Annotated in this window: 51 protein-coding genes and 2 tRNA genes (1 of these 53 running past the window's edge); 26 read left to right on the top strand and 27 right to left on the bottom strand. The window is 35.6% G+C overall.

Annotated elements, in window-relative coordinates; translation table 11 throughout:
- A protein-coding gene (locus tag BUC16_RS15990) for an NAD(P)/FAD-dependent oxidoreductase (RefSeq protein WP_073371819.1) crosses the window boundary here: on the top strand, positions 1-299 show its end. It extends 1,270 nt beyond the left edge of the window; only the last 299 of its 1,569 coding nucleotides appear in the window; its start codon lies beyond the left edge, outside the window; its stop codon occupies positions 297-299.
- Between the two features lie 86 nt (positions 300-385).
- Here the strand turns inward: BUC16_RS15990 and BUC16_RS15985 are convergent, their stop codons facing one another.
- Both BUC16_RS15985 and BUC16_RS15980 read right to left on the bottom strand, forming a co-directional pair.
- A complete protein-coding gene (locus tag BUC16_RS15985) occupies positions 386-1,672 on the bottom strand; it encodes a Glu/Leu/Phe/Val family dehydrogenase (protein WP_244534382.1) in 1,287 nt (428 codons plus the stop codon).
- Between the two features lie 718 nt (positions 1,673-2,390).
- Positions 2,391-3,080 carry a hypothetical protein gene (locus BUC16_RS15980; RefSeq protein ID WP_073371818.1) on the bottom strand — a complete coding sequence of 230 codons (690 nt, stop codon included), beginning with the start codon at positions 3,078-3,080 and terminating at the stop codon, positions 2,391-2,393.
- A 269-nt stretch (positions 3,081-3,349) separates the two neighbouring features.
- On the opposite strand from BUC16_RS15980, the gene tgt reads away from it, so the two are divergent.
- The 7 genes from tgt (at position 3,350) to BUC16_RS15945 (ending at position 11,539) form a co-directional block, all read left to right on the top strand.
- Positions 3,350-4,480 (top strand): tRNA guanosine(34) transglycosylase Tgt, encoded by a 1,131-nt coding sequence (gene tgt, locus BUC16_RS15975; RefSeq protein WP_073371817.1) that lies wholly within the window; start codon positions 3,350-3,352, stop codon positions 4,478-4,480.
- 58 nt (positions 4,481-4,538) lie between these two features.
- Positions 4,539-5,627: an LptF/LptG family permease gene (locus BUC16_RS15970; RefSeq protein ID WP_073371816.1), complete on the top strand. Its 1,089-nt coding sequence runs from the start codon at positions 4,539-4,541 to the stop codon at positions 5,625-5,627.
- Positions 5,614-6,498 carry a DMT family transporter gene (locus BUC16_RS15965; protein WP_073371815.1) on the top strand — a complete coding sequence of 295 codons (885 nt, stop codon included), beginning with the start codon at positions 5,614-5,616 and terminating at the stop codon, positions 6,496-6,498. The genes BUC16_RS15970 and BUC16_RS15965 overlap by 14 nt, the downstream gene beginning before the upstream one ends.
- A gap of 116 nt (positions 6,499-6,614) precedes the next feature.
- Positions 6,615-7,568, top strand: a complete 954-nt coding sequence (locus BUC16_RS15960) for an acetyl-CoA carboxylase carboxyltransferase subunit alpha (RefSeq protein ID WP_073371814.1) — start codon at positions 6,615-6,617, stop codon at positions 7,566-7,568.
- A 141-nt stretch (positions 7,569-7,709) separates the two neighbouring features.
- Positions 7,710-9,254, top strand: coding sequence for a replicative DNA helicase (gene dnaB / locus BUC16_RS15955; RefSeq protein ID WP_073371813.1), 1,545 nt, complete (start codon positions 7,710-7,712; stop codon positions 9,252-9,254).
- A gap of 114 nt (positions 9,255-9,368) precedes the next feature.
- Positions 9,369-10,631: an asparagine synthetase B gene (locus BUC16_RS15950; protein ID WP_073371812.1), complete on the top strand. Its 1,263-nt coding sequence runs from the start codon at positions 9,369-9,371 to the stop codon at positions 10,629-10,631.
- A 149-nt stretch (positions 10,632-10,780) separates the two neighbouring features.
- The gene (locus BUC16_RS15945) at positions 10,781-11,539 is read left to right on the top strand and encodes a DUF2490 domain-containing protein (protein ID WP_084546309.1); all 759 of its coding nucleotides are present in this window, start codon (positions 10,781-10,783) and stop codon (positions 11,537-11,539) included.
- Between the two features lie 99 nt (positions 11,540-11,638).
- On the opposite strand, the gene BUC16_RS15940 is transcribed toward BUC16_RS15945, so the two are convergent.
- The 6 genes from BUC16_RS15940 to BUC16_RS15910 all read right to left on the bottom strand — a co-directional run bounded on the left by BUC16_RS15940 (position 11,639) and on the right by BUC16_RS15910 (position 17,541).
- Positions 11,639-11,863 (bottom strand): hypothetical protein, encoded by a 225-nt coding sequence (locus BUC16_RS15940; RefSeq protein WP_141226187.1) that lies wholly within the window; start codon positions 11,861-11,863, stop codon positions 11,639-11,641.
- An 8-nt stretch (positions 11,864-11,871) separates the two neighbouring features.
- Positions 11,872-12,180 (bottom strand): hypothetical protein, encoded by a 309-nt coding sequence (locus BUC16_RS15935; RefSeq protein WP_073371809.1) that lies wholly within the window; start codon positions 12,178-12,180, stop codon positions 11,872-11,874.
- A 400-nt stretch (positions 12,181-12,580) separates the two neighbouring features.
- Positions 12,581-13,249, bottom strand: a complete 669-nt coding sequence (locus BUC16_RS15925) for a DNA-binding transcriptional response regulator (protein WP_073371807.1) — start codon at positions 13,247-13,249, stop codon at positions 12,581-12,583.
- Positions 13,250-13,261: 12 nt separating this feature from the next.
- Positions 13,262-14,986 carry a tetratricopeptide repeat-containing sensor histidine kinase gene (locus BUC16_RS15920; protein ID WP_073371806.1) on the bottom strand — a complete coding sequence of 575 codons (1,725 nt, stop codon included), beginning with the start codon at positions 14,984-14,986 and terminating at the stop codon, positions 13,262-13,264.
- 240 nt (positions 14,987-15,226) lie between these two features.
- Positions 15,227-15,910, bottom strand: a complete 684-nt coding sequence (locus tag BUC16_RS15915) for a carbonic anhydrase family protein (RefSeq protein WP_073371805.1) — start codon at positions 15,908-15,910, stop codon at positions 15,227-15,229.
- A 35-nt stretch (positions 15,911-15,945) separates the two neighbouring features.
- Positions 15,946-17,541 carry a SulP family inorganic anion transporter gene (locus BUC16_RS15910; protein WP_073371804.1) on the bottom strand — a complete coding sequence of 532 codons (1,596 nt, stop codon included), beginning with the start codon at positions 17,539-17,541 and terminating at the stop codon, positions 15,946-15,948.
- A 1,063-nt stretch (positions 17,542-18,604) separates the two neighbouring features.
- Between BUC16_RS15910 and BUC16_RS15900 the strand changes: the two genes are divergently transcribed.
- Entirely contained in the window at positions 18,605-19,648 is a 1,044-nt protein-coding gene (locus BUC16_RS15900; RefSeq protein ID WP_073371802.1) for an outer membrane beta-barrel protein, read from the top strand.
- A gap of 388 nt (positions 19,649-20,036) precedes the next feature.
- Here BUC16_RS15900 and BUC16_RS15895 read toward each other — a convergent pair whose 3' ends face one another.
- The 5 genes from BUC16_RS15895 to BUC16_RS15875 all read right to left on the bottom strand — a co-directional run bounded on the left by BUC16_RS15895 (position 20,037) and on the right by BUC16_RS15875 (position 25,561).
- The gene (locus BUC16_RS15895) at positions 20,037-20,954 is read right to left on the bottom strand and encodes an N-acetylmuramoyl-L-alanine amidase (protein WP_396181288.1); all 918 of its coding nucleotides are present in this window, start codon (positions 20,952-20,954) and stop codon (positions 20,037-20,039) included.
- Positions 20,955-20,987: 33 nt separating this feature from the next.
- Positions 20,988-21,521: a hypothetical protein gene (locus BUC16_RS15890; RefSeq protein ID WP_073371801.1), complete on the bottom strand. Its 534-nt coding sequence runs from the start codon at positions 21,519-21,521 to the stop codon at positions 20,988-20,990.
- A gap of 26 nt (positions 21,522-21,547) precedes the next feature.
- Positions 21,548-22,849 (bottom strand): 30S ribosomal protein S12 methylthiotransferase RimO, encoded by a 1,302-nt coding sequence (rimO, locus tag BUC16_RS15885; protein ID WP_073371800.1) that lies wholly within the window; start codon positions 22,847-22,849, stop codon positions 21,548-21,550.
- Between the two features lie 259 nt (positions 22,850-23,108).
- A complete protein-coding gene (locus BUC16_RS15880) occupies positions 23,109-24,614 on the bottom strand; it encodes an OmpP1/FadL family transporter (RefSeq protein WP_073371799.1) in 1,506 nt (501 codons plus the stop codon).
- Between the two features lie 50 nt (positions 24,615-24,664).
- Positions 24,665-25,561: a hypothetical protein gene (locus BUC16_RS15875; protein ID WP_073371798.1), complete on the bottom strand. Its 897-nt coding sequence runs from the start codon at positions 25,559-25,561 to the stop codon at positions 24,665-24,667.
- Between the two features lie 101 nt (positions 25,562-25,662).
- Here BUC16_RS15875 and proS point away from each other — a divergent pair, with 101 nt between their 5' ends.
- The 4 genes from proS to rpsT all read left to right on the top strand — a co-directional run bounded on the left by proS (position 25,663) and on the right by rpsT (position 27,816).
- A complete protein-coding gene (gene proS, locus BUC16_RS15870) occupies positions 25,663-27,141 on the top strand; it encodes a proline--tRNA ligase (protein ID WP_073371797.1) in 1,479 nt (492 codons plus the stop codon).
- A 77-nt stretch (positions 27,142-27,218) separates the two neighbouring features.
- Positions 27,219-27,290, top strand: a tRNA-Glu gene (locus BUC16_RS15865).
- Positions 27,291-27,337: 47 nt separating this feature from the next.
- Positions 27,338-27,409 (top strand) — tRNA-Glu (locus BUC16_RS15860).
- A 155-nt stretch (positions 27,410-27,564) separates the two neighbouring features.
- Positions 27,565-27,816, top strand: a complete 252-nt coding sequence (gene rpsT, locus BUC16_RS15855; RefSeq protein ID WP_073371796.1) for a 30S ribosomal protein S20 — start codon at positions 27,565-27,567, stop codon at positions 27,814-27,816.
- Between the two features lie 59 nt (positions 27,817-27,875).
- Here rpsT and BUC16_RS15850 read toward each other — a convergent pair whose 3' ends face one another.
- Both BUC16_RS15850 and BUC16_RS15845 read right to left on the bottom strand, forming a co-directional pair.
- A complete protein-coding gene (locus BUC16_RS15850) occupies positions 27,876-28,277 on the bottom strand; it encodes a response regulator (protein ID WP_073371795.1) in 402 nt (133 codons plus the stop codon).
- A 2-nt stretch (positions 28,278-28,279) separates the two neighbouring features.
- The gene (locus BUC16_RS15845) at positions 28,280-29,992 is read right to left on the bottom strand and encodes a PAS domain-containing sensor histidine kinase (RefSeq protein ID WP_073371794.1); all 1,713 of its coding nucleotides are present in this window, start codon (positions 29,990-29,992) and stop codon (positions 28,280-28,282) included.
- Positions 29,993-30,153: 161 nt separating this feature from the next.
- Here BUC16_RS15845 and typA point away from each other — a divergent pair, with 161 nt between their 5' ends.
- On the top strand, positions 30,154-31,950 hold the full coding sequence (gene typA / locus BUC16_RS15840) for a translational GTPase TypA (RefSeq protein WP_073371793.1): 1,797 nt from the start codon (positions 30,154-30,156) through the stop codon (positions 31,948-31,950).
- A 64-nt stretch (positions 31,951-32,014) separates the two neighbouring features.
- On the opposite strand, the gene BUC16_RS15835 is transcribed toward typA, so the two are convergent.
- The 3 genes from BUC16_RS15835 to BUC16_RS15825 are packed head-to-tail and all read right to left on the bottom strand — an operon-like array spanning position 32,015 to position 39,782.
- Positions 32,015-32,434: a DUF2141 domain-containing protein gene (locus tag BUC16_RS15835; protein WP_084546307.1), complete on the bottom strand. Its 420-nt coding sequence runs from the start codon at positions 32,432-32,434 to the stop codon at positions 32,015-32,017.
- Between the two features lie 55 nt (positions 32,435-32,489).
- Positions 32,490-37,445 carry an FIDD domain-containing protein gene (locus tag BUC16_RS15830; protein ID WP_073371792.1) on the bottom strand — a complete coding sequence of 1,652 codons (4,956 nt, stop codon included), beginning with the start codon at positions 37,443-37,445 and terminating at the stop codon, positions 32,490-32,492.
- A 24-nt stretch (positions 37,446-37,469) separates the two neighbouring features.
- On the bottom strand, positions 37,470-39,782 hold the full coding sequence (locus BUC16_RS15825; RefSeq protein ID WP_073371791.1) for a T9SS type B sorting domain-containing protein: 2,313 nt from the start codon (positions 39,780-39,782) through the stop codon (positions 37,470-37,472).
- 166 nt (positions 39,783-39,948) lie between these two features.
- Between BUC16_RS15825 and BUC16_RS15820 the strand changes: the two genes are divergently transcribed.
- Positions 39,949-41,004: a hypothetical protein gene (locus BUC16_RS15820; protein ID WP_073371790.1), complete on the top strand. Its 1,056-nt coding sequence runs from the start codon at positions 39,949-39,951 to the stop codon at positions 41,002-41,004.
- Between the two features lie 137 nt (positions 41,005-41,141).
- On the opposite strand, the gene BUC16_RS15815 is transcribed toward BUC16_RS15820, so the two are convergent.
- The 8 genes from BUC16_RS15815 to BUC16_RS15780 all read right to left on the bottom strand — a co-directional run bounded on the left by BUC16_RS15815 (position 41,142) and on the right by BUC16_RS15780 (position 47,183).
- Positions 41,142-41,363, bottom strand: a complete 222-nt coding sequence (locus BUC16_RS15815; RefSeq protein WP_073371789.1) for a DUF1660 family phage protein — start codon at positions 41,361-41,363, stop codon at positions 41,142-41,144.
- A 221-nt stretch (positions 41,364-41,584) separates the two neighbouring features.
- Positions 41,585-42,643, bottom strand: a complete 1,059-nt coding sequence (locus tag BUC16_RS15810) for a nucleoid-associated protein (protein ID WP_073371788.1) — start codon at positions 42,641-42,643, stop codon at positions 41,585-41,587.
- A 90-nt stretch (positions 42,644-42,733) separates the two neighbouring features.
- Entirely contained in the window at positions 42,734-43,273 is a 540-nt protein-coding gene (locus BUC16_RS15805; protein ID WP_073371787.1) for an IS1096 element passenger TnpR family protein, read from the bottom strand.
- Between the two features lie 41 nt (positions 43,274-43,314).
- Positions 43,315-43,968, bottom strand: coding sequence for a DUF998 domain-containing protein (locus BUC16_RS15800; protein WP_073371786.1), 654 nt, complete (start codon positions 43,966-43,968; stop codon positions 43,315-43,317).
- A gap of 139 nt (positions 43,969-44,107) precedes the next feature.
- The gene (locus tag BUC16_RS15795) at positions 44,108-44,713 is read right to left on the bottom strand and encodes an HPP family protein (RefSeq protein ID WP_073371785.1); all 606 of its coding nucleotides are present in this window, start codon (positions 44,711-44,713) and stop codon (positions 44,108-44,110) included.
- 4 nt (positions 44,714-44,717) lie between these two features.
- On the bottom strand, positions 44,718-45,998 hold the full coding sequence (locus BUC16_RS15790; RefSeq protein ID WP_073371784.1) for a chloride channel protein: 1,281 nt from the start codon (positions 45,996-45,998) through the stop codon (positions 44,718-44,720).
- 165 nt (positions 45,999-46,163) lie between these two features.
- Positions 46,164-46,721: a sugar O-acetyltransferase gene (locus BUC16_RS15785; RefSeq protein WP_073371783.1), complete on the bottom strand. Its 558-nt coding sequence runs from the start codon at positions 46,719-46,721 to the stop codon at positions 46,164-46,166.
- A gap of 3 nt (positions 46,722-46,724) precedes the next feature.
- The gene (locus tag BUC16_RS15780) at positions 46,725-47,183 is read right to left on the bottom strand and encodes a YciI family protein (protein ID WP_073371782.1); all 459 of its coding nucleotides are present in this window, start codon (positions 47,181-47,183) and stop codon (positions 46,725-46,727) included.
- Between the two features lie 185 nt (positions 47,184-47,368).
- Between BUC16_RS15780 and BUC16_RS15775 the strand changes: the two genes are divergently transcribed.
- The 10 genes from BUC16_RS15775 to BUC16_RS15730 all read left to right on the top strand — a co-directional run bounded on the left by BUC16_RS15775 (position 47,369) and on the right by BUC16_RS15730 (position 55,241).
- A complete protein-coding gene (locus BUC16_RS15775; protein WP_073371781.1) occupies positions 47,369-49,507 on the top strand; it encodes a TonB-dependent receptor in 2,139 nt (712 codons plus the stop codon).
- Between the two features lie 113 nt (positions 49,508-49,620).
- A complete protein-coding gene (locus BUC16_RS15770) occupies positions 49,621-50,241 on the top strand; it encodes a hypothetical protein (RefSeq protein ID WP_073371780.1) in 621 nt (206 codons plus the stop codon).
- 31 nt (positions 50,242-50,272) lie between these two features.
- Positions 50,273-51,610 (top strand): 2TM domain-containing protein, encoded by a 1,338-nt coding sequence (locus tag BUC16_RS15765; RefSeq protein WP_073371779.1) that lies wholly within the window; start codon positions 50,273-50,275, stop codon positions 51,608-51,610.
- 18 nt (positions 51,611-51,628) lie between these two features.
- Positions 51,629-51,925, top strand: a complete 297-nt coding sequence (locus BUC16_RS15760) for a 2TM domain-containing protein (protein ID WP_073371778.1) — start codon at positions 51,629-51,631, stop codon at positions 51,923-51,925.
- A gap of 20 nt (positions 51,926-51,945) precedes the next feature.
- Entirely contained in the window at positions 51,946-52,242 is a 297-nt protein-coding gene (locus BUC16_RS15755) for a 2TM domain-containing protein (protein WP_073371777.1), read from the top strand.
- A 21-nt stretch (positions 52,243-52,263) separates the two neighbouring features.
- Positions 52,264-52,569, top strand: coding sequence for a 2TM domain-containing protein (locus tag BUC16_RS15750; protein ID WP_073371776.1), 306 nt, complete (start codon positions 52,264-52,266; stop codon positions 52,567-52,569).
- Between the two features lie 15 nt (positions 52,570-52,584).
- On the top strand, positions 52,585-52,935 hold the full coding sequence (locus BUC16_RS15745; RefSeq protein ID WP_073371775.1) for a 2TM domain-containing protein: 351 nt from the start codon (positions 52,585-52,587) through the stop codon (positions 52,933-52,935).
- A gap of 36 nt (positions 52,936-52,971) precedes the next feature.
- Positions 52,972-53,730, top strand: coding sequence for a LytR/AlgR family response regulator transcription factor (locus BUC16_RS15740; RefSeq protein WP_073371774.1), 759 nt, complete (start codon positions 52,972-52,974; stop codon positions 53,728-53,730).
- 414 nt (positions 53,731-54,144) lie between these two features.
- Positions 54,145-54,621 (top strand): TlpA family protein disulfide reductase, encoded by a 477-nt coding sequence (locus BUC16_RS15735; protein WP_073371773.1) that lies wholly within the window; start codon positions 54,145-54,147, stop codon positions 54,619-54,621.
- Between the two features lie 14 nt (positions 54,622-54,635).
- Positions 54,636-55,241 carry a thioredoxin family protein gene (locus BUC16_RS15730; RefSeq protein ID WP_073371772.1) on the top strand — a complete coding sequence of 202 codons (606 nt, stop codon included), beginning with the start codon at positions 54,636-54,638 and terminating at the stop codon, positions 55,239-55,241.
- An 81-nt stretch (positions 55,242-55,322) separates the two neighbouring features.
- On the opposite strand, the gene BUC16_RS15725 is transcribed toward BUC16_RS15730, so the two are convergent.
- Entirely contained in the window at positions 55,323-56,411 is a 1,089-nt protein-coding gene (locus tag BUC16_RS15725) for a M42 family metallopeptidase (RefSeq protein ID WP_073371771.1), read from the bottom strand.
- A gap of 82 nt (positions 56,412-56,493) precedes the next feature.
- Here BUC16_RS15725 and BUC16_RS15720 point away from each other — a divergent pair, with 82 nt between their 5' ends.
- The gene (locus BUC16_RS15720) at positions 56,494-57,171 is read left to right on the top strand and encodes a DUF4294 domain-containing protein (RefSeq protein ID WP_073371770.1); all 678 of its coding nucleotides are present in this window, start codon (positions 56,494-56,496) and stop codon (positions 57,169-57,171) included.
- The last annotated feature ends 500 nt before the right edge of the window (positions 57,172-57,671 follow it).

Here is a 57,671-nt window from a genome sequence, read left to right as displayed (position 1 = left end):
TGGAAATGGGGCAGGTTTTCCCCGGATTCCTGACTCAAATATTGCGGGAAGGTTTCGTGGAATTCGGAAAATCGATGCGAGGTTTCTTGACGAATGAAGCCGTTCTTCATGCGCCTGAATCGAGAACTTCCTCTCCGGTGCGCATTCCCAGAGATCCAGAAACATTGGAACACCTTCAAATAAAAGGCTTGTATCCTTGTGGAGAAGGGGCAGGTTATGCCGGAGGAATTATCTCGGCAGCAATTGATGGTGAGAAATGTGCCTTGAAGATTGGAGAGGTTTTGAAGAAGAATTTGTAAATGTTCCCGCTTTTTAAATAAAAAGAGATATTGTGTCAATTAACAATTTCTGTTGAAATTATCAGATACAATATCTCTTTCTGACTTTAATTTTGTTTGTAGTTGGCAGTAGTCAAAGCCACTTCTTTAATGGATTGTGTTTCAGCCACTTTTTTCAAAGCAAGAATGTAAGAGGCTATACGTGGCGTCACTTTGTATTTGGCAGCTGTATAAAAAACAGTTTCAAAGCTTTCCGTTAATGTGTTTTGAAGCCGTTTATTGACTTGATTGGCTCCCCAAGTTTCTGTAAGTATATTTTGAAGCCATTCGAAATAGGAAACCGTTACTCCGCCGGCATTTGCTAAAATATCAGGAATCACCAAAACATTATTGTCATGTAATATGGCATCGGCATCTGAAGAAACTGGACCGTTTGCACCTTCGACAATAATTCTGGCTCGAACGGCATTAGCATTGGTTTTGGTAATAACGTCTTCTTTTGCAGCCGGTATCAAGACATCGACTTCCAAAAGCAATAATTCCTCATGTTTTATGGAAACCGAATTCGGGTAGCCTTTAATGCTTTTATTGTTGAGATTGTAATACAATATCAGCTCGGGAATATTGATTCCTTCAGGATTGTATAATGCTTCCGAAACATCACTGACTGCAAGCACTTTCAATCCTTTTTCAAAAAGAAATAAAGCAGAATGAAGTCCTACGTTTCCAAATCCCTGGACAGCAACAGTGGATCTTGCAGGTCTCAGCTTTAATTTTTCAAGTGCTAAAAGAGTTATGATGCTCACGCCTTTTCCTGTTGCTTCCACGCGTCCCAAAGAACCTCCGACATTCAAATGCTTTCCGGTAACAACTCCATGAATTGTTTTGCCATGAACCAGAGAAAATTCATCCATAAGCCATCCCATTTCATCTGGCCCTGTTCCCATATCTGGAGCAGGAACATCTTTTTGAGGGCCAAAAATATCAGACAAACTTTTAGTGTAGGCTCTTGTTATTTTTTCAAGTTCTGTTTTGGAGAGTGTATTCGGGTCACAAATAATTCCTCCTTTTGCTCCCCCAAAAGGGATTCCCGTAACTGCCGATTTCCAAGTCATCCAAGCTGCCAGAGCTTTTACTTCTTCTAAATTTACCGCAGTGTCATAACGAATTCCTCCTTTTGAAGGTCCTAATGCAGTATTGTGAATGATGCGATAGCCTTCAAAGTTTTGCTCAATTCCATTATCTAACACGATCGAAAAGTTTACCACGATTTGTTTTTCTGGTCGTTGTAATTTTTGGCGGATTGGATCATCCAGGTTTAAAATGTCTGCTGCTATATTGAATCGATCAATCATGGATTGAAAGGGATTCTGTTTTATTATTTCGGAACTCATGATGCTGTTTTTTAAATTGTGTTTGATTTTATTTTTTAAATTAATTCTATAAAAAAAGCTCTTTTGAGTTGTTACAAAAGAGCTTTATTTTTCCATAAATAAGACCAGGCAACAACACGGAGGAATTTTTATGCTACAGCATTGCATCATTATATTTCTGTTTCTGTTGGTTCTCATGTTGTTGTTTTTATAAGAATTTTAAAATGCCCTTCACTTTGTATGGAAGATTAATAAAATCAAGAAATATTCTTGCTGCTAAAGCTAATAGTAAGCCGAAAATCAAGCGGACAACTTCCAAATTACATTCAATTAAAAGGCGTTTGACTTAAATTGTTTCATCGTTGAAACAAACTTACAAAATAATTTTATAAATTCTATAGAATTAGTATAATTTGTTTAAAAAAATATGATAGTTCCTTTTGGTTCTTGTGTTTTACTTTGTTTGTATGTTCGAGCAAGATGCTTTTGCTATTGGGGTATCCTTGTGGATAACGCGTAGGTTATGCCGGAGGAATTATCTCGGTGACGATTGATGACGAAAAATGTGCGTTGAAAATTGGGGAGGTTTTGAAGAGGGATTTGTATCGTCCTGTGGCTTGATGATAGTTGTGGAAATAGGAAGTGAGTTCTCTCGGCCGGGCTTATACGTAATTATGGAAAAAATAGTTTCCTGTGACAACTGAAACAGCAATTGCGCCAAACCGCTGTTAGTATCGGTTTAATGCGTAAGTTCATAAACAATATTTATACTGTAGTCAATCGATAATTTTATGAAGTCCTCTAAAAAGTTAACTTGATTAATTCGAAAGTAAACTACTTTTGGAGTATGCCACATATTGTATTTTTTAATCAATGGATAACCAGGAATTTTTTCTAAATTTTCTTTTTCAGCCCTATTTAATACACTTCCATTATGAACGATTGAATTTCTAATTGCCTTATACTGTATAATTTCCTGCCATTTGTGAAAATCACTATTAGCAGATTTAACATTACAAACTATATTTAGATATTTTCTACATGTATCTAATTCTCCATTTCCCTTGATATCAACGATTTTTATTGAAGGTTTAAGTTCTTCGTAAGCTAGTTCTGCAATTCTGTTTAAATGGTTTTCAAATAAAGAAAAAGTAGATATAAAAAGAGAATTCAAAACCATGTAATTTATATGGTTTTTATAGTGATTATAATGATCAAAATGTTCATCAGCAAGTTCATTCCAAATTTCACGGACTCCGATACTATTTTCATTAGACCAAGCTTTAATTTGATTTTCAAATTCTGTAATTTTTATTTCTCTGACATTTTCAATATCACTAAAAATTGATAGCATACTATTAGCGTTGCTCTGAAAGATAAATTTTGAAATTTCTATGTTTTCTAAAAACTTAACACTCCATGTTTTCATTTATACTAGATATGTTCTGATTAAATTGTTGCTGACTTATAGATTGGTCTGATAAAACGACCATTATCCACCCAAAATTAGTTGGCATTGTTTGACAAAAGTAATGTTTATCTATATTTACAAACCTAATGATTTTACTTACTAAAAACAATCCTTTTTAGAGAAACAAAAAGATAATTATCTATTCAAAAGACTAATGTTAAATAAAATCCTAAATCCCATTCCCTAAATCTTAAATAAATTATCTTTGCGCACTGAAAAATGCCTCTATGAAATTTGATTTATTACAAAAAGATCCACATACCAAAGCCAGAGCAGGAAGTATCACTACTGATCACGGCGTGATTGAAACCCCAATTTTTATGCCTGTGGGAACGGTTGCTTCGGTAAAAGGAGTACACCAACGGGAATTGAAAGAAGAAATAAACCCGGATATTATCCTTGGGAATACCTATCATTTATACCTTCGTCCGCAAACCGAAATTTTGGAAAAAGCCGGTGGTTTGCACAAATTCATGAATTGGGACAGAAATATTTTGACTGATTCGGGTGGATATCAAGTGTATTCGCTTTCGGCCAACAGAAAAATAAAGGAAGAAGGCGTAAAATTCAAATCGCATATTGACGGTTCCTATCATTTTTTCACTCCTGAAAACGTGATGGAAATTCAGCGTACCATTGGCGCCGACATCATTATGGCTTTCGACGAATGTACACCTTATCCTTGCGATTACCGTTATGCACAACGCTCGATGCACATGACACACCGTTGGTTGGACAGATGTATCAATCATTTGGAAAAAGTGCCGACAAAATATGGTTATGACCAAACATTTTTCCCAATTATTCAGGGAAGTACTTATAAAGATTTACGCCGACAATCTGCAGAATATATAGCGAATTCTGGTCAACAGGGGAACGCCATTGGAGGACTTTCGGTAGGAGAGCCAGCCGAGGAAATGTATGCGATGACCGAAGTGGTTTGTGAAATTCTTCCGGAAGACAAACCTCGTTATTTGATGGGTGTGGGAACTCCAATCAATATTTTGGAGAATATTGCTTTGGGAATTGACATGTTCGATTGCGTGATGCCAACTAGAAATGCCAGAAACGGAATGCTGTTTACTGCAAACGGAACCATCAACATCAAAAATAAAAAGTGGGAGGCTGATTTTTCGCCTGTGGATGAAATGGGACATACTTTTGTGGACACGGAATATACCAAAGCCTATTTGCGTCACTTGTTTGCCGCCAACGAATACCTAGGAAAACAAATTGCCACGATACACAATCTTGGATTTTATATGTGGTTGGTTCGTGAAGCCAGAAAACATATCTTGGCCGGAGATTTTAGAACCTGGAAAGAAATGATGGTTCGCAACATGAGCCAGAGATTATAATGTTGTTTAATCGGTTATTCGTTTAACCGATTAATCGTTTAACCGATTAAACTTGAATATGTTAACAATAATAGACAGATACATTCTAAAGAAATACCTATCCACTTTTGCGGTGATGTTGGCTTTGTTTGCACCTATTGGGATTATCATTGATGTTTCGGAGAAGGTGAATAAAATGATAGAAAACAAAATTCCGCTTACGGAAATTTTGATCTATTATTATCATTTCACGATCTATTTCATGAATTTGTTGTTTCCGATATTTTTGTTCTTGTCGGTGATTTGGTTTACTTCAAAATTAGCCAACAATACCGAAATCATTGCCATATTGAGTTCGGGGATTTCTTTTACACGATTTTTGAGACCCTACATAATTGGTGCTTCCATCATTTCTGTCTTTGTATTGCTGATGGGATTTTTTATTGTACCAAAAGCCAGTGAAGGGTTCAATAATTTTAGATACACCTATCTCAGGAGTGACGGAAAACAAGCCATGAGAGGCGACAATACCGATGTGTACCGCCAAATTAGCAATGATGAATTTATCTATGTCAATAGTTTCAATACCGAAACCAAAACGGCATACAACTTTAGTTATGAAAAATTCAAAAAAGATAAATTAGAGTATAAAATTTCGGCCAGCAGGATACAATGGAATCCAAAAACCAAGAATTACACGATGTATGATTTCGTGAAAAGAACGGTTGGCGAGCTTGGAGATAAAATCGAGAAAGCCGATAAAAAAGATGCCAAGTATAGTTTTGATTTAGAGGATTTAACCCCCGTGGTTTATATTGCAGAAACATTGACCCTGGGCGAACTCAACCGATTTATCGAAAAAGAAAAAACACGAGGTTCATCCAATGTCAACGTGTATATGGTGGTTTTGTACAAGAAATACAGTATTCCAGTTTCGGCCTTTATTTTGACCATTATTGCCGTTGCGGTTTCTGCAATGAAGCGAAGAGGCGGAATGGGATTGAGTTTGGCCATTGGAATTGGCCTTGCTTTTGCTTTTGTGTTTTTCGACAAAATATTTGGAACCTTGGCTGAAAAGTCAACTTTTCCTCCATTTTTGGCAGTTTGGTTTCCGAATATAGTATTCGGGATTTTGGCAATTTTTTTACTGCGCAATGCAAAAAGGTAAATTAGGAAGCTATTTAAATCTTCATTTAATTGTTTTTATATGGGGATTCACGGCAGTATTGGGTGCTTTAATATCCATAAATGCCGATGCCTTGGTTTGGTATCGAATGCTTTTTGCGTCCGTTTTTTTAGTATTGTTTATTGTTCGTAAAAAGACATCATTCTCCGTTCCGCCAAGGGAATTATTCAAATTGCTTTTCGTGGGACTTTTGATAGCGCTGCACTGGATATTCTTTTTTCAGGCGATTCATGTTTCCAATGTTTCCATCACTTTGGCGGTTTTCTCGCTGGGAGCTTTTTTGGCATCGTTACTTGAACCGTTGTTTTATGGGCGAAAAGTACTTTGGTATGAAGTATTCTTTGGATTGCTGATTGTTGCTGGACTTGGCATAATTCTAAAGGTTGAAATAAACTATTTTGAAGGGATGATGTATGCTTTGGCTTCCATTGTTCTTGGAGTTTTGTTCACGCTCATAAACGGAAAGTTGATTGAAAAACACGAATCTTCGGTTATTACATTCTATGAATTCTTGGCAGGGGTTGTTTTTATTACCATTTATTTTTTGTTCCAAAATAAATTTACTGCGGAATTCTTTATTTTAACAGCCAATGACTGGATTTTATTATTGATTCTGTCATCGATTTGCACCGCTTATGCTTTTACGGCTTCGGTAAAAGTAATGCAGAAACTTTCGCCTTATACCGTAATGTTAACCACAAGTTTAGAACCTGTTTACGGGATTATTTTGGCATATTTCATCATTGGAGGAAAAGAAAAAATGAGCTTCGAGTTTTATCTGGGAGCCTTGTTAATCGTGATTACGGTTATCCTGAACGGCGTTGTCAAGCATTATTTGGCGGATAAAGAATAATGATTTTAAGAGCCTGTTTTTGTCAATTTATTTGCATTTAGATGGCAAATTAACCATTTTGATAATTTTAAATTTTATATTTGCAGTTCAAATCAGAACAAAAAAGCACACACCCTATGGAATATTTAGATTTTGAGCTTCCAATAAAAGAACTTGAAGAACAGTTAGACAAATGTGTAGTTATTGGTCAGGAATCAGATGTTGATGTGACAAACACTTGTAAACAAATCAACAAGAAACTGGAAGAAACCAAAAGGCATATTTATAAAAATCTTACCGCTTGGCAACGAGTACAATTGTCAAGACATCCAAATAGACCTTATACATTAGATCATATCAAAGCACTTTGTGGCGAAACTTTTCTGGAGCTTCACGGCGATAGAGGATTCAAGGACGACAAAGCGATGATTGGTGGTTTGGGAAAAATTGACGGACAATCGTTCATGATTATTGGTCAACAAAAAGGATTCAATACCAAAACACGTCAATACAGAAATTTTGGGATGCCCAATCCGGAAGGTTACAGAAAAGCGTTGCGATTGATGAAAATGGCAGAAAAATTCAATATTCCTGTTTTGACATTGGTGGACACACCGGGAGCCTTTCCTGGAATCGAAGCCGAAGAACGCGGACAAGGAGAAGCCATTGCCAGAAATATTATCGAAATGGTTAGCTTGAAAGTGCCCATCATAGTTGTTATTGTTGGTGAAGGAGCCTCTGGTGGTGCATTGGGAATTGGTGTTGGAGATAGAGTTTACATGATGGAAAACACTTGGTATTCCGTTATTTCTCCAGAATCTTGTTCTTCTATTTTATGGAAGAGCTGGGATTACAAAGAACAAGCTGCCGAAGCCTTGAAATTGACTTCAGCGGACATGAAAAAACAAAAATTAGTGGATGATATTATCCCGGAACCACTAGGTGGAGCCCACTACGATAGAGAAGCGGCTTTCAAAACCGTGGAGCAATATATCATGAAAGGATTTAACGAGTTGAAAGACTTATCAACAGAAGAATTAGTCGCCCAAAGAATGAAGAAATACCTCGAAATGGGCGAGTATTCAGACTAAAAATCTTACAAATTTATAATTAATCCGAAGCCTTGCCGTTTCGGATTTTTTTTTGGTTATGAACAAAAAAAGTTCGCTTATTAACAATTATTTCTAATAAGTCAATAGTAAAGTTTTTTTAATTTTAGTTACTTTCGCTCTATGGAAAATGTCAAGAATATAAACCCAATTAGAATAGATAAAACAACCATTATCAACCTTGAAAAAGGCAAATTGCAACCTCAAGTTTTGGAGCTGGAAGAGGCTGTGCTTGGTGCGATGATGATTGACAAGAAAGGTGTGGATGATGTAATCGACATTTTGCAAGCCGATGCTTTTTATAAAGATTCCCATAAATATATTTTTGAGGCTATTGTTCAACTCTTTACGGACACGCAGCCTATTGACTTATTAACCGTTTCGGCGCAGCTCAAAAAAAACGGAAAATTGGAGCTTGCAGGAGGTGATTTTTACTTAATTCAACTAACGCAGAAAATTTCGTCTTCGGCACACATTGAATTTCACTCCAGAATCATTCTCCAGAAATTTATTCAACGCAGTTTGATTCGGATTTCTACCGAAATTATCGAAGATTCTTACGATGAAACCACAGATGTTTTTGATTTATTGGACAAAGCCGAATCGAAACTATACGAAGTTACCCAAGGAAACATAAAACGTAGTTCCGAAACTGCCCAAAGTTTGGTGTTGCAAGCCAAAAAAAGAATTGAAGAAATTAGTAAACAAGAAGGATTGAGTGGAGTAGAAACTGGTTTTACCAATCTTGACAAACTAACTTCCGGTTGGCAACCTAGCGATTTAATTATCATTGCGGCTAGACCTGCGATGGGAAAAACCGCTTTCGTACTTTCGATGGCGAGAAATATTGCAATCGATTACGGACATCCAGTTGCCTTGTTTTCCCTGGAGATGGCGTCGGTACAGTTGATTACCCGTTTGATTTCGTCTGAAACCGGTTTGTCTTCGGAGAAATTGCGTACCGGTAAATTGGAACCACACGAATGGACGATGTTGAGTACTAAAGTCAAGAATTTGGAAAAAGCCCCTTTGTTTATTGACGATACGCCATCACTTTCTATTTTTGATTTACGTGCCAAATCCAGACGTTTGGTTTCGCAACACGGCATCAAAATCATCATTGTCGATTATTTGCAATTGATGACCGCCGGAGGAAATGGTAAAGGTGGAGGAAACAGGGAACAGGAGATTTCGACAATTTCTCGAAACTTGAAAGCATTGGCCAAGGAATTGAATGTTCCCGTAATAGCACTTTCACAGTTGTCGCGTGCCGTTGAAACCCGTGGGTCCAGCAAAAGACCGTTGCTTTCCGACCTTCGTGAATCGGGTGCAATTGAGCAAGATGCCGATATCGTTTCGTTTTTATACCGTCCGGAATATTACAAAATTGACGAATGGGATGACGACGAAGCTTCGCCAACTGCTGGTCAGGCAGAAATAATGATAGCTAAACACCGTAATGGTGGTATCGAAAATGTTCGATTGAAATTTATTGGTCATTTGGGGAAATTCGACAACCTTGATGACTACAGCGGAAGTTATGACGATTTGCCTTCGAGCATGAACCACAACCACGACGAGAATCCTTTCCAAACCAAAAATCTTCCATCGCCCAATGAAGCCTTCGGCAGTAATTTGAACGACGACGATGATGATATGCCATTTTAGAATATAAATTGAATTCGCTTGAAAAAGCGAATTTTTTTATGCTTTTTCGTCCAATAAAAAACCTGTATATTTGGGGAAGTAAAGCGGATTGGCGTAGTAAATAAAAATTTCAAAATGGTTTCGAAAAAGATACTCTTATTGGTTTTGATCCTGATTTCCTTTTCGGTAAAAGCTTCTTTTGTTTTGTTGCCAATGGACGAAACCACACAGCAAAATCATCTGAAAGCCTACGGAATTACCTATTGGTGCATCGATAAAAAATACAAGGCCAGTTGGTTGCTCAATTACCGTGGCGGTTCTTTTTTATTGGCAGATGCTCCAGAAATTCGAAAAGAATGCCAAATTAGAGGCGTGAGTTTTGAAGTGTTGAGCGATGCCGAAGCCAATCAAATTCTGGAAGAAATAGCCAGTCCTTCCCAAAATATGGAAGCTGTTGTACTCGAAAAAGCCCCTAAAGTTGCCGTTTATACACCCAAAGGAAAACAACCTTGGGATGATGCTGTGACCTTGGTCTTGACCTATGCCGAAATTCCATTTACGCCCATTTACGACGAGGAAGTTTTGGCAGACCAACTCTTGCTTTACGATTGGCTGCATTTGCATCACGAAGATTTCACTGGGCAATACGGGAAGTTTTTCGGTTCCAACAGAAATTCTCCTTGGTACATAGACCAAAAAAAGGATGCAGAAGTTTTGGCAACCAAATTGGGCTATAAAAAAGTTTCGGAAGAAAAGTTGGCCGTAGCCAAAAAAATAAGAGATTTTGTTATTGGTGGGGGATTTATGTTTGCCATGTGTTCTGCAACGGATAGTTTTGACATTGCTTTGGCAGCAGATGGAGTTGATATTTGCGAATCGATGTTTGACGGCGATGCGAGTGAAGCCAATTACCAATCCAAAATAAATTATGCCAATTCCTTTGCGTTCAAGAATTTTGTTTTAGACAGAAAGCCCGAGCATTATGAATTCTCGGATATTGACATGACCGAAAAAAGGATGGTTCCAATGGAGAAAGACTATTTTACCCTGATGGAATTTTCGGCCAAATGGGATCCGATTCCCAGTATGTTGTGTCAAAATCATACCCAGTTGATCAAAGGGTTTATGGGGCAGACAACAGCGTTTGAACAAACTCTTATTAAATCGAATGTGTTGGTGATGGGAACTTGTGAACTCAATGGTGAATCACGTTACATTCATGGCGAAAAAGGCAAAGGAATGTTCACTTTTTATGGAGGTCACGATCCCGAAGATTATCAGCATAGAGTGGGAGATCCGGTTACGGTTCTTGATTTGCATCCCAATTCTCCAGGGTATCGATTGATTTTGAACAATGTGTTGTTTCCTGCTGCCAGAAAAAAGAAACAGAAAACCTAATACCAAATATTTTCCTTTCTATTAAAAAATCAACCTTTTTTTCTAGGTGATTTTATCTTTCAATATGATTTTTATCATACTTCAATCTTTTTTAAGTGCGTTAATTTGTCTTAAATAAGGATGAGGTTATTCTGTTAAAAATTATTTTTATGTTGAAGTTTGGAATTGTAATATTAGTTGCGCTATTTCCTTTAATCGGTATGGGACAAGTGCAAAATGAAAAAGTAATTAAACAACAGTCACAATCTTGGTTTGCTTTAAACAATAACATTACATTCAATAAACATTGGGGCGTCTTGGCAGATTTTCAGTTGAGAAGGAATGAGTTTTTGGATACGGACAGCTTTTACTATCTTAGGGGAGCAGCGGCTTATACAACTGAAAACAAACAGACAATTGCCTTGGGTTATGGTCATGTATGGAATGCTCCATCGAATCCTAATTGCACTACTTTTTCGAATGAAGATTTTATTTTTCAGATGTATGATTTTAGTTCTAAAATGGGCAAAGTGTCCGTCTTGAATCGATTTCGAAATGAACAACGTTGGCAACAAGTAATTGTTGATGATGTTTGGACGGGGGACAAGGTATTCTCGGACAGGGTTAGGTATTTGGTAAGTTTTGATATTCCAATTTTCAAGAAAAAAACAATGCCATCACTTGTTGTTTCAAATGAGATTTTGCTTCAATTTGGCAAAGAAATTGTGTACAACACCTTTGACCAGAATTGGTTTTTTGTAGGAATAAAACAGTCGATTACTCCTAAACTCAGTTTTGATTTTGGCTACATGAATGTCTATCAACAAAAAAAATCAGGCTATCAATATAATATGAATCACACCTTGAGATTGTTCTTTTATTACAGAAACAACGTGAATTCATTGACCCATTTTGGGCATCATTCATAGGTCTGTAAAATAATAGAAAACTTACACTTTACATCTAAGAATTTCTTCTTCAAATTAACCGTGCAGATAGAAGTACTGATAAAGTATTTTGGTGTTTTTTTAATTGGTTACGATGCGTCTCTTGCTGGTTGACAATTTTTTCTCCTTTATGGGTTTGTCGGCTTTGGTGGCTTCTGTTTTTCTTCTTGCTAATTCATCGTCATCCAGTTTGTAATTTTGGATGGTGTATTCAACTCGTGGCTGTTCTTTTATTTCTGGTTTAGAATGACAAGAAAACAAGATGAAGCAAAAGAATACAAATTGGATTAGGTTATGTTTTTTCATTTTGTTTATTAAGTAAGGCAGGTGTTGGCTATTTTTATTTGAATTTTACAAATCATTTTTATTTGTTTTTTTGTCAAGAAGTTTTTTTCTTGGGCATCAAATAGTTGGGCACATAATGCTTCCGATTTAGCTTTCATATACGGATATTTCGACAGTGAATTTGAATTGCCTTCAATTGATTTTTTGTAATGTTTGATGTACTCTTTTGTGTAATTATTGTAGTCAATCAGACATTTGTCCCATTTGGTATTCAAGGGTTTGTCAGTAGTGCCATTGTCCACGATTTTCGAGGTAATTCTTGAATTATTTTCGTCCATAATTTTTTATAAATAGGATTTGATATTCGAATTAGCCCAAAAAGAATTTCAGGTTATCGATAGCTATAACTTTTTGTACCTATTTTTTATGGCCGATAGCAGAAAAATAATCTGGAGGGCAACCATTAATGGAATAAGGGGAATTTTCCAATTGATATTTATCCAGCTTATTTTTATTAAAAACAAAATGATGGATGTCATGGCTCCTGCAGTTATAATAATTGCAGCGATTAAATTAGTGTTTTTTGTAAAGTTCATTTTTGGGGAAAATGACTTTGTTTTACTGTTGGTTTTCATTGTAGGTTATTAAATATCGACAAAAATAAATCCAATAAAAACAGTATCCTTACGGAAAACCGTAAAGAGTCAAAAAAAATAAATAAAATAAATGGAAAGACAATTATACCAAACCCAAGTCTTTGGCAATGGCAATGAGATGCACGTTATTGTTGGCTTTTAAGTATATTTTTAGCCTGTTGATGCGTTTTTCCAGACTGCTGCTGCCATTCGGAGCGACACCCGTGTTCTTGAATTCTGTCGATATTTCATTCAAAATATATCCTTTGGACAATAATTTTAGAATTTCGATATCATAAGTTTCAATTTCGATTAGTGATTTGCTTCTTAAAGCATGGGACAAACCTGTAGAAACTATTTTTGAATTGGTGTTGAAAATTTCAGAGATGGCTCTTTTAAGTTCTGGAATACTGTCTCTTCCTTTTGTAACATAGGCATTTATTCCTAAATTGTTAAAAAGGGATTTCACCCTGAAAGATTTGTCTTCGATAGAAAAAACGATGGTCTTGATGTCAGGCTGTATTTTTTTTATGGCGGCAATTAATTCTTCACCAGAGTTCAATTTGTTATCCCGATGATCCGTTTTGAACGATAAATCGCTGACCAATAAATCATAAGGAGCATTGTCGTGAATGGCTTTTTTTACTTTCAAAAAAGCATCGTCACAGTACTTGGCATGGTGAATTTCGGAAACCGAAAGTTCAGCCAGTGCTTGTCCGACCGTAATACTGATGCTGTCAAAATCTTCGGCTACTAAAACTTTTTTGAACATATAAAGAGTTGATTACGCAGGAATTGTAAAACTAGTTTTGAATCCCTTGTTTGATTTAGTGTCAAATGTAATAGTTCCGTTTATGGACAGAATACGGTTTTCCACATTTTGCAGTCCATTTTTTGAATTTATATTGTCGAGTACCACTCCAATCCCGTTGTCACTGTAATCTATTTGTAATTTATTGTCACTTTTTTTGAAAGTGATTACGGCTAAACTGCATTGACTGTGCTTTTTCATGTTGACCAATAATTCCTGGATAACCCGATAAATAATTATTTTTTTGTCACGTTCTAATGCGTGCCAATTGACGGAATCTATTCCATTGGTCAATATGGTAATAGCAGATGTATTGAATCCGGACATCATTTCTTTCAATCCTTCAACGAATTTTGTACCAGTATCGACAATGCTGTTTTCCTTGGAAATATTGCGGGTTCTGGAATAGATGGCGTCTAAATTATTGAGTAAAGATTCCTTGTTTTGACTGGTGGACAAATCCTGTGTTTCGGCAAAAGCCATCGTGTGATAAACATCGTTTGCCAATTCGTCGTGCAATTTTTTGGCAATCCGGGTTTCGGTGTCGTAGGAAGTCTGTATTTTTTCTTTTTTGTTTATTGCTTTTAAAAAATAGTAAATAAAAATAATGGAGAGAATTCCCGATATAACCAGAAAATTCAAGATCAGGTTTTGGTTTTTTTGTTTTTCCAATTCAAGGGCAGTTTCGGCTTTCTGAGTTTTTAATCTTAGATTTTCTTCCTTGTCCTCTTTGGAATCGTATTTTATTTTGGCAAATTGATTTTTGTTTGTTTGTCTTGATTTTACGAGGCTATCATTAATTCGGATATAATCTAATGAATATTTTTTCAATTGGTTTCCAGAACTGTTCTCTATTATGAGCTTCAAGGATTGGAGTCGATCATCTGTATTGTTTACTTTTGTAGCCTTTTCATAAGCTAGTTTTGCATATTGATTTGCTAGTTTTGCATTGCCTTTTTGATAATATTCAGAAAGATGGATATAGCTTGCAATCAATCCCCAATCATTTTTTTTAGTTTCCCTTATTTTTGTAGCTTGATTTATATAGTCGATTGCTTTTGGATTTCCTGTTTTGAAATACGAATAACCCAAGTTGTCAAGTATTATAGAAAATATTAAGGAATCATTTATAACTTCTTTTTCTAAAATTAAAGGCAATAATATTTTTATAGCCTTCTTGTAATTGTTCATTTCCATATAAACTAGAGCAATATTATTTTTAATACTTGCTTTTCTATATTTATTTGTATTTAAATTTAGAGCTACATTGTTATAATGAAGGGCACGTTTATAATCTAAAGTGTGTAAATAATTAATGCCTAATGTTGTGTAGACACCCCAATGGTGATTTGGTTTTGGATTGTTTTTCAAAAAATGAAATGCTTCAAGAACCGTAGTTTCGCTACTGGAATAATCTCCTTGATTTTGTTCAATAGTTGCCAGATTTATTATGGAATAAATAATTTTGGCTGTGTCTTTTTTTACGTCACAGAGAGACTTTGCTTTGCTGAAATAATAATAAGAACTATCATATTTCGCAATTTTATAGTGTTTTTCACCTAACTCGATAAGACGATTGATTTCGGTAAGATTGCTCTTTTTTTCGAGCTTCTTTATGGACTTCTTTTCGCAGGATTGTAGTGCAAAAAATACTGCCAATAAAACAAAAATCGGGAAATGGAACTTCTTGAAAATCATAGTTCAAAATTATAGAAATTAATCATAAATAGAGATAAATTTGCTTAAAAATTTCATTTGGCCTATGGTTTACAAAAAGAAACAGGAATGCTCAAATTATATCCTGAAACGAGAAAATTGTAAATACCAAAACTGAATACAGGATTGAAAAGTATATTTTATTCAGTAATGTGGAAGGATAAAAAAAACAGTGGTAAACTTCTGTTTACCACTGTTTTGGAATTGTGATTTTGTTTATAATTAATGTCTTAAATCGGCTACTGAAAATTTAGGGTTTTTGTCGTCCCTGATATACATTACGTCAGTATAAAAAGTTACTTTGCCCGTTTCAATGTCGTGCATGGCGCCGACAACTCCAATTGTTCCGTTTTCAACCATTTGCTCCAGAATAAAACTGCGCTCGATGATGTTTTTTACGGTTCGTTTTACATTTATTGTGGATACATTTTCTACAAAGCCAGCGTTTTTGGAAGTTCTGTCGCTCTTGGTAGTTTTTTCTTGGTAAACGGCCGGCTGTATTTTTGACAGCAATTCGGTAAGATTACCCATTTCCACATGGTCGCAAGCTCCTTTTATGGCGCCACATTTGGTGTGCCCCAACACGACAATAAGTTTGGAGCCTGCTAATTTGCAAGCAAATTCCATACTTCCCAATATATCGGTATTGACAACATTTCCTGCAATTCTTACTGAAAAAATATCACCTAGGCCTTGGTCAAAAATCAATTCGGCCGAAGTTCTGCTGTCAATGCAACTTAGTATGGTGGCAAATGGCCATTGCCCTTCTATCGTGTCATTTGCTTGTTGCAATAAATTTCTATTGGCTTTTAAATTTTTAATAAAACGGTCATTTCCGTCTTGTAATATTTCTAATGCTTTTCTTGGAGTTATTTGTGCTTGGGTTTCTTTGGTCTGTGTTTTCATTTTGTGTAGTATCTAAATTAATAGTTTATCAATTTTTAGTTTTGGGATATGAATACATGTTTCTCTTCTTCACCAGTATTTTTAAGTTCGTATTCTTTTTTGAATCCAACTAGTTTTACTTTTATATTTTCTTCTTTGGCCCTGATTTTTTTGAATTCTTTGATTAAATCTAAAACGTCATGAGCAATATAGACCGTATTTTCGGCATTGATGATTACTTTTGAATTTTCAGGAATTTTACCTAATGTCAATTTAATGGCAGCTTTGTTCAAGAAAGATACTTCTTGGGCTAAATCTATATGAATGACGTCGCCATCATGATATTCTTCTTTTCGGAAGTAGTAGGCTCTTTTCATGTTTCCTCTCAAGATGGCTATAACGCAAATGACCATTCCTAGAGTAACTCCTTTCAATAAATCTAAAAATACGACTGCTGCAAAAGTGGCTATGAAAGGTACAAACTGATATTTTCCGTTGTCCCAAAAATGTTTAAACGTGGCTGGTTTGGCCAATTTGTATCCAACCATTAACAAAATGGCGGCTAATGTTGCCAATGGTATTTTGTTCAAAATTACCGGAATAGTCACGACACTCAGCAATAATAATATTCCATGTATTATGGTCGACATTTTAGATTTTGCTCCAGCATTATTATTTGCTGAAGAGCGAACCACCACGGAAGTCATGGGCAAACCACCCAAAAGTGAACTCATTAAATTCCCAATTCCTTGGGCTTTCAATTCCATATTGGTGTCTGTGTATCGCTTGTGTTCATCCATTCTGTCGGCAGCTTCAATGCATAATAAAGTTTCTATCGAGGCCACGATGGCAATGGTTAAACCAACAATCCAAACTTTTGGATTAGTAAGGCCTGAAAAGTTGGGGGTCACAATGATTTGTTTGAATTCTTCCAGGCTGGATGGAATTGGCAACGAAACCAAATGCTCTTTTGCTATTGCCAGTGAACTGCCAGAGGAGATGAATATTTCATTCAGTACCACTCCTAGTATCACCGCTATAAGTGCGCCCGGAATTAATTTTAATTTTTTAAGAAAGGGAACTTTGTCCCAAGCAATTAAAATAATCAAGGATAAAGCGGTAATGATTATGGAGCCTAGTTGTATATAATTAAGAATGCCAAATAGGGAAGAAAAAGAATTGTCTCCATTACTTTGCATAAAGGCTTGGTCGCCTTCAAAATCATTGTCGTAACCAAAAGCGTGCGGTAGCTGTTTCAGAATTATTATAACACCAATTCCAGCCAACATTCCTTCAATCACATTAGTCGGAAAATAATTTGAAATACTCCCTGCTTTTAGGAATCCTAATGCCAATTGGATTAAGCCTGCGATAAAAACAGATGTTAAAAAGATGTCAAAAGCTCCTAAATCGCTAATGGCAGTTAACACAATGGCTGTTAAACCTGCCGCTGGACCCGAAACACTGATGTGGGACTTGCTTAAATAACCCACTACTATTCCACCGATAACACCGGCAATAATACCTGAAAACAAAGGTGCACCAGAAGCCATGGCAATACCTAAACATAGCGGTAACGCCACCAAAAAAACCACTAAACCTGAAGCAAAATCAGATTTGAGGTTGGCAAAAAGATTGATTTTTTTTGTCATAATACCTTACTAAAAATTTAATACAAAGATTTTTGTCACATTGAAAAATGCGAGCATTTCGATTTTAAAAAATTAAAATCATAACGATGTATTAGGCTTGTTCGGGCGGGGGAATGAATATCTTGGAAGCAATTTTGTCGTGCTTCGATAAATTCTCGGAGTGGATTAAACCAGAATTTAAATTTGATAAAAGGACAGGAGCATTTACAGTATCAAAATAAAATATGGCTTTAATTTCCTTGTGTGCTTTCTCTTCTTCAGAAAAACTGTAAAATATAGACGTATCGACACCTTTCTTTATTACACTAACAACAGTTGGTGTAGCAAGAAAAGTTATAAAAACAAACAATAATAGTTGTGCCATCATCTTCATAACCGCAAAAATAGAATTTAACTAATGGAATCAAAGTTATTTTGACAAATTTAAAATAAAATTAACATCTGGGTTTCTTTCTTTTTATGATTTATATAACAAGTCTTTTTTTTAAAGGAGTTATCAATGTTCAATAAACCACAATTAGGAATCTTTTAAATTATTCTAATTGTCATTGAATAAAGCAAAGTGTTTTTGCTTGGAAAAATGACTCTTTTCGGGTTTTAAATTAGGTATTATTCATGAATGACTAGTTGACGGGGTGTTTTTTGAATTTTTAATAAAAAAACGATATTTTTAATTTTTTTAGGGGTGTTTGTGGTTTTTAATGATTTAAAATCACTATTATGGCTATTTTTTATCTTTTTTATTGAGTTTGGTTAAAAAAATGGGGGTATAATGAAAAAATAAGATATTGATTTTGTAAAAAAAACTGTTTAAAATATGGAATATATATTATTTAACAATCATTTCTTGTTTATTGATAATTCTTTCGAAAAAGAGTTAAAAAAGTAATTTTTTTGTATTCAAGTAAAATATAAGTTAATAGATTTGCCACAGGTAAAAAGATCTTCCTGCATGAATTTAGGACTGAAAAATGATGTTTTTTTGAAATTTTTGAAAGCATTTTTTAACAGTCGTAATTTTAAAAACAAACAAAACTAAATTAATAATTAAACTAAATTGAACATGAAAAAAGTAGCCCTTATTTTAGCATTAATGCTTACGAGCAGTATGACATTTGCACAGGACGCAGCACCGGCAACAGTATTTGCAGGATCTGCAGACGCATTTTACAAGTATGATTTTTCTACACAAACAACTCAACCAGTTTCTACTAGCTTTACTAACGCTAGCGATTCATTTCAATTGGGTATGGCTTCTGTCGAGGCTTCGCACAAATTCGGTAAAGCATCCGTTTTTGTTGATTTAGGTTTTGGAAGTAGAGCTTCGGAATTTACATATAATGATGATGCAAATACTTTTATGATCAAACAGTTGACATTTACTTATGATGTTTCTGATAAATTTAAAATTACGTTGGGTAGTTTCGGAACTCATGTAGGTTACGAATTATTGGATGCAGTAGACAACAAAAACTACAGTATGTCTTATGCATTTACTAACGGGCCTTTCTTTAATACAGGTGTTAAAGCACAATATACTGCAGGTAAATTCACTATCATGGCTGGGGTTACTAACCCAACCGATTTTAAATCTGCAATTGATGCACAATCAACTCAAAAAACTTTTATCGGTCAATTAGGTTATGTTGGAGAAACTGGAAGTGCTTATTTTAACGTAACTACAGGTAGCAGCAATCCTGCTTCAGACAAAAACGTGACTCAATTTGATTTTGTGGCATCTAAAAAATTAAGCGATAAATTCTCTTTAGGATTTAATGCAACTGTTGCTAATGTAAATGATGATTTCGACAGCAGTTTAGATGGATCTTGGTTCTCTTTAGTTGGATACGCTGGATATGCTATAAAAGACAACCTTAGCTTGGCTTACAGATTAGAGTATTTTGACGATAAAGATGGTCTTTCTGCAAATGCGGTAGGAGGGAATGTATTGGGTAATACTTTGTCTTTAAACTACAAAGTGGGTAATCTAACCATTATTCCAGAGTTTAGATTTGATAATTCTTCGGAAGATACTTTTTTGGATAGTGATGGAGCAGGAACACAATCGAATACATATGTTTTGTTAGCGACTACATATTCGTTCTAATAAGTTAGAAAAACATTTTTTTTTACTGCCAAGATGCAACTTAGTGTCTTGGCAGTTTTTTTTACGTCTTGTTTAGAATGTTTTGATTTTTTGGAACGTAACTATGGAGTTATGTCATTCGGATAGTAATTTACTCTGAATGGGGTTTGAAAATGGTTTTATAGTCATTACAAGGAACGAATCAATCATGTTTCGCGTTTCATTTTATTCTTGCTTTGGTTGAAACGACAATAAATATTAGGAATAGAAAATAGCTAAAGATTGTCAAAATGTTCAAGTGTTTTTGGGCATTGGTGTTAATTCCAATTTTGGAAACACAAGATGTTAAAAACAAGAAAGCGGCCTTTGAAATGATTCAAAGACCGCTTTTTAAACTGTTTTAAGCTAATTATTGTTGCTTCTTGTAGATGTTGTAAATGGTGTTTGTCGTTTTTTCATCTAATACCGAATCAACTTCCGATTGGATATAATGGAGTTTAAATGCCATAATAGCCGAAGGAAGATTTTTGGTGTTGTAACCAATAATTCGCAAACCTTGTTCTACGTTGAAATCGGTTGGAGCCGGTTCTAAAACGTTGTCTGGCCAAATTCCAAAACCATTTATGGCTAAAAGTTTCCAAGGAAACAATGCGCTAGGGTCTTTTTTTCTGGTTGGTGCAATATCGGAATGTCCAATTATGTTTTGTACGGGAATATTGTAGTCTTTTTTTAGTTTTGTCAACAAAGCCAAAAGACTTATTATTTGTTGGTCCGTGAAAGGTTTGATTCCGTTATTGTCCAATTCAATTCCAATTGATGCCGAATTAATATCGCTGTTTTTTCCCCAAGTTGCATTTCCTCCGTGCCAAGCTCTAAGGTAATCGTTTACCATTTGAACCACTCTGCCGTCTTCTGCAATTACGTAATGGGCACTTACCTGAGATGTTGTTTTGGTAAAGGTTTTTAATGTTTGTGCCAATGAATCTTGGGCAGTGTGATGGATAATAATAAAATTAGGTTTCCTAAGATTAAAATTAACAGTGCTGATCCATTCGGTGCTGATTCCGTTTGACAAAACAACGGGCGACTTTATGGACAAAGTGTCCTTGTAAAGCACTAAAGGGTCTACAGGAACAGATTCGTTGGGTAATACGGTAGTACTGCTGGTTTCCAATTTTGCTGGCTCCATCTTTGAAATGGTTTCCTTGTAATTGTGCAACTGCTCTTTGTATGACTTTTCACTTTTTTTATACGGATTCGAAGAGCAAGAAGTAATGATAATTGCTGAAATCAGATAAAAACAAGCTTGTTTTGTAATATGGTTCACGGTATATAAGGTTATTTGGTTTTAAAAAAGAAATTATTCCTGATTCTCTTTCTCTTTTGGTTTCTCCTTTGTTTTGGATTTAGATTTGTCTTTTGATTTTTTCTGGTTTTTTCTGTCTTCTTTAAAAACAAGATATTTTTCTTTTTGTTCCTTGTTCAAAAATTGATTTATTTTTCGATCCGTAGATTCTGAAAGAGCTTGAAAATCTTTCATTTGTTCATCTTGAGTCGAGTCTTGTTTTAATATTCTACCTTGAGTATTGAGGCTTTCTATGAGGACATTGGTTATTGCAATTACTTGGAGTTCGTCAAGATTTAAAGCGGGTTTCATGTCTGCAGTTATTTTGGCAGCAGTCACGTCAGCCGGGATTTCTTTTGGTTTTTCCGGTTGACTTTGTTGATTCATTGCGCTGCCCATTTGGTTCATTCCGCCGCCATAACCATTTCCCCCATAGCCATTTCCTCCGTAACCATTTCCTCCGTATCCGTTTCCGCCATATTGGGCAGAAACACTTGTAACGGATAATAGCATAAATGCAAATACTAGGAATGTTTGTCTTGTTCTCATAGTTAGTATTTTAAAAAAATATAAATTTAGATAGGTTCGGCAAATAAATCAAACTCTGTTGCATCGGTAATTTTTACCATGACAAATTCCCCTGTTTTTACGTAATGTTTTGATGCGTCAATAAGGACTTCATTGTCCACGTCAGGGCTGTCAAATTCAGTTCTTCCAACAAAATGTTCGCCTTCTTTTCTGTCGATGATGCAACGGAAGGTTTTGCCAACTTTCTCTTGGTTCAAATCCCATGAAATTTGTGATTGAATTTCCATGATCTCATTGGCACGGCTTTGTTTTACGTCATCGGGAACATCGTCAACCAAATCGTAGGCACTTGTGTTTTCTTCGTGCGAATAAGTAAAACAACCCAAACGTTCGAACTTCATTTCTTGAACCCAATCCCTCATGATCTCGAAATCTTCCTGTGTTTCACCAGGATAACCCACGATCAATGTGGTTCTGATGGTCATTCCCGGAACTGCTTCGCGGAATTCTTTCAATAATTTTGTTGTTTTTGCTTTCGTGGTACCACGTTTCATCGATTTCAAAATGGAATCTGAAATGTGTTGCAACGGAATATCGATATAATTGCAAATTTTTGGTTCACGCTTCATGATTTCCAAAACATCCATCGGAAAACCGGTAGGGAAAGCATAATGCAAACGAATCCATTCAATTCCTTCCACTTTTACCAAAGCTTCCAGCAATTCGCCAAGATTACGTTTTTTGTATATGTCCAATCCGTAATAAGTCAGATCTTGTGCAATCAAGATTAATTCTTTTACGCCATTTTTTGCCAAACCTTCCGCTTCTTTAACCAATTTTTCGATGGTTTGCGAAACGTGTTTGCCTCGCATAATTGGAATAGCACAAAAACTACAAGGTCTGTCGCAACCTTCGGCAATTTTTAGGTAGGCATAATTTTTTGGAGTCGTTGTCAAACGTTCTCCCAATAATTCGTGTTTATAGTCGGCTCCCAAAGCTTTTAACAAGGAAGGTAATTCGGTAGTTCCAAAAAACTGGTCCACATTGGGAATTTCTTTTTCTAAATCGGGTCTGTAGCGTTCAGATAAACATCCAGTTACGAAAACTTTGTCAACTAATCCTTTTTCTTTTTTGTCTGCATATTCCAGAATCATGTTTACGGATTCTGCCTTGGCATTATCAATAAATCCACAGGTATTAATCACGACGATGTTTCCTTCTTGCTCATGCACGACATCTTTTCCGCTGGCACGAAGTTGTCCCATCAGTACTTCACTGTCATACACATTTTTTGAACACCCAAGAGTGATCACGTTTATTTTGTTCTTTTTTAAAGACTTGGTTCTCATAGCTATATAATCCCGATATTTTGGGAATTTTGCAAAATTACGATTTTTATTTTTAGAAGCGCAAACCTTTATTTATTTACAGGCGTTTTGTCCCGCTGTCCGCTATATCTCTTGTGGCGAACTCCGCCTCAAGAGTATGTCGCTTCCATCGGGGCTATTTTATGACTTTTGGTGTTTCATAAAACCTTTCAAAAACAAAAACCATTTCAATAAATGAAATGGTTTTCTATTAAATCATTCAAAAATACTGTTCGAAAGTTTACATTTCAAACAGGAAAGTCATTGATACGTTGTTGTTTTGGGTATTAATTCTGGCAGCATCCGTAAATCCTTGATTAAAGAAGGGTTGTTGTGAATTTCTGTCTGAATGAGAATAAGCGAAGTCTAACTTGAAAACCCCAAAATTATAACCGAATCCTCCTGAAAAAGCTGTCAAATCGCCAATGGTTGAAGAGTTTTTGTAGGGACTTTGTTCAAAACGGTATCCGCCTCTAAGACTCCATCCGTTTATTTTATATTCGCCACCTATTCTCAGTTCGCTAGTGGTATTGAGAGTGTTGCTCATTTCGTTGTTCAAGCCTCTATAATAAACATCATTGCTAGGTTTGAATTGGGTGTTGCCATAATCTTTTATGGCATAATCAATGCTTAATAATCCAGTTTTTCCAAAAACATAGGCAAAACTTCCGGTAAGCTTCCCTGGAGTTTGTAATTCGTAAGGAGAATAATAATTAATGATATTGGGATTCACGATATCTGCCGGCAGTTCACCATTGATGTTTTCGCTTACAGCCGCAATGTCTTGAGAAAATTCATCACTCAAATGATACCAAGTAGGGGATTCGTAAGCTAATCCTAAACGGACTTCATTGGTAACTTTTGCAATGGCTCCTATTTGAAATGAAAATCCCGTTCCGTAGGTGTATAAGTCATTGTCAAAGGCTATACTTTTTACCGTGAAATCGAGATTAGTGGGGTTGCCGTTTCTTTCGTAAAAAGTAGAGGAGCGATAAAAATCCGTGAAATGTGAATTTAAGTTTATCCCTATATAGATCTGGTCTTTGAATGAGGTGGCCATATTAAAGGAAAGTTTTCCGTTGTAACCATTGGAGTAGACACTATTTTCCTGATAATAATTACCTCCGGGAGTAACGTTTGAAGTGTATTGTGAGTTGTTTGCATCATTTGGATCAACAGGATTGATTATGTAGGCTTGATAACCCAAAAAGGCTTGTTGGGCACCATGGTCTAATTCGCCATAGAAGGAATCTTGCAAGACGGATAATGGTACGCCATCGGCATAACTCAAGAAATAACCATCAACTGAATTGGTTGGGTTTACACCGGCAGAGAACACGGTGTTGTCAAAGTTGTTTATGTTTTCGTAGTTTATCGAAAAAGAGAATTTTTTCCAGTCATTATTGGGGTTATGGTTCCTGAAAACAAAAACGCCTCCGGTTTGATTCATCTCAAAAGCATTGTCGTTGGCCGAAGTATGGGTTCCGAAATAATTGGAATTGTTTTTAGTGTTGAAATTGCTTAAAGTTAAAGTGATTTGGTTGTTTGAAAAAACGGCCGAACCTGCAGGATTTACGTTTATGGAAGATAAATCACCACCAAGGGCTCCAAAAGCACCACCCATGGCTCTAAAACGGGCCGTTCCACTCAAATTATCTTGTGCATAACGCATAGCGTCCGAGATTTCTTGTGATTGGGCAACACTAAAAGAGAGGCCGGCAAATAAAAGGTATATGTATTTTTTCATCTTTAGTTCAATTAGTTTTGAGTTTTTTATTTTAGAAAAAAGAAAGATGATTATCTTCTTCCACCGCCACCAGAAGATCTTCCGCCGCCGCCGCTAGATCCGCCGTATGATCCACCACCATATGAACTGCCGCTCGATGATGATCTTCCGCTGCTGTAATTGCTGGAACTTGGAGTGTTGTTGTATGATCTTGATGTAGGAGTATAATTTTGGCTTCTGGAGCTATTTGTATTTGAACTAGTTCTTGTATTTGCACTAGTTCTTGATTGTGCCGAATTATTTTGAGATTGATTTTGAGAAAAATCTCGTGTCAAAAAGGAAGAGTTTCTTTGAGTTGTGCTACGAGTATTGGTGGAGTTTCTTCTGTCGTAAGTACTGTTTACGCCTCTTGTAGTAGCTGAGGTTTGTGAATATCTATTGTTGCTATATATTCCATTGGCGTAGGAAGAGCCTCTTCTGCTGGAGTTGTACGAATAATTGTTGTTGTATCCGTAGCCATAACCATATCCGTAACATGGATAATATGGATAGTATGGGTAATAAGGATATCCGTATCCATAATAAGGGTAGCCCCAGCCATAACCATAATAAGGGTATCCGTATCCATAACCATATCCGAAACCAAAACCTATCGACATACTCCAAGGGTCAGCATATACATTTACTGAAGTTGTTGTAGGATTGTCTCCCCAACCAGGATATTCTTGGGTTGAAATATCAATAGTGTCGCCTAGAGTTTTGTTTTCTTCTTGTAATGAACTAAAATATTGTTGGTATTGTTTACTCGAACTGTTTTGAACTTCTTTTTTCGCAGAATTTCCATATATGCCGTCGTTGTCATAATAGGAGCTATTTTGATAAGAACCACAAGATGCCACAATAATACTTAAAAACCCAATTAATGTATAAAGGGCAGCATTTCTGGAGAAAAATAGATTTGTTTTCATATCAATGGGGTTTTTTATTGTTGCACATTACAAAAATAGTTAGTTTTGCTGAACTTTTTAGTTAAAATAATTAAAACAAAATTTGTGCCAAACTATTCAATATGAGCAAGAACCTTACTACACGAGCAGACGACTATTCTAAATGGTATAATGAGCTGGTTGTAAAAGCCGATTTGGCTGAAAATTCAGGAGTTAGAGGATGCATGGTTATCAAGCCTTACGGCTATGCAATTTGGGAAAAAATGCAAGCGGAATTAGATAAAATGTTCAAGGAAACAGGACACCAAAATGCTTATTTTCCTTTGTTTGTACCAAAAAGCATGTTTGAAGCCGAAGAAAAAAACGCAGAAGGTTTCGCTAAAGAATGTGCCATCGTGACCCATTATAGATTGAAAAATGACCCTGATAATCCAGGTAAATTAATTGTTGATCCGAATGCAAAATTGGAAGAAGAATTAATTGTTCGTCCTACGAGTGAAGCAATTATTTGGTCTACTTACAAAGGATGGATTCAGTCCTATAGAGATTTGCCGTTGTTGATTAACCAATGGGCAAATGTGGTGCGATGGGAAATGAGAACGCGGTTGTTTCTAAGAACAGCGGAGTTTTTATGGCAAGAAGGACATACCGCACACGCCACGAAAGCTGAAGCAATTGAAGAATCTGAAAAAATGATGAATGTATATGCTGATTTTGCCGAAAATTTTATGGCAATTCCAGTAATAAAAGGATTAAAAACAGAAACAGAACGTTTTGCGGGAGCTGAAGAGACTTATTGCATCGAAGCCTTGATGCAAGACGGAAAAGCATTGCAAGCCGGGACTTCGCACTTTTTAGGGCAAAATTTTGCGAAAGCTTTTGATGTTAAGTTTGCCAATGCCGAAGGGAAACAAGAACACGTTTGGGGAACTTCCTGGGGAGTTTCCACTCGATTGATGGGAGCCTTGGTTATGACGCATTCCGATGATCAAGGATTGGTATTGCCTCCTAGTTTGGCACCAATTCAAGTGGTGATTGTTCCTATATATAAGAGTGATGAGCAATTAGAAGCTATTTCAAACGAAGTGGATGTTTTGGTGAAAGCATTTAAGAAATTGAACATATCTGTTAAATACGACAATAGAACTACCCAAAAACCAGGCTTCAAATTTGCGGAATGGGAATTGAAAGGAGTGCCGGTTCGAATTGCAGTGGGGCCAAAAGATTTAGAAAATGGAACTTTTGAAGTGGCCAGAAGAGATATTTTGACCAAAGAAGTAGTTTCTAAAGACGGAATCGTGACTCATATCAGCGATTTGTTGGAACAAATTCAAAAAGATTTATTCAAAAAAGCTTTGGATTATAGAAATTCCCACATTACTGAAGTAAACAGTTTTGAAGAGTTTAAAACGGTTTTAAATGGCGAAGGAGGCTTTGTTTCAGCGCATTGGGACGGCACTGCAGAGACAGAGGAAAAGATTAAGGAATTGACTAAAGCAACCATAAGATGTATTCCATTGAATAGAGTGGAAGAGGCGGGAAGCTGTGTGTTTACTGGTAATCCATCGTCTGGAAGGGTGTTGTTTGCCAAGGCATATTAAAAAAAAACAAAAAAATATACATCAGCTATTGTGCGAATAGAAAATAGTTGTATTTTTGCATCCGCAATACGCAAGTAGGTCCCTTCGTCTATCGGTTAGGACGCCAGGTTTTCATCCTGGTAAGGGGGGTTCGATTCCCCCAGGGACTACAAAACTCATTAAAATGAGTATAAATATTTAAAAGAGTAAGCATAATGGTCCCTTCGTCTATCGGTTAGGACGCCAGGTTTTCATCCTGGTAAGGGGGGTTCGATTCCCCCAGGGACTACAATTAGTTGTAAATAAGTTTTATGAAATAAAGATTGGTGTCTCCTGTTTTTGTTTTATTAGTTAAAACCAAAGTGATTGTGAAAACAATTGTGGGAGGTTTTTCTTTTTTAACTGATAGTTTATAATAATTATTACAATTAAAATTAAAAAAAAATGGCAAATCACAAGTCAGCTTTAAAAAGAATTAGAAGTAACGAGAAAAGAAGAGTATTAAACAGATACCAACACAAAACTACTCGTAATGCAATTAAAGCATTAAGAATAGCTACTGATAAAGCAGATGCTACTTCAAAATTATCAAGCGTAATCTCAATGATTGATAAATTAGCGAAAAAGAATATCATTCATGATAACAAAGCGTCTAATTTGAAATCTAAATTAACGAAACACGTTGCTAAATTGTAGTTATTACAATTTTTAGAGATAAAAAAAAGTCCCGATAATTTCGGGACTTTTTTTATGCTTTATATTTGGATTTTAGTCTTTACGTATTCAAGCATTTCTTTTGAAATAGGTTTTGACAAGAAATCAAGTACCATGGGGTATTTTTTTGCTTTCTCTAAATCTTCCGGGTCGATTGTTGAAGAGAGAATAATTACTTTTATAGTATTGTATTCAGAATATTCAGTGGTGCTGAAACAGTCCAAAAATTCCCAGCCACCCATTACGGGCATATTTAAATCCAAGAAGATTAATTGGGGCTTTATGTCGGAATCACCGTCTTTAAATGTCTTGAAGTAATTTAGGGCTTCTTCTCCGTTTTTGGCCGTAATTATTTTATTTGAAAACAAGGCTTTGTTGATTACCATTTTGCATAACATTAATGTTATTGGATCATCATCTACGCATAAAATTGTATCGAGCATTTTTATTTGTTTTTAAATGTTAATGTAAATGTGGTGCCTTTGTTAACTTCACTTTCAATATCGATGGTTCCACCCATGGCTTCCACCTGTGATTTGACAAGATACAAGCCTAGTCCTTTGCTGTCTGGAAAATCATGGAATCTTTGGTATAGTCCGAATACTTTGTCTTTGTTTCTAACCAAATCAATGCCTATTCCGTTATCCTTGAAAACAAGAAATACGGTATCGTCAACTTTATTTGCCGAGATTGTTATTTTTGATTTTTTATTTTCCGATTTGTATTTTATGGCATTGGTCAATAGATTCAGCAATATGCTTTCCAAATAGGCTTTATTGGTGTGTAAAACCGCCACTTTTTCAAAATCGATTATTATGATGGGTTTGTGTAGTCCTATGAGGAAATCCAGTTGGCTAAAGACGTTTTCAAAAACATCTTTCAAAGATAGATCTTCTTTTTGTATGGATGGATTGTCTTTTATGACAATCACTTTTACCAAGTCTTCTATTGTTTCGTTTAATAGGTGGGTAGACTTGTTGAAACCGTCCAGAATTTCTTTTAGTTCAGGATTCTCAATTGGAATATCTTCAATTAAATTTAACAGGCCGGTTAAGTTTGATAGCGGAGCCCTTAAATTGTGTGAAGTGATATAAGAAAATTGCTGTAAATCTTTATTGTTTTGTGTCAATTCTCGAATGAGTTGTTCTTTCTCCACTTCTTGTTTTTTCTCTTCCGTGATGTCTCTTTGAATGGAAACCCAGTGCGAAAGTTCTCCATCTGAATTGTAAACGGGAAGCATTGAAAAACCTACCCAATATTCCTCCCTGTTTTTTTTGTAACTAATAGTTTCTATCTGGCAATCTTGCTTGTTTTTTATCGAAGAGCTTAGTTTTTCGTATTCCTGCATATCCGAATTTGGACCTATGAAAATATTCGGAGATTCTCCTATAATTTCGTCCGGTTCGTATCCTGACATTACCGAAAATGCTGGATTTACATACACTATTTTAGGAATGTTGCCATCATACAAATCGGGTTCGGTAATGATTATCGAATCTTTGGCCTGTGTTATTACGGTTTCCAATAATTTGAGTCGTTGCTCTTCCTCTTTTTGTTTGGTAATGTCTTGTATGGCTCCAATCATTCTTACGGATTTGCCATTTTTATCTTTCAAGATAAAACCTCTGTCCAAAACAAATTTATAAGTACCATCTGCACATCTAAAACGGTATTGATCTTGCCATTTTTCCGTTTTTTGTTCAATGAATGAATATAATTTGATAGACATTTTAATTGTGTCTTCGGGATGAATCTTGTCAAACCACCATTTTGAACCGGTACCTACTTGATCTGGAGCATATCCGAAAACATTTTCAATTCCTCTATTCCATGACATCTCGTCTTCCTGTATTTTCCAATCCCAAATGATGTCGCTTGTGGCTTTTGACACAATATCATACCTTTCATTTGATTCCTTGATTTCAATATTGGTATTCCTCAACTTGTTGTAAACAACAGTGTTTTTGATGTCTTTTTTATGTAAAATGGATTTTAGAAATGTTGCGGAAACCGCTATAAATATGATGTTTTCTATAAGGAAATAATAAGGAGAAGTATATAGCGAAAAGTATTTTCCTAATAATCCATGGCAAATAACGACCATAAACAAGGAAACCAGAATATAGATTAAAGTTATTCTATTGTTTTTATTTTTCATTATTCAAATATAAATAAATATTTGAATATTTTTTGGTTTGAATATAAAGTTGCATCATTTTTTGGTCATAATTTCATAAAGTTATCAAACTGTAACTATTAAAATGTAAATATTTTTTATATGAAAATAAAGTGTACATTTGCAACCTCAAAAAAAATCAGATGGAAGCTATTAGAAACATTGCAATTATTGCCCACGTCGATCACGGTAAAACCACTTTGGTTGATAAAATTATGTATCACTGTCAGTTATTTCGTGACAACGAGAACACAGGTGACTTAATCCTTGACAACAACGACTTAGAGCGTGAAAGAGGTATTACCATTACTTCAAAGAATGTTTCTGTAGTATATAAAGGAACAAAAATCAACATTATAGACACTCCTGGTCACGCCGATTTTGGTGGTGAGGTAGAGCGTGTATTGAATATGGCTGACGGAGTTTGTCTGTTGGTAGATGCCTTTGAAGGGCCAATGCCGCAAACGCGTTTCGTATTGCAAAAAGCAATTGACTTAGGATTAAAACCATGTGTTGTAATCAATAAAGTAGATAAAGAAAACTGTACTCCTGAAGAAGTTCACGAAAAAGTTTTTGATTTAATGTTCGAATTAGGAGCAGAAGAGTGGCAGTTGGACTTTCCAACCGTTTATGGTTCTGCCAAAAATAACTGGATGTCTGATCATTGGGAAAACGTAACTGATAATGTTGAAGCATTATTGGATATGGTTGTTGAAAATGTTCCTGCTCCTAAAGTATCTGAAGGAACTCCACAGATGTTGATTACTTCTTTGGATTTCTCAGCATTTACAGGTCGTATCGCAATTGGTCGTTTGGAAAGAGGTATTTTGAATGAAGGAATGCCAATCTCATTAGTAAAAAGAGATGGTACTATCATTAAATCACGTATAAAAGAATTACACACTTTTGAAGGACTTGGTCGTAAAAAAGTACAACAAGTAATTGCTGGAGATATTTGTGCGATTGTTGGGGTTGAAGGATTTGAAATTGGAGATACTATCGCTGATTTTGAAAATCCTGAAGGTTTGAAAACAATTGATATCGACGAACCTACCATGAGTATGTTGTTTACAATTAATGACTCTCCTTTCTTTGGTAAAGAGGGTAAATTTGTAACTTCTCGTCATATTAGAGAGCGTTTGACAAAAGAATTAGAGAAAAACTTGGCAATGAAATTGGGTGAAACTGATTCAGCTGATAAGTTTATGGTTTTTGGTCGTGGTGTACTTCACTTGTCTGTTCTTATCGAAACAATGAGAAGAGAAGGTTACGAATTACAAATTGGTCAACCACAAGTTATCATCAAAGAAATCGATGGTAAAAAATGTGAGCCAATCGAGGAATTAACAATCGACTTGCCAGAGAATCTTTCAGGTAGAGCGGTTGAGTTCGTTACAATGCGTAAAGGTGAAATGCTGAGTATGGAAACTAAAGGTGACCGTATGATTGTAAAATTTAATATTCCATCACGTGGAATTATTGGATTGCGTAATCAATTGCTTACTGCTACTGCTGGTGAGGCTATTATGGCACACCGTTTTATAGGATACGAACCTTTCAAAGGAGAAATTGCTGGACGTAACAAAGGTTCATTGATTTCTATGGAAAAAGGAAAAGCGATTCCTTATTCTATCGATAAATTGCAAGATCGCGGTAAATTCTTCGTTGAACCAAATGCTGAAATCTACGAAGGTCAGGTAATTGGAGAAAACTCTCGTGGTGATGATATGTGTGTAAACGTAACTAAAGAGAAAAAACAATCTAACGTTCGTTCTTCTGGAAATGATGAAAAAGCTAGAATTATTCCTCCAATCATTTTCTCTCTTGAAGAAGCTTTAGAGTACATTCAAAAAGATGAATATGTTGAGGTAACTCCAAAATCTATTCGTTTGAGAAAAATCTATTTGACAGAAACAGACAGAAAAAGATTTAAAATCTAATTCTATTTAAATTTCAATATTTAAAATCCCAAATTCACAATGTGAATTTGGGATTTTTTTATGGCTAATGTGTAGCTGTCATTTTGATGTTAATTTTGGTATCGGCAGTAACCGTGAATTTTGCATCATCGTATTTGGGAGGTCCCATAAAACCTTTTGCATTATTGGAACAGGCAACAGACTCTTTGGGCATTCCGATTAAGTTTTTGTCCAGTTTTCCGTTTTTGTTTTCGTCGTGATAGACTAGAACGGTATATTCGCCTTTGGGAATTCCATTAAAAGTAACAGAAACGGAATTGGATTTAATTGTTGTCGAAACCGTTTTAAAGGATGTTTTAAGAAAATTTCCTTTGGAATTGTACAGTTCGACAGTTAATGATCCGGTGTTGTTTTTTATCCCCGAAACAGAAACACTAAGGTTTGGGTTTTGTGCAAATCCGAAGCTGGAAATGAATAGCAGTATTGGGATGAAATGTTTTAACATAATTGGTTTATTTTAAATTTGAATTTTTAGTTGGTAAGCACATCTATAAATGTATTTATCTTTTCAAACTAAAATGTCCTTTGGCTTCTCTTCCGTCGTCAAGTTTTATGGTATACCAATAATCGTCTCCGGGCATTGGTTTTCCGTTGAAAGTTCCGTCCCATCCTTCACTTGTGGCGGCAACTTGCTTGAGCAGTTTTCCGTATCGATCAAAAATATAAATGATGGAATGGGAGTTGAAAGTGGCGCTTATTCCTTTTGCATTCCAATAATCGTTAAATCCGTCATTGTTTGGAGTAAAGAATTTTGGCAAGCCAACAACGGCCACGGTTTTGGAAACTGTTCCGCATCCGTTTTTATCCCTTATGAACACCTCGTGAATTCCTGCTGGAACATTTGTTAAAATGTTTGAATCTTGAAAAAAGCCGGAGGAGTCGTCTAAGCTATATTCATAATCGCCGGCACCAGTAACATTTATGGTAATCGTATTTATGTCGGTCATGTCGACAATAACCGTTGTTTGAATATGTGCCACATCAGAAGCGGTAACTTTTATAGTTCTAATTCTGCCGCAACCAGAAATATTGGATACTTGAACAGTATAAATTCCTTCGGCGTTTACGTCTAATGTATAAGCTGTTTTTCCTGCTAATACGACTCCGTCTTTTGACCAAATATAGCTGTAGTTGCTCGTAGGAGAGCCGTCTTGAATCCCGGCATTGAGTTGGACATAAAATGTTGGAAGATTCGAACAAACTAATTCATCTTCGCTTCCATTGGTATTCAAATTGATATTGGGTAATGGATTTACTATGAAAGGAATAATTTGAGAAGCTTTACAGGTTGTGTTTATTGGATTTTCAACGACAACTGTCACGTTTTGTGTTCCAGTAATAAATGGATTTGGCAACGGACTGGACAATGGATTCCCATTTCCATCAAAGTATTTAACAATCAAGCCAGTTTGTGTTCCAAGGATTGTTGATTGGAATGTAGTCGTGTCAAAAGCAATTTTTCCGTTTTGGGTCAAAGGATCCGGTTCGTCATCGCAAGTTGTTGTCAAAGTTGTTGGAACAGCAAAGGCTTCCGGTAAATCATCCACTATAAATTGAATGGTGATTTCATCAAAGCATTTTTGGGTCGTGTTATTTATGACAACAGCCTTTATGGTTTGTGAAGTTGAGGCAAAAGTTGCGGGAAATGGACTTGTCATCAAAACTCCGTTGGCATCCTTCAGAGGATTGTTTGCTGCATCAAAATAAGTCACGGTCACAGGGAACGATTGATTGGTTCCCAATAAAGTGGTTTCTAAATTTGAAGTATTGAAAGGAAAAATCCCGTCTTGATTGTCGTCGCACTGTCTGAAAACAGGGACAGCATTGGCAAATGGTAATTTTTCTACCGTTAAAGTTACAAATGGTCCCAATCCATAACAAGCATTGTCCATGTCGCTATCTACACGAACCCAAATATTCTGGGTGTTTGGATAACCAATATTCCTGTAATTGGAAATATCGGTAATGGCATTGAGTTCGGCTAAGGCATCCGCTTGATTTCTGTAATAGGTTACACTGTAATTTCCTGCAGTAGGTAATAAAGCTTTGATGGCGGGTGTAGCACTACTGAAATTGAAGCTGGAAATTCCATCTCTTTTGTTGTTATTGGTATTACTTGCTCCGTTTGTATCCAGAAAATCATCACAAACGACAAAAGTTCGGTTAAAAGTAATTGGAATTTGCGTGGCCAAAACTTGTAGTGTAATTTGAGCGGTTCTAAAACAGCCATTGGAATTTACCACTCTAACCCAAACAGGCATTGTCACTGGCGTTGTGTTTGTAAAAGCCAATGGTGTGTTTATTAGTTGTGCAGCATTGGCAGTATTGGCTCCAGCCAAAGTTTTGTAATACGTAAAAGTTTCATTGGCAGAATTGCTTGAAATCACGTTGTTTTTCACCGTTAGATTAAAGGTTGAAATGGCATCCAAGTCGTTGTCACATTGTACAATTGTCACATTATTGACAACTGGCAAGGGATAAACAGTCAAGGTGGTTTGAGCCGAAGTCAATCCGCATGAATTCCCTGTTTTGTTCAATACCACACGATATTTGTAACCGTTCATGGCATTGGTGACACCTATTATGTTTAAAGGGTTTGCCGTGACATTAGGATATGTTGCATTGTTGGCAAGGTTGTTCCAGGTCACTCCGTCAGTGGATAATTGCCATTGATAGGTATTTCCGCCGTTATCCACTAATGAAACTGTTGCGTTTTGTAATTCACAAGTTGGCGCTACATTGGGTTGAGTGGTTATTACAATTGGTGCTGCCGTGATATAATTCAGATTGGGTGTCGTGTAGCCAATGCCGCTTGTTACCAAACCATTTGCGTTAATTGTTGGAGGTGTTGTTGCTCCTAAAATTCCATCGCCATTTGCATCCAAAAATCCAGCTTCAATGACGTCACTGCATAAATCTTTGTCACTGTCTAAATCACGATAATTTTTAATTCCATCAGCATCTAAGTCATTTCCGGTTTCTACTGCATCTGAAATTCCATCATTGTCGCTATCCAAATCCAAATAATCGGGAATTCCATCAGTATCAGTGTCAACTGGGGTGAATCCCGGTTCAAAAGCATTGTCTAAACCATTATTGTTTGTGTCGGCATTTGTTAAAGCCAGTGATGTGTTTGCTTGAGCTTCTATTGTATCCAGGATGCCATCATTGTCGCTGTCTGGATCCAATTGGTCAGGAATTCCGTCTAAATCAGAATCTTTTGGAACACAGGATGAGAAAAACTTTAATGAAACTCTGTTTGGATTAGTGTCGGATAAATTTTTGAGGGTAAAACTTATCGAATTGGCCAAATAGGTTAAAAATTTGAAAGTACCAGTTCCAGCAGCCAATGGCAAAGCTCCATTTAATCTAAATCGTATTTCGAAAGAAGAAAATTGGGTTATACCACTTTCATATATACCATCATAATTGGTGTCAATCAATAATTGATCGTTGGGATTAAGAACGGTCATGGTTTTGTTTGAGTCAGAACTCACGACATATTCAGCATCGGGATTTAATAAATCAGTTGGATTGGCAGTGGATACATATTCAATTCCAGCACTCATTGGACTGGCAAATGTCATCCTGTAAGTTAAATTATTTGTTATTCCTGCCGGAATCTCAGTAATAAAACTGCCGTCGGTATTTCCCGTAAATGTTCCTCCAGTGGATGTGATTACTCCTGTAAAGGAATTCGAATAACTGCCAACGGCAATATTCCCTGCGGCGGTATTCGAAATGTTTATATTTTGGTTTCCGTATGATTCGGTACAATTGGCAATACCATCATTGTCGTTGTCTAAATCAATATTGTCGTTGGCTTTGTCATTGTCAAAGTTTGTTGGGCAGCTGCTAACGGGGATTTTATCTGAAAATACAAAACTACTGCTGCTGCTTGGACAACTAGAAATAGCTCCTCGCACTTGATAATAACCTGGATCGGTAGGCGTGTATTGGTTGCTGGTCGCTCCTAGGATTTCGATATCATTTTTGTACCATTGAAAGGTGTCATAAGAGGATAAGCTGCTGATTTTTAAAACTACATTAGGAATACAGGACGAATTTACAACGGATAGTTTGTCGGAAATAATTTCTGGTTTTAGATCAAAACCAGAATAATAGCCACCATAAGTTGCCGCACCATTAGTTCCAAAGTAAGAAACATAAACCTGTTTGGTTGATTTTACTGCTATATTTCCAAATAAACCATTAATTGTATATCTTTCAAAACCTGGATTCCCAGTTATTGGAACTGGTGTTGCTGTGGTGTTAACACCATTTATTTTAACTAAAGCTCCTGTTTCGGTAACGATATTTAAGCCGCCATTAAATGTTACGCTTCCTATTTGTTCTATAAGAGGAATGTTGTCAACGTTACTGGGTGTGGCACAATTCAAGGGCGGAACAAAAAACAAGTTTTGATTTGCTGGATTTGCTGTTCCTCCAATACTTTGATACGCAAAAACATTTTCAGAAGTGGTAACATATAAATTTCCGGTACTAAATTGGCTTCCGTCAATGGCCACATAATCACCTGCATTGGCTAGTGTGGCAAAAGGAGTTGCGCTACCATTCAAATAAATTAGGGTATTTGGATTATTGGCAATAAGTAATACACGTTCCAATTCATTGGTTCCAACGCCTTTTACAAAAATGTATTCTTTTCCTGTTTTTTCATAAGCAACTATTTGGTCATATCCCACATCTCGTCCGTTAGTACTTGTGCTATTGCTTCCTCCGTATGAGCCAGAATTGACAACCACTGGTTTATTGGTTTCAACCAAAGCCCCGATCATCTTGGAACTGTTGGAAGGGAAATTGTTGCCGGTATAATTTTCCAAAGCCATTACATAGCTTTCATTCTTGTTCAAGGTTACTACTATTGGGCCGGTATAAGTTGTCCCATCGGTAAAGATTGTCCCTATTGGTATATTTGAGATGGTAACGCTTGTATTATTTTCTGTTGATAAAATAGAGGCAAAATTTAATACACTACCATCTACATTTGGATTTAGCATGGCCCCCAATCGAAATGTTTTGCCAAGTGCACTATTTCCTTTTGACACAAGTCCACCAGCGTGGGCATAGGCACCGTTATTAGGGGAAGCATTTCCTCTTACGCTTGCATAAACTAAATTGTCTGCTTCTATTATATATCCTTTGTTTTTTACAATTCCAATACTGGTTTTTGGCGTGAACAATCGAGTTGTGTTTCCTGTGCCAATACTATATACGTAGGGCGTATTGTTGCTTACGACACCCGTTATTATGGCTCCCCCGATTTCAATGATTTTAAAATTTACGTTAGTGGTGTTGGGAGTTGAAATGTATAAATAGTGATCCGCAGGCAAACCATTTTGTGCCGTTATTGGAGGTATATAATGTGTTTTGCTAAACTGGGGAAAACAATTTATTGTGGCAAAAACAAAAAATAAAATTAATATCTTTTTCATTTGCTAAAAATAATAAAATATAAACTATCTTTTTAATGAAAAATGACCTTTTATTATTTTTCCGTCGCCAAAATTGAGATTAAACCAATAATCGTCAGCGGGTAATTCGGAATTGTTTAATTTCCCATTCCAGCCAGCGTTGCTTGTATTAAATTGGGTTAACAATTTTCCATAACGATTATAAATCATTATGACGGCTTTTGGAAATAAATCCAGGTTTTTAATTTTCCAGGCATCATTATAGCCATCACCGTTTGGAGTAAAAAAACGAGGGTAATCCAACACGTAAATTTGGAACGGGGCAGATAAACCACAACCGTTTTTATCTCTTGCATAAGCCAGATAATTTCCCGGAGCAATTCCAGTGAACATCGGATTGTCTTGAAAATAAGAACCGTCAAGCGAAAATTCATAGTTGCCAACCCCTGTATATTCTATTAAAACAGAATTTTCGTTTCCAGAAAAATCATTTACAGAAGCTCCAGTAATTGTTGCAGCTCCGGAACTTGTAACAGTGAATTTTTTTGTTTTTTCGCAACCATTTATGTCTGTAACTTTCACGGAATAATTACCGGAAGTGGTGACTATTATAGAATTTGTAGTACCTCCAGTATTCCATAAATAACTGGAAAAGCCTGAAGCCACGCTTAAAATTGTTGTAGCTCCCATACATAACGCTGCCGTTTCATCCTGAAAATTGGAGGGACTGAACGTGTTTACCACAAGTGTTATAGGAATAATTCCATAACAATCGGCGCCATTTACAATTCGGGCATAAATAAGCTGCTGATGTGCGGTCGTGTTCTTAAAGATGTTGGGTAGCATGTATTTTTGGTAAACTCCATCCGTTGGATTCAAATAATATTCCACAATCATTCCAGGCGGCAAGCCTGTCAAGACTTGAGGCGTCACTTGGGCATTCAAGTCAAACTGGTACAAACCATCTTGGGTGCTGTCGGCATCACAGGTCGAAACAGGATTTTGGGGAGCAATGGCATTGTTTGCAATGACAAGGTTGAGTTGGGCATAATTGGCGCAACCAAAAGTATTGGTGACTCTTGCAAAAAGTATTGGATTTGCAGGTTTGTTGGTATAAAGATCCGGAGTTTGAATTGGGTTGATTTTCCCTTGCGCATTCGCCAAAGTTTCATAATAGACAACGGGACTTAAAGTGGCGTCATTGTTTTTGATGATGTTGTCTGCCCTGGTCAAATTGAAAACGGTAATTCCGTCTCCATTGTCGTCACACTGGGTTAGCGAGGTGTCGGACAAAATGATTTTTGGAGTATACTCGATATTTATTTTTCCAAAAGCACTGCAAGTTGCAGGCGAAAAAATCACTTCCACGCTATAGGCTCCTGTATCGGTAACGGTATAAGATGGTTTTGTTTCGCCTATTATTTCCACATTGTTTTTGAACCATTTGTAGGCATAAGTTGCCGACAATTTTGTGTCAATGACCAAGCTTTCGCCAAAACAAACCGGATTGTCTCTTAGTCGATCGGGGCCCAAGTCTATTTTTGGGGCAAAACTTCCTGCTTTCAGAAAAACAGCCGAATCATAAAATTCATTTCTATCATTGGCAATCACTAATTTGATATGATATGATTTCCCTGCAACAACATCGGTTTGTGCATTCATTACCACCGTTTGCCCAGAATAATTTATGGGGCTTGTGGAATTATTATATCCGTTAAAGTATTGTTCATTTACTGCTGGGCATCCACCTTGCGGAACTGCCGGGTGAATGTTTTTTGAAGAAACAGGCGTTGTTGTTCCCGGAATTAGGGCTAAATTTTTGTAGGTGGTTCCAGGTATATTTTCTTTAATTAAAAAAGCAAATCCATCGGAATAAGAACAGGGACTTGTGTCATAATATTCGATGGAAGCAAAAATATAATCAAAACTCAAGAAATTGGTCAATGGAGTGAAGTCGAATTCCAAAACTGTCGCAGTAACTGTATTTATGCCTAATGTTTGGTTTAAATCTGCATCACCTGACCAAGCACCATCACCGTCGTTGCCTACGATATTAACAAGATTGGTATCATATGGGCCAATTGATTTTTTTGCATAACTGGTACTCAAAACAACTCCATCTTTGAAAGGGAAACTGCCGCCGGCATTGGTAAAATAACCATAACTATTTCGTCCAACAGGTAGGTTGTCACCGCTTGCCACATAGTTCGAAACCGTGGCACAAGAACTGTTTACCAATACATTTTCGACTAGTTGTTGAGCGTTATAAGTGTCGTCAACGGTAATATTTTGCGCAGACACAATAATTGTATTGCAACAAATTATGGCGAAAATTAATATGGTTTGAAGCCGTTTCATGGTTATACAAATATACCACAAATCTGTATTTGTTTTAAAACTAATGAATTGAGACTTTTAAAGGAGTATATAGTTCTTTTTTCAATATGAAAACTGCATTTTTTTTATGGAATAACTTGGTTTTAATAAATGTTATTAATGTAAATTTGTAATAAAAGTACTGAAAATGAAAGAGCAGTTAATGGTTTTCAAGAAACCTAGTTATCCTTTAAATAATTCCTTTTTAGATTATTTGGAACGATTTGATCGTATATCTAAAGTTTCTGTTTTTTATGATGATTTATTGCGTTTTTCAGGTTCCATAAACGTTTATGATAAAAATGATGTTGATACATTATGGATTCGGGTTTATTATAGTGAATTTGAGCGTAATGAAATTGATTTGAATCTAAAAAAAATCTATTCTTATTTGCATTCGGACGGAAACTTGGATATCATAAAATTTTTGAGTGTTGATGCCATCGACTACTGTACTTTTGGAAATTCAAAGCCCTTTCGAGTGAAAGTAAGGAACATCTTGAATGATAATTACACCTATTTTTATGTCAAAAAAGCCGATGCTTCCCGTGTGTACGGATTAGAATTGGAACATATTCTTTCGCCCGATAAAATACATTTTTTGGTTTACAAAGATACCTTGATAGAAGAACATATTATGGGGATTCCTGGCGACGTGTTTATGGAAGAACATCTAGTGAATCGTTCCGAAACTGAAAAATCACAAATTGCAAAAGAGTTTGTCAAATTCAATGAACGCTGTATGATTAGGCTTTTGGGCGATATGAGAGCTTATAATTACGTAATTGTCCCCATTCACGATTTTGACCAAGTGGTTTTCAGGATTCGACCAATAGATTTTGACCAACAATGTTATGAAGGCAATTTGAAGGTCTATCGTCCACAGTTTTTTAAAGAAAATTATCCAATGGTAAAATTGGTCAAGGAAAAACTGGAGTATAGTTCAATCGAACAATATAAAAACGAAGAACGAGCCGCTTTGGCCAAAAGACTGTTTTCGACCGAAACTCGAATCAAAAAATTATTGCATATCATGGGGAACGACTTCATTGCTCCTGATGAAAATACGGAACAACTAAAGTTGGAATTATACCGTTTGACGCATGACATCAATTTTAATCGTGCAAAATCTATGGGAAACGTACTTTCTTCTGCTTTTGATTTTATCACACGAAATTATAAAAACACAGACTTCCTCAGGTAATCTAATGTTTCGCCAATAGTTTCAAAAAATCGAGTTTGCGATTGTTTGCAGGCTGATTTCTATTTCTGGTGTTTGAGCAAAATATTTCCTGTCTATTGTTTGATTCAATAGTCGCAGGCTTTTAGCGTCTTTTTAAATTAAACAGAAAAATGCCTCTTGTGATGCAGACTGATCAGTATTTCATTAATCTCTTTTAGTTCGGGAGTCAGGAATGTTTTGTGTCCTTTTAGATCATTGGTTAATTCTAGACCACAGCAAGAACATTGGTATTCTTTGAAGTGATTGGTCACATTTCTGGTAGTAATCATTTTGTGTCCAAAAAACGAACACAAAAATTTATTGATTTTGGAGGTGCTCATAATAAGTGTATTACATTTGTTTTAGTAAACGTATAATATAATCGACAAAAAATAAAATTTAATCGATAAAATACGTATTTTTTAAAAATAAATAATAAAATACTTATAATTTTAATCTTGTGAAGATTTTCATTTATTGTATATTAAGTATTAAAATCATAAAAAATCCCCAATTATTTTACTAATTGAGGATTTGAAATAGTTTGATTTTAAGAATTCGACTAGCTTTTCACTTCTTTATTGAAATAAACCAAGTAGTAGTACATTTGTTTTTCTTCATCCCAACCTTTTTCCACAAATTTTTCGGCACTTTCAGGATTAATGAAATCCATTTTAATTTGAATTTGCGTATCCAGATTGATTACGTTTTTGATGGATTTCCTGGCATCCGAAACTGCAGCATTGGCAATTGGAAAAGTAGTCACGTCTTCAATGCTGTATTTTTCGCCTTTATCTACTTTGTAGTTTTTGAATTCAGGAATTAAATCGGGATTGTCCAAAACTTCGTTCAAGAAATTGGTTTCTTCGAATTGGTCGTTTTTGGCAAAATAATTCACGGAGCGATTCATGAACATTACTTCTTCTTTTTTGTCTTCGGCAGGAAAAACAACGTCTTTGGCAAAACCTTGACAAAATTTCAAGTATTTCTTGGTGATGAAATTCTCGTCTTCAAAAGCATCAACCGAAAGGAAATGTTCCAACCAATAACGGGCATCATAACGGTTGCTATCGACAGTAAGAATTTTGTAACCTTCCTCTTTTTTATAATTGAAAATGATGCAACCTTTGTCCAGTTTGCTTAGGTTGATGCCGTGTTGCAAAATCATTTCCAAGTTGGATTCTTTTTCTTCAAATTGCAAGAAATCCGATTGCAACTCGCTTTTGAATATCCCAATGGCATCCACGACATTGTTGTCGATATTCAAGTTTGTTAAATGCGTCACATAAACCTCTCCGTTTTTAATGTGTGGATGGTTCGATTGTTCGAATAAATGAGTCGTGATTTGTTTCGATACTTCGTGCAAGCTGCTTGGATTTTCGAAAATCTGTGTGGCGAATTTGAACATGTCGTTGTATTCCAAGTCTACTTCGTGTGCAAATTGAAAGTAGTTTTCTTCTTTTTCACGGAATGGTTTAAAGAAATATTCTTTAATTAATGGTACAATCTCGTCATTTAGGTTAAAGGATTGTTCCGACAAGAATATGGCTTCGTTTCTGCTTTTGTTTCCCACTCTGTGAATGGAAAGTGTTTCGATATGCGTATTGAATAAATTGATCATTTGGTTTAGTTTTTTTAAGCAAAAGAACCAAGATGTAAGACAGAGTTGAAGTCTTTCATCTTGGTTCTCGATTATTGATTTCTTCTCTTTTTAATTCCAGTTTTCTTCAAACCCGTAGTCTTCAAAACTATCGTCTCCGCTAAACATGTCGAGGTCTTCTTCGTCAAGATCGTCTTCAAATTCGTTATAACTTTCTTCGTCATCATCAGCAATGAAATGTTTTTCCATCGCTTCATCTGGCATTTCACCAACAGAAAAAATAGTTTCTGGATAGGTGTTCCCAGCAACAACTTCTTCGATTGCGGCCAATTCTACAAGGAAAGTCCACATATTGATGAAATCGTAAACATAGATTATTTTGGTGTTTTCTTTGTCCAAAATATCCGAAAGCTGATAATCGCTCATTGTTTTTTGTTCGCCGGGAATATCGCCAGTGTCAAACATTGGAATTTCGTCTTCTTGATTCCAAGTATCGTCGCAGGTATAGAAAGAAGCTACTTCCATTCCGTCAAATCCAAAAGAATTGAAGATGGCATTGTGTAAATCCTCTAAAGTATCTTCGGCAAGTATTGCAATGTCTCTAAAAATGTCCTCTTCGGCATCAAGAATTACCCTAAATTTATAAACCATAATCTTTGTTTTTATTGAAAGGTCAAAGGTAAAATTTAATTTTAGATTTTAGATTTTAGATTTCGGATTTGTTGAAAAGATTTATTTGAAAAATAAAATGCGCCATATGCTATCCAAAATAAAATACTCACTTCGATAATTCGTTGAATTAACCCTTTGTATGGTGAATCAAGATTTAAATTTAGAACAACCACAAAAGTAAAACTGATTGCAAAAATTATAAAACTGATTAAAGTGTATTGAATGCTGTTTTTCCAATTTCTTGAAGCAATAGCAATTAATAATATTGAAAATGGAACAATCAAGTACGTTATCATTCCCGTTAAATTATGAATTATTTGAGATAAACTCGGGTTGATAAATTTAGGATTACATCCAGTGTCACAATTGTAAATTGCGCAAATGATTGTGCCAAAACCATATCCTACTATAATACCCAAAAAGCCAATTGATTTAAACCTTGATTTTGGCGTCATTTTTTGAGCAAGTAAAGAAAAAATTATAAATAAAATCCCACTAGGCAAATAACCAAAAAAGCGAATTAAATCCGTGTTTGGTGCATCAACAGCATATAATTCGCTTATAAACTGGGAAAAATGATTGTAATTAGGATGAAAAAAACCTGCAATAATAGTTGTATTTACAAAAAGTATTACACTTAAAATTCCTGTCCAGAAAACATATTTTTTTTGCATATTTATTATTTTTAGAGTCAAATCTTTATCCTAATCATATTGGGTTAAACTTAATATCTCAGATTTGTTGATAAGATTTTGAGATTGATTTTCTAAAGTAGAATATGAGGTTGTTATTAAAGTTCGTTTTCAAATTGAATTAAGATGCACTTTTTTTAATTTTATGAACTAGCTTTTTCTTGATAAGATGGTATTTAGGATGACTTGGATAACTTCTATTGGAAGTCATGTTGTTGAAAATTAAAGCCGTCAGCAATAGAATCAAAACGCCAATGAATACAGGGGAAAGTACATACAGATAGCCGAGATCTTTTATTTTATCGGAACCAATAATGGCAATAAGAGCAGTTGCTCCTCCCGGCGGATGCAAGGTTTTGGTGATTTGCATTAAAACTATGGAAAGGGAAACGGCCAACGGAGCTGCAATCCAAATAATATCCGGAAGTAATTTATGAACGCTAACACCTATAAATGCTGATATTAAGTGACCACCAACCAAGTTTCGAGGTTGTGAAAACGGACTTTGGATAATGCCATAAACCAGTACGCTCGATGCTCCAAAAGAACCAATTAAATACACGGCATCATTCCCTGAAAAATGAATGGATTGAATGTAAGCCAAAACTCCAATAGCAATAAATGAACCCAAAAAGGCCCAAAAATGTTCTTTCCAGTCTACCAAAGTTTCTTTGTAAAGAATGTATTTGGTTTTGCGATAGTTTCGTTTTATTTGTTCTATGGGCATATATTTATTTTAAAATACTTGGAGTAAAGCTGTACACCGTGAAAGGATAAATTGTTTTTGCGGTGTATTTTGAAATCAGGCAAACTACCAAAATAGGAAGGAACAAAGTGTAATCATTGGTCAAACCGCAAACCAGGAAGATGGCCGTGAAAGGTGCGTGAATGCTGGCACTCAAAACGGCTGCCATCCCGATAATCATGAAATTTATTGGAATCACTCCTGAATTAAAAAAGGTGTTTAAGACTGAAGCGACCAATAATCCTAAAAAGGCACCAATAAAAAGGCTTGGAGCAAAAACACCGCCATCACCTCCAGAAGCGAGTGTTATTGAGGTTACAATTGGTTTTAAAACTAATAACCCAATGAAAGTTAAGGCTAAAGTTATTGTCAATGGAATTTGGGATGTATTGCCAAAAATGGTTTTGATGGAGTGATAGCCTTCACCATACAATTGCGGGAATATATATAAGGAGATACTCAAAACTGCCGAGCCTAAAAGAATTTTGTAATAATGAGTATTTATTTTCGAGAATTGTAATTTGAAAAACAATACACATCGGGTTAAATAAACCGAATTTAATCCTGCCAAAATTCCCAAAAGGATAAAATATGGAATCGCTTTTATATGCCAGGTCGTGATTGTAACAGCAAACAAAGGTTCTTCTTTTAAAATAGTAATCAAACCAAAAGCGATGGAAACAGCAATTACATTTGAAATGACGAAAGCACGAGTTACTTTTCGAGAAATTACTTCAATTGCAAACAAGATTCCTGCTATTGGACTCCCAAACAAAGCGGTGACGCCTGCTGCAACTCCTGCGCAAATCAATTCGGTTTTGTACTGTCTAAAAACATTTTCTTTTCTCTGCGCGACTGAACCAATGGTTGCCGAAGCTACTACGGTAGAAACCTCAATTCCTGTGGAACCGCCAAAAACAACAGTTAATAATCCGTTTATGAAATGGGATGAGATTTTATAACTAGGCAGGTTTTTGGATTTGGAATTAGTGCTTTCAAAGATTTCTTTGATGCCTTTGTTTTCTTTGCGTTTGAATAAATATTGGCGTAAAAAATAAATGATGGATAATCCGAAAACTGGAAAAATGATAAAAAATATAGGATTGATTGTCGCTTTATGGAAAAAAAGTTCTTCGTAATGCTCTGTGGCTTTCTTTAAAACAAGTCCTAAAAAAGCAGAAAGAAAACCAATTAAAATTGAAACGATTACTAGTTTTTGAAACTTAATTAACTTGTAGTTTTTTTTAATTTGAGCTGTATTGTTCATTCTATGAATTTTTTATAGCGGGAAGGCAAAATTATAAAATGAAAATCGAATAAGTCATTTTTGAGTTAAAAATTGTTATATTTTTATGATTGTAAGGGTATCTGTGTTTGTTTTGTGTTTAAGCTGTTAAATAAATAAAGACTAATATTTTTGTAAGGATAAAGCTTATTGATTCAGTTTCTTGATTACTTTCGCAGGATTTCCGACCGCCAATGAATTGTCGGGAATGTCTTTTGTTACCACCGAACCCGCTCCAATCACGCAACCATTTCCTATGCTCACTCCAGGGCAAATGACAGCATTTCCTCCGATCCAGCAATCGTCTCCAATGGAAATGGGCAAAGCGTTTTCGAGAGTTTTTCTTAATTCAGCGTCAAGCGGATGCGTGGCGGTATAAATTTGGACATTGGGCGCAAAAAACACATTGGAACCAATTTTTACTGGAGCGCAGTCCAAGACGACACAATTCACGTTGAAATAAACATTGTCGCCACAAATAATATTGTAACCATAATCACAATGAAATGGCGGTTCGATATAAAGACTTTTACCAGTGTTCGGAATTAATTCTTTTAGAATTTCTTTGGCTTTTTTGGTCAAGCGATATTCGGTTACGTTTAATCGGTGGAGTAAATTTTTTGCTTTTCGGCGTTCTTTTACCAGAACAGGATCGCCGGCCAAGTAATATTCTCCGGTTATCATTTTTTCTTTTTCGGTTTTCATGGATTAAATTTTAGTTTTGGCAATTTTGTTGTGTATTTCTAGTGTTTCCTGCAATGCCGCGCTTCCATACCAAAGCGTCAGTTCGGCTTCAAGAAGATTGGATTGTACCGCTGGGTCTGTGGCGACAAATTCTTTGGCTTCTTCGATACTGCTTGCATTAAAGATATAAATGCCTCTGTAATTCCTTTCGTTTTTCATGAACGGGCCGGCAACAACGAGTTTTCCTTCTTTTGCCAATCGACCGATATTTTCCATATGGCCTTTGAATAGTTTTTGGGTTTCCTCTTGTGTTGCAGTGGTGTTGCTTCCTGTTTTTAACAAACAAAATACATATTTTTTCATTCCACGGTCATCTGCATTCAAGGATTTAGCCAATTTTTCGTCATATGTTGATCCAGTTTCCTGGGAAAAAGATACAGCAGTAAAAGACAGCAGTAAAAGTAAAAAGATTGATTTTTTCATTTTTTTTTAAATTTTAGAATTAAACAAATTTAGGATTTTAAAGAATTGAATCTGCGAATCTGCGGTCATTTTTAAATTCATTGTGTTCGTCTTTACAATTCATCCCCAAAATTCCACAGTTCGGTCATCTAATATTTCAAGGCTCTAATTGCAGCGATACATTTGCTTCATCAAAAACTCAAGCCATGAAGCCATTTTTACTTTTAGCCATTTTCTTTTTTACAATTTGTTCCTTTTCTCAAACGACGATTTTCGGAAAAATAGTGGACGAAAAAAACAAACCAATTTCCAATGCCAATATTTATATTGATGGAACTTATGATGGTGCAACATCAAATAATACGGGAGAATTTAGTTTTACCACAACAGCCGAAGGAAGCCAAACTTTGGTCATTAGTGCTTTGTCGTTTGAACCAAAACAACTGGCGATTGTGATGAGTACATACCAAAGTCAAACCCTAATTTTAAAGCATAATGCAACCGAATTGAACGAAGTTTTAATAACGGCTGGAACAATAGAATCGGGTGGAAAATCGAGAGTTTCTGTTTTGAAACCTTTGGATATTTTGACCACGGCCGGGAATCCAGGCGATATTATTTCGGCATTCAAAACTTTGCCGGGTACGCAGATTGTTGGCGAAAGCGGCAAACTTTTTGTCCGTGGAGGAGAAGCAAACGAAACCCAAACATTTGTCGATGGAATTCGCGTGGCGCAACCTTATCTTCAAACAGCGAATAATGTGCCTACGAGAAGTACTTTTTCGCCTTTGCTTTTCAAGGGGACGACTTTTTCGACAGGTGGTTATTCGGCGGAATATGGCGAAGCTCTTTCGAGTATTTTGGTAATGAATACCATTGACGAGCCCGATTTGGAAAAAACCGATATTGGAGTAATGACAGTGGGTTTGGGTCTTGGAAATACCCAGAAATGGAAAAATAATTCCTTGAGCGTAAACACAAGTTATATTAATTTGCAACCGTATCAATCGTTGTTACCCGACAATATCGAATGGATAAAACCTTATGAGTCTATTGGCGGGGAAACCGTTTTTAGACAAAAGTTAGACAGAGGATTGCTGAAATTTTACGCTTCCTACACGGCTGCCAATTTCGATTTGAAGCAAGATGATGTTAATTATCCTGACAAATTGCGTACCCAAAACAAGAACAATAATTTGTACTCGAACCTTTCATACAAAGGAGGTTTTGGAGATAATTGGAACATTTTTGCAGGAATTAGTTTTGCTAAAAGTAGAAATAGTGGGATTTATGATGTCTATAATTATGATGCTTCCGAAAATGCCAGTCATTTAAAATTGAAATTGACAAAACCCATTTCGAATACAATAAAAACCAGTTTTGGAGCCGATTATTTTTACACCAATTTTTCGGAATCGGTTACCAATTCCGATAGTGGGTATCATTCGAATATTTTTGCTGCCTTTTCGGAAACAGACTTTTTGGTCACCAATAATTTGATTACAAAAGTGGGTTTCCGATTTTCGAAAAACTATTTATTGGACGAAAGTTCCATCGCACCAAGATTGGCTTTGGCCTATAAAGTGGCCAAAAATCAGCAGTTTTCAATGGCTTACGGAACATTCGACCAAGCTCCAAAAAACGATTATCTGAAATACTCCACTAGTTTGCAAGCAGAGAAATCGCAACATTATATTTTGAGTTATGAATTCAACAAGGACAAGCAGATTTTTAAAGCAGAAGTCTATTATAAAAGCTATGATAATTTGGTAAAATACGACACCAAGTCGCCAGTTTACAACAGCAATTTCAATAATAGCGGATCAGGATATGCCAAAGGATTGGAGCTGTTTTGGAGAGACAACAAGAATATTAAAAACCTGGAATATTGGATTTCCTATTCCTATATAGACACGGAACGGGATTATGCGAATTTCCCAAAACAGGCAACGCCCAGTTTTATTGCCGATCACACTTTTTCCTTGGTAACCAAATATTGGATTCAAGATTGGCGTTCGCAGATAGGGACCACTTATACATTCAGTTCTGGAAGACCTTACAATAACCCGAATGAAACGGTTTTTATGGACGGAAAAACAAAAACCTACAATAATTTAAGCGTGAATTGGGCTTATTTAATTTCGCCTCAAAAGATACTTTTTTTCTCGGTGACCAATGTTGCCGGCATCAAAAATGTATATGGTTACAATTATGCGAACACGACAAATTCAGCAGGAATTTATGAAAGTCAAGCGATTGTTCCCACTGCGGATCGATTCTTTTTTGTGGGTTTCTTTTGGACAATAAGCAAGGATAAAAAGACGAATCAGTTGGAGAATTTGTAATGCCATACAATTCATCCTCGAAATTCAACAGTTCAGTAAATGTAAATTTCAAAACCATTACAACCACAATATATTTGTTCAAGAATTAATCAATCAATTAAAAACTAGAAATCATGACAAAAATTATCATTGCAATCGCATTCTTTATCACCAGTTTAGTATCAGCCCAAGGGCAATTTGAACAAGGAATGGGAAAAGCGTTCCAACTTTGGGGCGAAGGAAAAAATACCGAAGCATCAGCCATGTTCGAAAGAATTGCGGCTGCCGAAAAAACATCTTGGCTGCCTAATTATTACGTGGCTTTGGTAAATACAACAACAGCTTTTGGAACAAAAGACAAAGAACAAATTGACTTATTGTTGACCAAAGCGCAAAATGCCTTAGATGTTGAATTGATAAAAAATCCCAACAACGCCGAACTTTTAGTTATGCAAGCTCTGATTCATACCGCCTGGATTGCTTTTGATCCTATGACCAATGGACAAAAATTATCTGGAACCGTTATGGAATTGTATGCCAAAGCAGAAGCAATAGCACCAGAAAATCCTAGGGCTGTTTTCGGAAAAGCGGAATTTGAAATTGGTGGAGCAAAATTTTGGGGCAAAGATACCAAACCAATGTGTGCCCAAATTGAAAAAGCTGTCGGACTTTTTGCTACTTTTAAACCTGAAACTCCTTTTTCTCCAAAATGGGGATTGGAAAGGGCAGAGGCTGCCTTGAAAAATTGTAAATAAATCAGAGATTGTAATTTTAATAAATTTGGTGATGAAAAATGATTATGTAAAAGAATTTCCACGAGCGTTTTTTATTGGATTAGCCATTTTTGTGGTACTTAATCTAATTCGAGCTTTTAACGGGAATTTTTCTTTGGATGAGAGATTAGGTGTAATGTTTTTATATACAATTCTTTATAGTTTTGCATTGCATCTGTCCAATACATTTTTGTTTATCACGTTAGATAAAATTTTCATCAAAAAAAGGTTTTCTAAAAGAAGAATATTTATCGGTTTTGTTTCGTCCTTTTTTCTTACACTATTTGTTATTTTTTTGTTGAGGGTTTTTATTAATACCGTGATTGAAAACAAGCCATTTGATGTTTTTATCGCCAATGAAAGTGCTTCTGATTATGTTGTAGCCTCATTTTTTGCTTTTGCGGTGCTGTTGATTGTTCATTTTGTTTATCTCTACAAAGGATATCAAGAGAACAAAGTCAAAGAGCAAAAAATCATTGCAGGAACGGCTTCTGCAAAGTTTGAAAGTTTAAAAAACCAAATCGACCCACATTTTTTATTCAATAGTTTGAATGTTTTGAGCTCCTTGATTGAAGAAAATCCAGATAATGCACAAAAATTCACGACTTCCTTGTCCAAGATTTACCGCTATGTTTTGGAACAAAAAGACAAAGAATTGGTTTCTGTTGAAGAGGAATTGGCTTTTGCCAAAACCTACATGAATTTGTTGAAAATGCGTTTTGAAAACAGCTTGTTTTATGAATTGCCTGCAACTATTCCTAATCCGGAAGCCAAGGTTGTTCCGCTTTCCTTGCAGCTTTTATTGGAAAACACGGTAAAGCATAATGTGGTTAGCGAACAAAGACCATTAAAGATTCGCATTTTTATGGAAGCCGATTATCTAGCTATTCAAAACGATTATCGAAAGAAAGAAGTGTTGCAGGATAGACAAGGAGTCGGATTACAAAACATAATCAATCGTTATGGAATTATTACCAACAGAAAAGTATTGATAGAACAAAACGAACAAACATTTACGGTCAAAATTCCTGTTTTAACCAAACAAATATCAATTATGGAATCAAGTACAAATTATATCGAAAACTCGGCTTATTACAGAGCCAAAAAACGAGTGGAAGAACTCAAAGGATTTTACGGAAACTTGATTTCATATTGCTGCGTCATTCCTTTTTTAATCTTTATTAACCTGACTTATATGCCAAATTTTCAATGGTTTTGGTTTTCGGCGGCAGGTTGGGGATTTGGGCTTTTGATGCATGCTTTCAAGGTTTTTGGTTACAGCTCCAATTGGGAAGAACGCAAAATTCAAGAAATTTTGAGAAAAGAAGATAAAAAACAAACCTGGAAATAATTTTTAATATTTGAAACAATGGAAAATAAATATACAGAAGAAGAACGCTATTATGCAGCAAAAAAAAGGGTGGAAGAAATCAAAGGGTTTTATGGAAATTTAATAGCTTATGTTGTTGTAAATATGGGTCTTATGGTTATTAATCTTCTCACTTCGCCAGCCTATTTGTGGTTTTTTTGGCCAATGCTTGGTTGGGGAATTGGAGTAGTTTTTCACGGCTTAAAGGTCTTTAATTATATGCCGTTCTTTGGAAAAGAATGGGAAGAGAAAAAAATAAAAGAGTTTATGGACAAGGAAGATAAATCGTGGGAGTAACATCTTTATAAATCTACTGGATGGAAACAAATTATACAGAAGAGGAACGTTATGTTAGAGCGAGAAAAAGAATGGAAGAAATTAAAGGTTTTTACGAGAACTTGAAGTCTTTTGTTATGGTAAATTTCCTTTTAACAGCAATAAATTTAATTACGTCTCCAAATCATTTGTGGTTTTATTGGCCGCTATTGTGGTGGGGAGTAGGAGTTGTTTTTCACGGCTTAAAGGTCTTTAATTATATGCCGTTCTTTGGAAAAGAGTGGGAAGAGAAAAAAATAAAAGAGTTTATGGACAAGGAAGATAAATCGTGGAAGTAACATCTTTATAAATCAACTAAAATGGAAACAAATTATACAGAAGAGGAACGCTACTTTAGGGCTCAAAAAAGAGTGGAAGAAATTAAAAAATTTTATGAACATTTGACTGTTTATGTTCTTGTAAATCCAATTGTGATTGTTGTAAATCTTATGACTTCGCCAGGCTATTTGTATTTTATTTGGAGCTTGTTGGGTTGGGGTATGGCAGTGGTTTTGCATGGATTGAAAGTTTTTAATTTTGCACCGTTTTTTGATAAAGACTGGGAAAATAAAAAGATTTCTGAGTTTATGGAAAATGAAAGACAATCAAAAAACACTTGGGAATAATTAAAATTTAATGTAATGAGACAATCAAGAAGAATATTTGACGATTACCAATCGGAAAATTATAATCCGGATAGAAGATACCGTTTGGCGTATAAGAGAGTAAAAAGAATTAAAGGATTCTATGTTCACGTACTGGTGTATCTTTTGGTCAATCTTTTTATTGTTGCATCCAGCTACAATAAAAATTCCTTCGATACAGGGGTATTTTTTAGATGGGAAACTTTTTCAACCGCATTATTTTGGGGAATTGGTTTATTGGCTCATGGATTATCAGTTTTTGGAAGAGACTTGTTTTTTGGACAAAACTGGGAAGAACGAAAAATCCAGAAGTTTATGGATAAAGATAAAAGCGAAAAATGGGAGTAAAAAAGTGTTCGGCATTTAAACATTAAATAGAAAATCTTGAAGACAATAATAATCGAAGACGAAAAACCGGCGGCAAGATTGCTCCAACGCAAACTTGAAAAACTCGAAATTGAAGTAGGAGTGATGCTTCATTCCGTGGAGGAATCCATTGAATGGTTTTCCAAGAATGAGCATCCCGATTTGATCTTTTTGGACATTCAATTATCGGATGGTTTGTCGTTCGAAATATTCGAAAAAGTGGACATAAAAAGTGCCATAATTTTCACTACGGCTTATGATGAATATGCCCTAAAAGCATTTAAATTAAACTCGATTGATTACCTCTTGAAACCCATCGACGAAGATGATTTGGAAGTGGCAATTTCTAAATTTAAAACGCGTTTGCCAAAACAGGAAAATACCCTTCAATTGGATTTTGAACAAATAAAAAAAATGTTCCAAAATCCATTCGACAAAAATTTCAAAACTCGGTTCACGGTCAAAATAGGGCAGCATCTCAAGGTCATTTCTGTTGATGAAATCGAATGTTTTTTTAGTGAAAACAAAGGGACTTATATTCATACTTTCGACAACAGAAATTATTTGATTGAGTCTGCTTTGGAAGTTTTGGAACAAGAATTAGATCCGGCGGCATTTTACCGAATAAGTCGGAAATTCATCATTCCATTAAAATCAATCAAGGAAATTTTGGTGTACAGTAATTCTCGTTTGAAGGTGATTTTGCCGTCTTATGTAGCCGATGAGGTGATAGTAAGTCGTGAAAAAGTTGCTGATTTCAAGGCTTGGATTGGTTGATTTTTTATTTAAATTATAAAATTATATAAATATATTTAAAATAACTGGTGTTTAATAACTTAAATGTATAACATAGATTTAATCTATGGTATTTTTTGGATATGAAAATCGGTTTTTTAAAACCGAAAACGGGCTTGCTTTGTAAATAATGAACCAGGATAAAAAGCCTGGTTTTTTTTGGAATAATCTGAGGAAAGTGTTTGTGGTAGTGTTGCTTTTTTTTTAGAGTTCAGTTAAAGTTGAAAGTCGTTTTTATGTGTTTTGAATAAAATTTAATTCTCTTGAAACAGGAAAAACATCTAATTTTAAAGAGTTGTTTTTCTGAAAACAACTGATAATTTTTTGTTAAGGATTTCCATAAAATTATTTAAAGATTGTATCTTCGTTTGATTAGGTGTCAATTAAATTATCTGGATGAAATATTTATTTTATATTCTTTTTTTGCTTTCATTTTCGAATGCAATTGTTGCTCAAAAAGTAGCTGTTTTTGATAATTATGCCACTTTGGAAAAGACTGTTTTGGGGGATGAAAAGACCATTTACGTAGTCAATTTTTGGGCAACTTGGTGTGCGCCTTGCGTGAAAGAATTACCCCATTTTGAACAATTAAATTCCGAGAATAAAGACATAAAAGTGGTTCTCGTAAGTTTGGATTTCAAGAATCAATTTGAGTCAAAATTACTCCCATTTGTAAAGAAAAAATTAATCAAATCTGAAGTCGTTTTGCTCACGGATAAAGATTATAATACCTGGCTTCCTATAGTCGATAAAGATTGGTCTGGATCCATTCCGGCAACATTGATTATCAAAAACGGAAAGAAATTTTTTGTGGAAAAGATTTTTTCAGACTACAAGGAACTCAATGATTACGTAAACAAGATTATTAACTAAACCCCTATTATGTCATGAAAAAGTTGTCTGTTTTTTTATTGTTTGTTACAGTGTTTTTAGCCACGGCCTTTAGTTCGGATGTGCCAACTCCCTATAAAATTGGTGATAAAGCCACTGATTTTAAATTAAAATCGGTTGATGGAAAAATGTATGGAATGGCTGATTATAAAGATGCAAAAGGCTTTATAGTTGTTTTTACGTGTAATCATTGTCCTTTTGCTAAGAAATATGAGGACAGGATTAATGCTTTGGCCAAAAAATACAAACCACAAGGATATGTTTTGTTGGCTATTAATCCAAACGATCCTGCCCTTGAACCTGATGATAGTTTTGAATCAATGAAGGTTAGAGCCAAAGAAAAAGGGTTTGCGTTTCCTTATTTATTTGATGATGGTCAAAAAATATATCCTCAATACGGCGCTACCAAAACTCCTCACGCCTTTTTATTGGATAAAAATCGTGTTGTAAAATACATTGGAGCCATTGACGACAACGTGGATAGTGCCAGCGATGTAAAGGAAAAATATCTTGAAAATGCCATCGCGGCTTTAGAAAGCGGAAAAACGCCTTCTCCAGAAACTACAAAAGCTATTGGTTGTTCTATTAAAGCTAAGAAATAGGATATCATTAACTATAAAACTAAAAAATCCTTTCCTTTTGATTATAAAGGAAAGGATTTTTGCTTTTAGAACTATGTCATTCTATTTAAAATAGGAAAATGTTTCCTCGTTTTCCATTTTCAATAAAGTTTCATAAATCAATTTTATCACGTTTTCCACATCGTCGCGATGTACCATTTCGACCGTGGTGTGCATATATCGCAACGGCAGCGAAATCAATGCTGAGGCAACTCCGCCATTGCTGTAGGCAAAAGCATCGGTGTCAGTTCCGGTAACTCTAGAAGAAGCCAGTCTTTGGAAAGGGATTTTTTTCTCTTCGGCAGTGTCCAGAATAAGTTCCCTTAAATTGTTTTGAACTGCAGGTGCATAGGTAATAACGGGGCCTTTTCCAATTTTAGTTTCTCCCTCAATTTTCTTGTCAATCATTGGGGTGGTAGAGTCGTGGCAAACATCGGTTATGATGGCTACGTTGGGTTTGATGGTTTTGGTGATCATTTCGGCACCACGAAGTCCTACTTCTTCTTGGACAGAATTGGTGACATATAGTCCAAAAGGAAGTTTAATCTTGTTTTCGTGCAGCAAACGAGCGACTTCGGCAATCATGAATCCGCCCATTCGATTATCAATGGCGCGACAAACAAATTTGTTTTCGTTCAAAACCATAAATTCATCGGGATATGTAATCACGCAACCCACGTGAACGCCCAAAGCTTCAACTTCTTCTTTTTTGGAACAACCAATATCAATGAATAAATTGTCGATTTTTGGAGTTTCTTCTTTGCCTCGATTTCGGGTATGAATGGCTGGCCAACCAAAAACACCTTTCACGATTCCTTTTTTGGTATGAATGTTTACTCGTTTGGAAGGTGCGATTTGATGATCGGAGCCTCCGTTTCTGATCACGTAAATCAATCCGTCTTCCGTAATGTAATTCACATACCACGAAATTTCATCGGCGTGACCTTCAATTATTACTTTGTATGGAGCATCTGGATTAATAACTCCCACGGCAGTTCCATAGGTGTCCGTAATGAAAGTATCTACATAAGGTTTCAGATAATCCATCCACAGTTTTTGTCCAGAACTTTCATATCCAGTTGGGGAAGCGTTGTTAAGGTAGTTTTCTAAAAAGACAAGTGACGTCTTTTTTAATATCGATTTTGAACTCATAAAATTATTTTTTGCTAAATTATAAATTTGGTATTACAGTTCTATATATATTGTATAATTTTGTGATATAAAATTTTACTTTATGAAGATTATCAATTTCCTTTTGTTTTTTCTTTTTGTCTCAATTTCGGTCAGTGCACAGCAAGTTCAAGAAGACACAACCAAAATGGGTTATGTTTTAACGGAAAACGACACTATATTTAATGATACCATTCAATTGGAAGAAATAGTTATCTACAAAGGGAAGGTGGATGTAGAATCCAAGAAACAATTTGATCTTCTTAAAAACCGAGTTTATAAAACCTATCCTTATGCAAAACTGGCTTCAGAGCGATTAACTGCTTTAAATAGAGGGATGAAAAGCATGAAAACAGCCAAGGATAAAAAAAAATACTTCAAGATTGTCGAAGACTACCTTAATAACGAGTTTGAAGCCAGGCTCAAAAAGCTTTCCCGCAAGCAAGGTCAAATACTCATTAAGTTGATTCATCGTCAAACAGGCATAACTACTTATGAGTTGGTAAAGACGTTAAAAAGCGGATGGACGGCATTTTGGTCCAATACAACTGCCAAAATGTTTGATCTTGAATTAAAAGCGAAATATTCCCCATATGAATCGAATGAAGATTATCTGATAGAAACCATATTGGTAAGAGCATTCGAATCGGGAAGGTTGGTTAATCAACCTCCAGCTACACCGGTAGATTATGATGATTTGACAAATTTTTGGTTGAACAAAGCCATAGAAACTGCAAAGTAAATCTTTTGGGTTTACTCTTTATAGAAAAGCTGCTGCCGAATTCGGCAGCAGCTTTTCTATTGTAAAGGGGTTTGCTATTCATTTCGAACGAAGTTCACTGAGTTTCGACACGCAAGGATTTTCTCTTCTATCCCTAACGCAATCGCATATTTTGATATTGGTTTTAAATTCATACATTATATATAGGACTGGTTTTTCTGGAGCTATTTCCCGCTATCCGTTGCAATCTTTTGTGCTGAACCCCGGCACAAAAGGATTTCCACTGCTATCGGGGCTAAGGCAGTTGTTTACATAAAGACGTTTCTCTTTATATATAAGTAGGTTTTTAAAAATGGACATCCTCGTTTTGGGGAACAATCGAGGGCATTATCCTTTAAAATCCCGTAAAAGAGCGTTTTTGGGGTTAAAAATCCGTTTTGGTGGCTGATTTTTCTTGGTGAATTTGTCTTTGTCGGCGTTTGATTTGGGTCCAAACGCCCCAAAACGGTCTAAATCTCCAA

It is taken from the genome of Flavobacterium fluvii (genome assembly GCF_900129545.1).
GTDB classification, from domain to species: domain Bacteria; phylum Bacteroidota; class Bacteroidia; order Flavobacteriales; family Flavobacteriaceae; genus Flavobacterium; species Flavobacterium fluvii.
Note: the sequence above shows the minus strand (reverse complement) of the source record. Positions and strands in the feature narration are given on the sequence as shown.

Coding starts and splice junctions, on each gene's coding strand:
- BUC16_RS15805 (WP_073371787.1), bottom strand. CDS start 43,273: ATGGTTTATAAATTTAGGGTAATTCTTGATGCCGAAGAGGACATTTTT.
- BUC16_RS15745 (WP_073371775.1), top strand. CDS start 52,585: ATGAGACAATCAAGAAGAATATTTGACGATTACCAATCGGAAAATTAT.
- BUC16_RS15735 (WP_073371773.1), top strand. CDS start 54,145: ATGAAATATTTATTTTATATTCTTTTTTTGCTTTCATTTTCGAATGCA.
- BUC16_RS15785 (WP_073371783.1), bottom strand. CDS start 46,721: ATGAAAACCGAAAAAGAAAAAATGATAACCGGAGAATATTACTTGGCC.
- BUC16_RS15875 (WP_073371798.1), bottom strand. CDS start 25,561: ATGAAAACAAATCTATTTTTCTCCAGAAATGCTGCCCTTTATACATTA.
- BUC16_RS15815 (WP_073371789.1), bottom strand. CDS start 41,363: ATGAGCACCTCCAAAATCAATAAATTTTTGTGTTCGTTTTTTGGACAC.
- BUC16_RS15730 (WP_073371772.1), top strand. CDS start 54,636: ATGAAAAAGTTGTCTGTTTTTTTATTGTTTGTTACAGTGTTTTTAGCC.
- BUC16_RS15720 (WP_073371770.1), top strand. CDS start 56,494: ATGAAGATTATCAATTTCCTTTTGTTTTTTCTTTTTGTCTCAATTTCG.
- proS (WP_073371797.1), top strand. CDS start 25,663: ATGAGCAAGAACCTTACTACACGAGCAGACGACTATTCTAAATGGTAT.
- BUC16_RS15750 (WP_073371776.1), top strand. CDS start 52,264: ATGGAAACAAATTATACAGAAGAGGAACGCTACTTTAGGGCTCAAAAA.
- BUC16_RS15770 (WP_073371780.1), top strand. CDS start 49,621: ATGACAAAAATTATCATTGCAATCGCATTCTTTATCACCAGTTTAGTA.
- BUC16_RS15960 (WP_073371814.1), top strand. CDS start 6,615: ATGGAATATTTAGATTTTGAGCTTCCAATAAAAGAACTTGAAGAACAG.
- BUC16_RS15980 (WP_073371818.1), bottom strand. CDS start 3,080: ATGAAAACATGGAGTGTTAAGTTTTTAGAAAACATAGAAATTTCAAAA.
- BUC16_RS15820 (WP_073371790.1), top strand. CDS start 39,949: ATGAAAGAGCAGTTAATGGTTTTCAAGAAACCTAGTTATCCTTTAAAT.
- BUC16_RS15935 (WP_073371809.1), bottom strand. CDS start 12,180: ATGGACGAAAATAATTCAAGAATTACCTCGAAAATCGTGGACAATGGC.
- BUC16_RS15880 (WP_073371799.1), bottom strand. CDS start 24,614: ATGAAAAAATACATATACCTTTTATTTGCCGGCCTCTCTTTTAGTGTT.
- BUC16_RS15725 (WP_073371771.1), bottom strand. CDS start 56,411: ATGAGTTCAAAATCGATATTAAAAAAGACGTCACTTGTCTTTTTAGAA.
- BUC16_RS15945 (WP_084546309.1), top strand. CDS start 10,781: ATGTTGAAGTTTGGAATTGTAATATTAGTTGCGCTATTTCCTTTAATC.
- BUC16_RS15925 (WP_073371807.1), bottom strand. CDS start 13,249: ATGTTCAAAAAAGTTTTAGTAGCCGAAGATTTTGACAGCATCAGTATT.
- rpsT (WP_073371796.1), top strand. CDS start 27,565: ATGGCAAATCACAAGTCAGCTTTAAAAAGAATTAGAAGTAACGAGAAA.
- BUC16_RS15890 (WP_073371801.1), bottom strand. CDS start 21,521: ATGAGAACAAGACAAACATTCCTAGTATTTGCATTTATGCTATTATCC.
- BUC16_RS15760 (WP_073371778.1), top strand. CDS start 51,629: ATGGAAAATAAATATACAGAAGAAGAACGCTATTATGCAGCAAAAAAA.
- BUC16_RS15765 (WP_073371779.1), top strand. CDS start 50,273: ATGAAAAATGATTATGTAAAAGAATTTCCACGAGCGTTTTTTATTGGA.
- BUC16_RS15790 (WP_073371784.1), bottom strand. CDS start 45,998: ATGAACAATACAGCTCAAATTAAAAAAAACTACAAGTTAATTAAGTTT.
- BUC16_RS15965 (WP_073371815.1), top strand. CDS start 5,614: ATGCAAAAAGGTAAATTAGGAAGCTATTTAAATCTTCATTTAATTGTT.
- tgt (WP_073371817.1), top strand. CDS start 3,350: ATGAAATTTGATTTATTACAAAAAGATCCACATACCAAAGCCAGAGCA.
- BUC16_RS15800 (WP_073371786.1), bottom strand. CDS start 43,968: ATGCAAAAAAAATATGTTTTCTGGACAGGAATTTTAAGTGTAATACTT.
- BUC16_RS15835 (WP_084546307.1), bottom strand. CDS start 32,434: ATGTTAAAACATTTCATCCCAATACTGCTATTCATTTCCAGCTTCGGA.
- BUC16_RS15795 (WP_073371785.1), bottom strand. CDS start 44,713: ATGCCCATAGAACAAATAAAACGAAACTATCGCAAAACCAAATACATT.
- rimO (WP_073371800.1), bottom strand. CDS start 22,849: ATGAGAACCAAGTCTTTAAAAAAGAACAAAATAAACGTGATCACTCTT.
- BUC16_RS15940 (WP_141226187.1), bottom strand. CDS start 11,863: ATGAAAAAACATAACCTAATCCAATTTGTATTCTTTTGCTTCATCTTG.
- BUC16_RS15825 (WP_073371791.1), bottom strand. CDS start 39,782: ATGAAACGGCTTCAAACCATATTAATTTTCGCCATAATTTGTTGCAAT.
- BUC16_RS15950 (WP_073371812.1), top strand. CDS start 9,369: ATGGTTTCGAAAAAGATACTCTTATTGGTTTTGATCCTGATTTCCTTT.
- typA (WP_073371793.1), top strand. CDS start 30,154: ATGGAAGCTATTAGAAACATTGCAATTATTGCCCACGTCGATCACGGT.
- BUC16_RS15830 (WP_073371792.1), bottom strand. CDS start 37,445: ATGAAAAAGATATTAATTTTATTTTTTGTTTTTGCCACAATAAATTGT.
- BUC16_RS15775 (WP_073371781.1), top strand. CDS start 47,369: ATGAAGCCATTTTTACTTTTAGCCATTTTCTTTTTTACAATTTGTTCC.
- BUC16_RS15985 (WP_244534382.1), bottom strand. CDS start 1,672: ATGAGTTCCGAAATAATAAAACAGAATCCCTTTCAATCCATGATTGAT.
- BUC16_RS15850 (WP_073371795.1), bottom strand. CDS start 28,277: ATGCTCGATACAATTTTATGCGTAGATGATGATCCAATAACATTAATG.
- BUC16_RS15845 (WP_073371794.1), bottom strand. CDS start 29,992: ATGAAAAATAAAAACAATAGAATAACTTTAATCTATATTCTGGTTTCC.
- BUC16_RS15900 (WP_073371802.1), top strand. CDS start 18,605: ATGAAAAAAGTAGCCCTTATTTTAGCATTAATGCTTACGAGCAGTATG.
- dnaB (WP_073371813.1), top strand. CDS start 7,710: ATGGAAAATGTCAAGAATATAAACCCAATTAGAATAGATAAAACAACC.
- BUC16_RS15915 (WP_073371805.1), bottom strand. CDS start 15,910: ATGAAAACACAGACCAAAGAAACCCAAGCACAAATAACTCCAAGAAAA.
- BUC16_RS15755 (WP_073371777.1), top strand. CDS start 51,946: ATGGAAACAAATTATACAGAAGAGGAACGTTATGTTAGAGCGAGAAAA.
- BUC16_RS15920 (WP_073371806.1), bottom strand. CDS start 14,986: ATGATTTTCAAGAAGTTCCATTTCCCGATTTTTGTTTTATTGGCAGTA.
- BUC16_RS15780 (WP_073371782.1), bottom strand. CDS start 47,183: ATGAAAAAATCAATCTTTTTACTTTTACTGCTGTCTTTTACTGCTGTA.
- BUC16_RS15810 (WP_073371788.1), bottom strand. CDS start 42,643: ATGATCAATTTATTCAATACGCATATCGAAACACTTTCCATTCACAGA.
- BUC16_RS15910 (WP_073371804.1), bottom strand. CDS start 17,541: ATGACAAAAAAAATCAATCTTTTTGCCAACCTCAAATCTGATTTTGCT.
- BUC16_RS15970 (WP_073371816.1), top strand. CDS start 4,539: ATGTTAACAATAATAGACAGATACATTCTAAAGAAATACCTATCCACT.